The sequence below is a fragment of the Pseudanabaena mucicola FACHB-723 genome (assembly GCF_014696385.1).
Taxonomy (GTDB): domain Bacteria; phylum Cyanobacteriota; class Cyanobacteriia; order Pseudanabaenales; family Pseudanabaenaceae; genus Pseudanabaena.
Window position 1 is genome coordinate 1 of sequence record NZ_JACJQB010000016.1, and the last position, 57,671, is coordinate 57,671.

The 57,671-nt window shown below is 42.6% G+C and carries 45 protein-coding genes (1 of these 45 running past the window's edge); 16 read left to right on the top strand and 29 right to left on the bottom strand.

Going from position 1 to position 57,671, the window contains the following annotated elements; genetic code table 11:
- Both H6F41_RS09660 and H6F41_RS09665 read left to right on the top strand, forming a co-directional pair.
- Positions 1-393: glycosyl hydrolase-related protein (locus tag H6F41_RS09660; RefSeq protein ID WP_242022997.1), on the top strand; the 393-nt coding region annotated here is incomplete at its 5' end.
- Between the two features lie 293 nt (positions 394-686).
- On the top strand, positions 687-4,907 hold the full coding sequence (locus H6F41_RS09665; protein ID WP_190403275.1) for a DEAD/DEAH box helicase: 4,221 nt from the start codon (positions 687-689) through the stop codon (positions 4,905-4,907).
- Positions 4,908-4,988: 81 nt separating this feature from the next.
- Here the strand turns inward: H6F41_RS09665 and H6F41_RS09670 are convergent, their stop codons facing one another.
- The 3 genes from H6F41_RS09670 to H6F41_RS09680 all read right to left on the bottom strand — a co-directional run bounded on the left by H6F41_RS09670 (position 4,989) and on the right by H6F41_RS09680 (position 7,098).
- Positions 4,989-6,170 (bottom strand): amino acid ABC transporter permease, encoded by a 1,182-nt coding sequence (locus tag H6F41_RS09670; protein ID WP_190403276.1) that lies wholly within the window; start codon positions 6,168-6,170, stop codon positions 4,989-4,991.
- Positions 6,171-6,203: 33 nt separating this feature from the next.
- Positions 6,204-6,764: a hypothetical protein gene (locus tag H6F41_RS09675; RefSeq protein WP_190403277.1), complete on the bottom strand. Its 561-nt coding sequence runs from the start codon at positions 6,762-6,764 to the stop codon at positions 6,204-6,206.
- A gap of 193 nt (positions 6,765-6,957) precedes the next feature.
- Positions 6,958-7,098: a hypothetical protein gene (locus tag H6F41_RS09680; RefSeq protein WP_190403278.1), complete on the bottom strand. Its 141-nt coding sequence runs from the start codon at positions 7,096-7,098 to the stop codon at positions 6,958-6,960.
- A gap of 193 nt (positions 7,099-7,291) precedes the next feature.
- On the opposite strand from H6F41_RS09680, the gene H6F41_RS09685 reads away from it, so the two are divergent.
- Together H6F41_RS09685 and tkt are read left to right on the top strand one after the other, a co-directional pair.
- A complete protein-coding gene (locus tag H6F41_RS09685; RefSeq protein ID WP_190403279.1) occupies positions 7,292-7,999 on the top strand; it encodes an MgtC/SapB family protein in 708 nt (235 codons plus the stop codon).
- Between the two features lie 157 nt (positions 8,000-8,156).
- A complete protein-coding gene (gene tkt / locus H6F41_RS09690; RefSeq protein WP_190403280.1) occupies positions 8,157-10,160 on the top strand; it encodes a transketolase in 2,004 nt (667 codons plus the stop codon).
- Between the two features lie 227 nt (positions 10,161-10,387).
- Here tkt and H6F41_RS09695 read toward each other — a convergent pair whose 3' ends face one another.
- The 6 genes from H6F41_RS09695 to H6F41_RS09720 form a co-directional block, all read right to left on the bottom strand.
- Positions 10,388-11,110, bottom strand: coding sequence for a sulfite exporter TauE/SafE family protein (locus H6F41_RS09695; RefSeq protein WP_190403281.1), 723 nt, complete (start codon positions 11,108-11,110; stop codon positions 10,388-10,390).
- A 51-nt stretch (positions 11,111-11,161) separates the two neighbouring features.
- Positions 11,162-12,181 carry a YeiH family protein gene (locus tag H6F41_RS09700; RefSeq protein WP_190403282.1) on the bottom strand — a complete coding sequence of 340 codons (1,020 nt, stop codon included), beginning with the start codon at positions 12,179-12,181 and terminating at the stop codon, positions 11,162-11,164.
- Positions 12,182-12,444: 263 nt separating this feature from the next.
- Positions 12,445-13,551, bottom strand: coding sequence for an Mrp/NBP35 family ATP-binding protein (locus H6F41_RS09705; protein WP_190403283.1), 1,107 nt, complete (start codon positions 13,549-13,551; stop codon positions 12,445-12,447).
- Positions 13,544-14,506 carry a HEAT repeat domain-containing protein gene (locus H6F41_RS09710; RefSeq protein WP_190403284.1) on the bottom strand — a complete coding sequence of 321 codons (963 nt, stop codon included), beginning with the start codon at positions 14,504-14,506 and terminating at the stop codon, positions 13,544-13,546. The genes H6F41_RS09705 and H6F41_RS09710 overlap by 8 nt, the downstream gene beginning before the upstream one ends.
- Positions 14,507-14,520: 14 nt before the next feature.
- Positions 14,521-14,748: a 4Fe-4S dicluster domain-containing protein gene (locus H6F41_RS09715; RefSeq protein ID WP_036011745.1), complete on the bottom strand. Its 228-nt coding sequence runs from the start codon at positions 14,746-14,748 to the stop codon at positions 14,521-14,523.
- A gap of 73 nt (positions 14,749-14,821) precedes the next feature.
- Entirely contained in the window at positions 14,822-16,525 is a 1,704-nt protein-coding gene (locus H6F41_RS09720; protein WP_190403285.1) for a fumarate reductase/succinate dehydrogenase flavoprotein subunit, read from the bottom strand.
- 324 nt (positions 16,526-16,849) lie between these two features.
- Between H6F41_RS09720 and H6F41_RS09725 the strand changes: the two genes are divergently transcribed.
- On the top strand, positions 16,850-18,862 hold the full coding sequence (locus tag H6F41_RS09725) for a LysR family transcriptional regulator (RefSeq protein ID WP_190403286.1): 2,013 nt from the start codon (positions 16,850-16,852) through the stop codon (positions 18,860-18,862).
- A 48-nt stretch (positions 18,863-18,910) separates the two neighbouring features.
- On the opposite strand, the gene H6F41_RS09730 is transcribed toward H6F41_RS09725, so the two are convergent.
- The 6 genes from H6F41_RS09730 to H6F41_RS09755 all read right to left on the bottom strand — a co-directional run bounded on the left by H6F41_RS09730 (position 18,911) and on the right by H6F41_RS09755 (position 24,604).
- Positions 18,911-19,732 carry an ABC transporter ATP-binding protein gene (locus tag H6F41_RS09730; protein WP_190403287.1) on the bottom strand — a complete coding sequence of 274 codons (822 nt, stop codon included), beginning with the start codon at positions 19,730-19,732 and terminating at the stop codon, positions 18,911-18,913.
- 62 nt (positions 19,733-19,794) lie between these two features.
- On the bottom strand, positions 19,795-20,685 hold the full coding sequence (locus H6F41_RS09735) for an ABC transporter permease (protein WP_190403288.1): 891 nt from the start codon (positions 20,683-20,685) through the stop codon (positions 19,795-19,797).
- Between the two features lie 127 nt (positions 20,686-20,812).
- Complete coding sequence (locus tag H6F41_RS09740) at positions 20,813-22,225, bottom strand: ABC transporter substrate-binding protein (RefSeq protein ID WP_242022998.1); 1,413 nt, start codon at positions 22,223-22,225, stop codon at positions 20,813-20,815.
- A 306-nt stretch (positions 22,226-22,531) separates the two neighbouring features.
- Positions 22,532-23,359: a cytochrome c biogenesis protein CcdA gene (locus H6F41_RS09745; protein WP_190403326.1), complete on the bottom strand. Its 828-nt coding sequence runs from the start codon at positions 23,357-23,359 to the stop codon at positions 22,532-22,534.
- A gap of 145 nt (positions 23,360-23,504) precedes the next feature.
- The gene (locus H6F41_RS09750) at positions 23,505-24,044 is read right to left on the bottom strand and encodes a TlpA family protein disulfide reductase (protein ID WP_190403290.1); all 540 of its coding nucleotides are present in this window, start codon (positions 24,042-24,044) and stop codon (positions 23,505-23,507) included.
- Between the two features lie 62 nt (positions 24,045-24,106).
- On the bottom strand, positions 24,107-24,604 hold the full coding sequence (locus H6F41_RS09755; RefSeq protein ID WP_190403291.1) for a TlpA family protein disulfide reductase: 498 nt from the start codon (positions 24,602-24,604) through the stop codon (positions 24,107-24,109).
- 455 nt (positions 24,605-25,059) lie between these two features.
- Here H6F41_RS09755 and H6F41_RS09760 point away from each other — a divergent pair, with 455 nt between their 5' ends.
- The 5 genes from H6F41_RS09760 to H6F41_RS09780 all read left to right on the top strand — a co-directional run bounded on the left by H6F41_RS09760 (position 25,060) and on the right by H6F41_RS09780 (position 30,550).
- A complete protein-coding gene (locus H6F41_RS09760; protein WP_242023003.1) occupies positions 25,060-25,635 on the top strand; it encodes a cysteine dioxygenase family protein in 576 nt (191 codons plus the stop codon).
- A 56-nt stretch (positions 25,636-25,691) separates the two neighbouring features.
- Entirely contained in the window at positions 25,692-27,131 is a 1,440-nt protein-coding gene (locus tag H6F41_RS09765) for a sensor histidine kinase (RefSeq protein WP_190403292.1), read from the top strand.
- On the top strand, positions 27,128-27,808 hold the full coding sequence (locus tag H6F41_RS09770) for a response regulator transcription factor (protein ID WP_190403293.1): 681 nt from the start codon (positions 27,128-27,130) through the stop codon (positions 27,806-27,808). The genes H6F41_RS09765 and H6F41_RS09770 overlap by 4 nt, the downstream gene beginning before the upstream one ends.
- Positions 27,809-27,871: 63 nt before the next feature.
- Complete coding sequence (locus tag H6F41_RS09775; RefSeq protein WP_190403294.1) at positions 27,872-28,600, top strand: TVP38/TMEM64 family protein; 729 nt, start codon at positions 27,872-27,874, stop codon at positions 28,598-28,600.
- A 336-nt stretch (positions 28,601-28,936) separates the two neighbouring features.
- Entirely contained in the window at positions 28,937-30,550 is a 1,614-nt protein-coding gene (locus tag H6F41_RS09780; protein ID WP_190403295.1) for an efflux RND transporter periplasmic adaptor subunit, read from the top strand.
- Between the two features lie 37 nt (positions 30,551-30,587).
- Here the strand turns inward: H6F41_RS09780 and H6F41_RS09785 are convergent, their stop codons facing one another.
- From H6F41_RS09785 to H6F41_RS09805, 5 genes are all read right to left on the bottom strand, one after another.
- Entirely contained in the window at positions 30,588-30,938 is a 351-nt protein-coding gene (locus H6F41_RS09785; RefSeq protein WP_190403296.1) for a DUF5615 family PIN-like protein, read from the bottom strand.
- Position 30,939: 1 nt separating this feature from the next.
- On the bottom strand, positions 30,940-31,293 hold the full coding sequence (locus H6F41_RS09790; RefSeq protein ID WP_199288727.1) for a DUF433 domain-containing protein: 354 nt from the start codon (positions 31,291-31,293) through the stop codon (positions 30,940-30,942).
- Positions 31,294-31,435: 142 nt separating this feature from the next.
- Positions 31,436-31,891 carry a hypothetical protein gene (locus H6F41_RS09795; RefSeq protein WP_190403297.1) on the bottom strand — a complete coding sequence of 152 codons (456 nt, stop codon included), beginning with the start codon at positions 31,889-31,891 and terminating at the stop codon, positions 31,436-31,438.
- A 20-nt stretch (positions 31,892-31,911) separates the two neighbouring features.
- A complete protein-coding gene (locus tag H6F41_RS09800) occupies positions 31,912-32,748 on the bottom strand; it encodes a macro domain-containing protein (RefSeq protein WP_190403298.1) in 837 nt (278 codons plus the stop codon).
- A gap of 62 nt (positions 32,749-32,810) precedes the next feature.
- Complete coding sequence (locus tag H6F41_RS09805) at positions 32,811-33,371, bottom strand: toll/interleukin-1 receptor domain-containing protein (RefSeq protein WP_190403299.1); 561 nt, start codon at positions 33,369-33,371, stop codon at positions 32,811-32,813.
- 423 nt (positions 33,372-33,794) lie between these two features.
- On the opposite strand from H6F41_RS09805, the gene H6F41_RS09810 reads away from it, so the two are divergent.
- Entirely contained in the window at positions 33,795-36,944 is a 3,150-nt protein-coding gene (locus H6F41_RS09810; protein ID WP_190403300.1) for an efflux RND transporter permease subunit, read from the top strand.
- 36 nt (positions 36,945-36,980) lie between these two features.
- Positions 36,981-37,481: a hypothetical protein gene (locus H6F41_RS09815; protein ID WP_190403301.1), complete on the top strand. Its 501-nt coding sequence runs from the start codon at positions 36,981-36,983 to the stop codon at positions 37,479-37,481.
- Here the strand turns inward: H6F41_RS09815 and H6F41_RS09820 are convergent.
- Positions 37,478-38,158, bottom strand: coding sequence for a Crp/Fnr family transcriptional regulator (locus H6F41_RS09820; RefSeq protein WP_190403302.1), 681 nt, complete (start codon positions 38,156-38,158; stop codon positions 37,478-37,480). The two genes, H6F41_RS09815 and H6F41_RS09820, sit on opposite strands and share 4 nt — an antisense overlap.
- A 233-nt stretch (positions 38,159-38,391) precedes the next feature.
- Here H6F41_RS09820 and H6F41_RS09825 point away from each other — a divergent pair, with 233 nt between their 5' ends.
- Positions 38,392-38,766 carry a group I truncated hemoglobin gene (locus H6F41_RS09825; RefSeq protein WP_190403303.1) on the top strand — a complete coding sequence of 125 codons (375 nt, stop codon included), beginning with the start codon at positions 38,392-38,394 and terminating at the stop codon, positions 38,764-38,766.
- A gap of 89 nt (positions 38,767-38,855) precedes the next feature.
- Here H6F41_RS09825 and H6F41_RS09830 read toward each other — a convergent pair whose 3' ends face one another.
- The 6 genes from H6F41_RS09830 to H6F41_RS09855 form a co-directional block, all read right to left on the bottom strand.
- Positions 38,856-39,623, bottom strand: a complete 768-nt coding sequence (locus H6F41_RS09830) for a sterol desaturase family protein (RefSeq protein ID WP_190403304.1) — start codon at positions 39,621-39,623, stop codon at positions 38,856-38,858.
- A 40-nt stretch (positions 39,624-39,663) separates the two neighbouring features.
- Complete coding sequence (locus H6F41_RS09835; protein ID WP_190403305.1) at positions 39,664-40,080, bottom strand: YggT family protein; 417 nt, start codon at positions 40,078-40,080, stop codon at positions 39,664-39,666.
- 366 nt (positions 40,081-40,446) lie between these two features.
- On the bottom strand, positions 40,447-40,947 hold the full coding sequence (locus H6F41_RS09840) for a hypothetical protein (RefSeq protein ID WP_190403306.1): 501 nt from the start codon (positions 40,945-40,947) through the stop codon (positions 40,447-40,449).
- An 89-nt stretch (positions 40,948-41,036) separates the two neighbouring features.
- Entirely contained in the window at positions 41,037-41,285 is a 249-nt protein-coding gene (locus H6F41_RS09845) for a GlsB/YeaQ/YmgE family stress response membrane protein (RefSeq protein WP_190403307.1), read from the bottom strand.
- A gap of 94 nt (positions 41,286-41,379) precedes the next feature.
- Positions 41,380-41,703: a hypothetical protein gene (locus tag H6F41_RS09850; protein ID WP_190403308.1), complete on the bottom strand. Its 324-nt coding sequence runs from the start codon at positions 41,701-41,703 to the stop codon at positions 41,380-41,382.
- Between the two features lie 569 nt (positions 41,704-42,272).
- Positions 42,273-43,034: a DUF305 domain-containing protein gene (locus tag H6F41_RS09855; protein ID WP_190403309.1), complete on the bottom strand. Its 762-nt coding sequence runs from the start codon at positions 43,032-43,034 to the stop codon at positions 42,273-42,275.
- Between the two features lie 137 nt (positions 43,035-43,171).
- On the opposite strand from H6F41_RS09855, the gene queD reads away from it, so the two are divergent.
- Entirely contained in the window at positions 43,172-43,549 is a 378-nt protein-coding gene (gene queD / locus H6F41_RS09860) for a 6-carboxytetrahydropterin synthase QueD (protein WP_190403310.1), read from the top strand.
- A gap of 23 nt (positions 43,550-43,572) precedes the next feature.
- Here the strand turns inward: queD and H6F41_RS09865 are convergent, their stop codons facing one another.
- Both H6F41_RS09865 and H6F41_RS09870 read right to left on the bottom strand, forming a co-directional pair.
- Positions 43,573-47,238, bottom strand: coding sequence for a response regulator (locus H6F41_RS09865; protein ID WP_190403311.1), 3,666 nt, complete (start codon positions 47,236-47,238; stop codon positions 43,573-43,575).
- An 11-nt stretch (positions 47,239-47,249) separates the two neighbouring features.
- Complete coding sequence (locus H6F41_RS09870; RefSeq protein WP_190403312.1) at positions 47,250-51,497, bottom strand: PAS domain S-box protein; 4,248 nt, start codon at positions 51,495-51,497, stop codon at positions 47,250-47,252.
- Between the two features lie 497 nt (positions 51,498-51,994).
- On the opposite strand from H6F41_RS09870, the gene H6F41_RS09875 reads away from it, so the two are divergent.
- Positions 51,995-55,204, top strand: a complete 3,210-nt coding sequence (locus tag H6F41_RS09875) for a PAS domain S-box protein (RefSeq protein WP_190403313.1) — start codon at positions 51,995-51,997, stop codon at positions 55,202-55,204.
- Between the two features lie 93 nt (positions 55,205-55,297).
- Positions 55,298-57,671: the 5' portion of a PAS domain-containing protein gene (locus H6F41_RS09880; protein ID WP_190403314.1), read on the top strand. The gene runs 110 nt beyond the window's last position; 2,374 of the gene's 2,484 nt are visible here — the first part of the coding sequence; it begins with the start codon at positions 55,298-55,300; its stop codon lies off the right edge, out of view.

Here is a 57,671-nt window from a genome sequence, read left to right on the forward strand (position 1 = left end):
CATGAATTTGCTTGTCGCCTTGTTCCCCATCAAGGGGATTGGCGCAAAGCCAATATTGTGCAACTTGGACAAGAATTTAATCATCCCATTGTAATTAATCATTTAAAAAATCAAGCTGATCAAGCTAGTTTTTTACAGGTTTCTGCACCAAATATTATCCTTTCCGCATTGAAGCGATCCCAAGATCAATCAGCTTGGATTTTGCGTTTTTATGAAGCCCACGGACAAGTAACAGAAACTAAGATTGATATTTCAAGAGATCTATTATCAATCAAAGAAATCTGGGAATGTGATCTCATGGAACAGGCAACTATTGCCATTGCCAACGAGCAATCAAATTCATTGCAAATTACATTTCAGCCCTATGAAATTAAAACCTTGCACGTAGCTTGAGTTACATAGCAAAGCAAGAGTTAGCTAGTACAAACCACCCCCCAAGAAGTGAGTTGCGGCGCGAAGCGCCGCAACTCACTTCTTGGGGGGTATGTCCTAATCAGAACTTGTTTTTCTATACCAAAGATAAAAATGACTATACCATTTTTATCTTTTCAAACAGGGACAATTCATTGGTTGTGCCTGTTTGAAAAGCGCAATCAGATGATGCAGCCAGAATCTTTGTTACAATTAGAAATTGGAATATTTGCACTCAAAACTTAATCCCGTAGTAAATATAAAAGCAATCCCATATGCCTGATCCTCAAAATGCTTCTGCCCCACTCTATGCAAAACTGACAAAAATTTATCATAATTTGTCAGCATTAGAGAGACAGATGATCCAAGTGTTTGCGATCGCATATGAGCCGATTAATCGCAGCTTGTATTTTGATTGTTTGCTACACCTTGGGCTAAAAGACAAAGAAGACAAGCATTTTACTGCTGCCAGTATCAAAGGATATATTGACTGGTTTATACAGGTAAATTTGCTGACCCAAGACCGTTCACAGGGGCCACAGTGCAACGCGCTTCTGCTCGATATTGCTGTTCGTGATGCGGTGCAGTCAGGCAATTTTGAGAAAATTGTGCAAACGATCGAAGCAAAAATTCCTGTCCCATCCTATGGCAGAACCGACTCACGCACCTTTAGAAGTGAGTCCCAGTTTCTTCGAGAGGTACGCATTGGCATCTATCGTCAAGACCTCGATTTTGTCAATCAACAATTTGAAGATTTCTATCGCTATAGCTATTCCCAATCAAAAATACCCTTCAGCTCAATTCTCTATCAGGCATGTAACAACCCCTTCGATCCTGATTGGTTCTCAAGTCTCAGAATCGAATTTTTTGAATCCGCTTTAGCAACAATTTTAAATAATGGCATGTTGCGGCTCAAGCAGACCGATCAAGCATTAGCAATTCTGCGTGAACAATTCCAAACCCAAAGTGAACGTTGCACCGATGCCTTGCTGCTCGTTTTGATGGAGCAAAGCCTATTGCGTGGTGATTTGGATACTGTGCAAGCGGCTCATGAGCGCATGTCTGATGATTACAAAGATGTGGGATCGTCTTTACTCGCCTGTTGCCAATTCATGAAGGGAGAGTTTTCAACTGCGATCGCAAGTTTTCGGCAGTCCCTCAAAATCATCAAAAAAACGACAGGCAAGCGACATGTCTATTTCAGCGGTGAATCAGGATTATTTTTCATATTGGCACTAATTCATGAAGGTACAGCCGAGAGCATTCGTGAAGCCGAAGGCTATACTGCCATCATGGCAAAGCAAACTAACCATTGGTTGCAAGTTACCTACAGTCGCCTCCAGAGGGTTCTCAAGTTTCAAATGGGCGATATTCCCCAAAAAGATACTCTCAGTGCCGAATATATCCACAATCATACCGAAAGCCATTGCTTAGAAGCATTCTATAGTGCGCTCTGTCTCTATTGGGTAAATCCTGAAAAAGCCAGAATTGAACTGCCGCGAATTTTAGAGCCATTGCTTAAGCAATCTGTAAATGCTGGTTATCATTGGCTCTCGATGGAAACTGCCGAACTATTAGGGCAGTTATCACCCAATTCTATCCATCAAAAACATGCTCAAAAACTGCGCCAAACTAACCAGATTCCCACAATCGTTAATTTAATTCGTCCACAGGAAACTTGGGAATTGAGTCTCAATGCTCTACTTAACCTCAGTAAATCACCGCAGGAACAAACTAAAGCAGTTAGCCAATCACCACAACGTTTGGTCTGGTTTGTTACGTTTGCCAAGGGTGTCTGTACGATTCAACCCAAGGAACAGAAGATCAATGCTAAGGGAGTATGGAGTGCAGGACGGAACATTGCGATTAAAAGGCTGAAGGAATCCTTTACAGATTTTCCTTACATGACTCCGCAGGATATGGCTGTTTGCTCCCATATTCAAAGCTATGCCTACCATGGCTATTACGGTCAAAGCCAATATGAATTCGATGAAGATACGATCTGCGCCTTGATTGGTCATCCCTTGGTATTTTGGGAGGACTCACCGACGACCCGTGTCGATATTGTCAAGGGAGAACCCGAACTACTGGTAAAAAAAGGACGAGGCGATCGCCTAATTCTCGAATTCTCGCCACAGTTAAAGGATGGACAAAATTTTGTAATTACCAAAGAAACCCCAACCCGTCTCAAAGTTACACAGATCAATGAATCCCATCGCCGCATCACCGAAATCATCGGGCGCAAAAATCGTCTGGAAATTCCTGTAGCTGCCCAAGATCGTGTGCTGGCGGCAATCCATGGCATCTCTTCGATTGTCACAGTGCATTCTGATATCGGCGGAGTTGTGACCGATGCCGAAGAAGTACCATCAGATAGCAAACCCCATGTGCATATTTTGCCTGCGGGGGATGGACTCAAGGTTGCGATTTTGGCACGTCCCTTTGGTAATGCGGGAGCCTATTATCGTCCGGGGGCTGGTGGGACAACGGTATTGGCAGAAATTGATGGTAAGCGGTTACAGGCGACTCGCGATCTCAAGGAGGAGAAAAAACTTGCCAATGCCGCGATCGCTGATTGTCCTGTGCTGGAAAACTACGAAGAACATGAAAATGAATGGACAATTGATGATCCCGAATTCTGTTTAGAACTATTAATGGAACTGCAAGCATTAGGCGATCGCATTGTGTTGGAATGGCCAGAAGGCGAGAAGATGCGAATCAGTCACCGAGCAGGATTTGGTGATTTTAGGATGTCGATCAATCAAAGCCGTGATTGGTTTGCCGCCGATGGAGAACTGCGGCTCGGTGATGATCAGGTGATCAACATGCAACATCTTTTAGAACTGCTCGACAAAACTCCTAGTCGATTTATTCCCCTTGGTGATGGTCAGTTCCTTGCACTCACCCAACAGTTCCGCAATCGTCTGGATGAATTTCGTCGTCTATCAGAAAAGCATGGTAAAGGTACAAGGTTTCATCCCTTGGCGGCAATCGCGCTCGAAGATTTTGTTGATGAAATTGGCGATCTGCAAGCGGATAAGCACTGGCGGTCACATATTCAAAAAATTAGGGAGATGCGCGACTTTACACCGCAATTACCCTCAACTCTGCAAGCGGAATTCCGCGACTACCAGATCGAAGGATTTGCATGGCTCGCCAGACTTGCCCATTGGGGAGTCGGTGCTTGCCTCGCTGATGATATGGGCTTGGGGAAAACACTGCAATCTTTAGCATTAATTCTCACCCGTGCGCCCCATGGAGCAACATTAATTGTTGCGCCCACTTCGGTCTGCATGAATTGGATTAGCGAAGCTGAGAAGTTTGCCCCCACCCTAAATGTGATCGTCTTTGGTAACGGCGATCGCCAGAAAGTATTAGACAATCTCCAGCCCTTTGATATCGTCATTTGCAGTTATGGACTCTTGCAACAGGAAGAAGTGGGCGAGATGTTGGCAAAGGTGGAATGGGAAACTGTTGTCCTTGACGAAGCTCAAGCAATTAAGAACACAGCCACCAAGCGATCGCAAGCTGCCATGAATCTTCAAAGTGGCTTTAAGCTAATTACCACAGGTACACCCATCGAGAATCACCTCGGCGAGTTGTGGAACCTCTTCCGCTTTATCAACCCCGGCTTATTGGGTTCTCTGGATAACTTCAATACCAATTATGCTAATCCAATTGAGCGATCGCAAAATCGTGAAGCCCGCAATCAACTTAAGAAATTGATTCAGCCCTTTATTTTGCGGCGCACCAAAAACCAAGTCTTGCAAGAGTTGCCATCGCGTACCGAAGTCACGCTGCAAGTGGAACTCAGCAAAGAAGAATTTGCTTTTTATGAGGCGCTCCGACGAGATGCGATCGCAAAACTTAGTGGTAGTGAGGTTAATGCAGGACAAAAGCATCTGCAAGTATTAGCCGAAATCATGAAGCTCCGCCGTGCCTGCTGCAATACCAAGCTGGTACGTCCCGATATTCCGTTACCTAGCTCGAAGCTGCAACTATTTGGCGAAGTCGTAACGGAATTGCTGGACAACAAGCACAAAGCCCTAGTATTTAGCCAATTTGTCGACCATTTACACCTGATTCGTGATTATCTCGATTCTCAAAAAATTAGCTACCAATATCTAGATGGTAGTACCCCCGCCAAGGATCGCAAAAAACGGGTTGAGGCTTTCCAAGCGGGTGAAGGCGATGTTTTCTTGATTAGCTTGAAGGCAGGTGGCACAGGGCTTAACCTCACAGCCGCCGATTATGTAATCCATATGGACCCTTGGTGGAATCCTGCGGTGGAAGATCAAGCTAGCGATCGCGCCCATCGCATCGGTCAAAAGCGTCCTGTTACCATTTATCGTTTGGTTGCTAAGGGAACGATTGAAGAGAAAATTGTGGAACTGCACCACCAAAAGCGTGACCTCGCCGATAGCTTGTTAGAAGGTACAGACATGAGTGGCAAGATTACCACCGATGCATTACTGAATTTGATTAATGAAATTTAGTAACCCACTCGCGTAGTGGCAATTCCTGAATTGCCACTACGCGAATCTTGTATCGTCCGATGCGCGGACGATACACAACCTTTAAGTATGGAGAGATTTCTCTAGTTTTTGGCTAGCCTGTGATAGCGAAAAACAGAACACCCAATAGATGAGTGCCACAAATAGATAGACCTCTGCATAGCGTCCAATAAACTCTGGTTGTGATAGCACTGTTCTCGATACACCCATGAGATCCACAAGTCCCACAATCGCCACTAGGGAAGTATCTTTAAACAAGCCAATGAATTGCCCGACAATCGCAGGAATAGAAGCTTTGAGCGCTTGGGGGAGAACGATTAAAATAATTGTTAAAGGGATACTTAGTCCTAACGCTCTCGCTGCTTCTGCCTGTCCTTTGGGAATGGACTGCAAACCACCACGCACATTTTCAGCAAGATAGGCAGCACTAAAAAAGACAAAAGCCGCAATCGCCCGCAATACCCGATCAATTTCTAATCCTGCTGGCAGGAATAAGGGCAGCATCACCTGTGCCATAAATAAAATGCCGATCAGTGGCAATCCGCGTACTAGCTCAATATAAAAGATACAAAATAATTTGATGATTGGCAGGGTACTTTGTCTGCCTAGAGCAAGTAAAACCCCTAATGGAAAGGAAAAAACTATACCTGCGATCGCAACTAGCAATGTCAACACTAATCCATTCCAGACATTGACATCGACAGCCGTCAATCCCCATCGACCACCCACTAACCAAAGCGAAATCGGTAAGGAGGAAATCCATGCGATCGATAAGATCAGCGAACTTTGGTTAAATATTTTGCATTTTTGACCAGCGACAAAGCCAACTGCAATCGCCCCAGTAATCCCTAAAATTAAAAATTTCGAGATGCTATCAACGGGTAACAAAATTGCCAAGGCAACTGATAACGAGCCGATGGCGATCGCCACAAATCGGCTAAATCTGCCCCATAGTCCCCATGAAATGCCTGATAGGGAACCTGCGATCGCTAAAATGCTCCACAAGCGCCAAAACTCCTCAACAGGATAAAGTCCCACTAAAAACAGTCGAAAATTACTGCTGACCACTGACCACTGGGCGATCGTCGTTGCCCAAGTCCAGATACCGCCCACCAGTTGATACAGTAACCAAATAGAGATAACAGTCAAAATACTATTAAACCAACTATTAAACAGATTAGCTTTTGACCATTGGCTAATTTTCTGCCAGTAGCTTGGTGTGGCGATATCCGAGTTATTAATCATTGGGGCATTTTCTTGATATAGCTCAGCAGTGGATTACTCGATATGGTCGCATGGATAGAGCAGTTGCTGTTCTGATATAGACAGACGACTATTATTAGAAATGACATTGCCATTGGGATAATACCAAGTCGCACCATCTTTATTCATGCCATAGGTAACAACTTGACCATTGGCATAGTACCAAGTTGCGCCTTGTGTACCTGCGTTATAAGTCAAGACTTGACCATTGGCATAATACCAAGATGCTCCGCTTTTACCTGCGTTATAAGTCATCACTTTGCCATTGGGGTAATACCAAGATGCCCCAATGCGACCTGCGTTATAGGTCATCACTTGCCCATTAGAGTACCGTAGTGTTTCGCCGTTACCTCTTTGGGCAGCAAAGCAAAATTGCTGGGCTTCGCTCAAGCGCCCTGAATTGGGTTTGCTATTGCTATTGTCCGATGCCTTAGAACAGGCTAGCCTTGCATCACGGGCAGAGCTACCTCGCGACACCATGTAATCAATACAATCATCGACATCTGCTCGCGCCGTTCCTACCCCAACCGCAAGCGAAGCAATGACTAATATAGATGCTGAAACAAACTTGAGCATTAATATCTAAACCCCTTAAGTACAGCCTGTTAAGGCTTGAAGTATTACAGAGAAATTCAGCGCAAAGTGCTGTAAATCATTGATAGTCAGCCGTTAGCTTATTCCCTATACGCCTAAAAATCAATAACCAATCAATAATCAAAAAAGAGAAAAGCCTCGCGATGCGAGGCTTTTCTCTTTTCTAATAATTTCTTTAATTGTGGGATGCAGGATCTCCATTGTAAGGTTGAGTACCTGTTGCGGGAAAATCATCTTTGCTCGGACTGAATATTTTTGCGATCGCATCGCTTAAATATTCCACCATACTTGTAAGTTTCTTTACTAAAGCGTTCATAACTATCACCCTTAAAGGAATATTTAGAGAACTTGATCAACGGTTAGCTTAGTTTGTCTTTACTTACTAACTATGTATATCCTAATCCTAAATATGTTATGGAATCTTGATTTTAAGCAGCCGTAATAATTGTTTTAATTTCGACATATTCTATGTTCAGCAATAGCAATCAGTAAAGATAAATAAAGAAAGTATGCCCCTAGCAGAGTTTGTAATTCGATTAATTGCGGCATTCTTTCTCGGCTCAATTTTGGGATTAGAGCGTCAATGGCGACAGCGTATTTCAGGGCTACAGACCAACGCCACCACGACCCTAGTCTCAACAGGAGCTTGTTTATTTGTCTTGATAGCAGTCATGACTCCTAGTGATTCCAGTCCCACAAGAATCACCGCCCAGATCGTTTCGGGAATCGGTTTTTTAGGTGGCGGCGTGATTTTGCGAGATGGACTAACAGTGCGTGGGTTAAACACAGCAGCTACCTTATGGTGTGCGGCGGCAATTGGCGCTTTGACTGGGGCTGGGTTTATGCTAGAAGCCTTTGCGGGGACTTTAACAATTGTGCTGGCTAACTTAATGTCACGCCCATTAGCACATCAAAATCAGCTATCTGCTGAGACAAACAAAAATTTTAAAGTGCATTATCTCTGCCACTTAACATGCAATGTAAATAGTGAAGTACCTATGCGTATGCTACTCATGCAAGCTGTCAACAATACTCAACTGAGTCTTAGATCTTTATCTAGTAAGCTTTTAGAGGATGATCCTAGTGTGATTAATGTTAAAGCTGAAATATTAAGTGAAGGAAAAAATGACATTTTGATAGAAAAAATCATCGGTTGCTTAATCATGGAAGTAGGCGTTTTTTCCATTAATTGGCAGATCATAAAAGAAGAGCCTTGATCATCATGATTTTTGGTGGCTGTGGGAAAGATCGACGTTTAGCCTGAATATTTAATCTGCGTCAGAAGATACCAAATCTTAAAATTTATTATTGTATGGGACAGTTTTGAGGGAAAATGTACCTGAATGCGTACAAATTTTTAAAGCAATTGTAACTATGGTCGCTGCACCCTCGAAACCTCAAACCCTTGAGACACTCTGCATTAACTCCATCCGCTTTTTATCGATCGATGCGGTCGAAAAAGCAAAATCTGGTCACCCCGGTCTGCCGATGGGCGCAGCACCAATGGCTTTTGTGCTGTTCGATCAGTTTTTAAAGTTTAATCCTAAAAATCCTAAGTGGGTCGATCGCGATCGCTTTGTCCTCTCTGCAGGACATGGCTGTATGTTGCAATACTCATTGCTACACCTGACTGGCTATGACAGCGTTAGCATCGAAGACATCAAAAATTTCCGTCAATTGGGTAGCCCCACCCCTGGACACCCTGAAAACTTTGAAACCGCAGGTGTCGAAGTCACCACAGGTCCTCTCGGTCAAGGTGTCGGTAATGCCGTTGGTTTAGCGATCGCTGAAGCACATTTGGCAGCTCGTTTTAACAAGCCTGGTCACAACATCGTCGATCACTATACCTATGTGATCCTTGGTGATGGTTGCAACATGGAAGGCATCGCTTCCGAAGCGGCTTCCTTGGGCGGTCACTTGAAGCTCGGCAAGCTGATCATGCTCTATGACAGCAACAGCATCTCCATCGATGGTAGCACTGACCTTGCCTTTACTGAAGATGTTGCTAAGCGTTACGAAGCTTACGGTTGGCACGTTGTTAAGGTTGCTGATGGTAACGAAGATCTCGATGCGATCGCTAAAGCACTCGCCGAAGCTAAATCCGTCACCGACAAACCTAGCTTGCTGGTTGTCACCACCACCATCGGTTATGGCTCTCCTAAGAAAGCTGGTACATCAGGCGTTCACGGTGCGGCTCTTGGTGGCGATGAAGTTGCGGCAACTCGCGCTAACCTCGGTTGGACACATGAACCTTTTGATGTTCCTGCCGATGCTCTGGCTCGTTTCCGTCAAGCAATCGACAAGGGTGCAAAGGCTGAAGCTGAATGGAATGAGCGCTTTGCTGCTTACGAAAAAGCTTATCCTGCTGAAGCTGCGGAATTCAAGCGGATCATGGCTGGTGAACTTCCTGAAGGTTGGGAAAAAGCCCTTGAGCCTGTTGCTCAAAAGGAAACTTCTACCCGTCTTCTTTCAGAAGCTTGCTTGAATGCTTTGTCCCCTGTACTTCCTGAATTCTTGGGCGGTTCTGCTGACTTGGCTCACTCCAATATGACCTATGTTAAGGGGCTAGCTGACTTCCAACATGGATCTTACGAAGGTCGTAACTTCCGCTTTGGTGTGCGTGAGCATGGCATGGGCGCAATCCTAAATGGAATGTCTCTGCATGGCGGCACAATTCCTTACGGTGCAACCTTCCTCGTATTTGCTGACTATATGCGTGGCGCAATGCGTCTTTCGGCATTGTCGGAAATTGGTGTGCTTTACATCCTCACCCATGATTCCGTAATGCTCGGCGAAGATGGACCCACTCACCAACCCGTAGAAACCCTCGCTTCTTTGCGCGTCATTCCTAACTCTTTGACCATCCGTCCTGCGGATGCCAATGAAACCGTTGCTGCTTACCAAGTTGCGATCGCCAATCGTAAGCGTCCTAGCTTCCTAGCCTTCACCCGTCAGAACGTGAAGAACCTCGCTGGCACTTCCATCGAAGGTGCTAAGAAGGGTGCTTACACCGTTGTTGAAGCCGCCAATCCTGAATTGATCTTGATTGCCACAGGTTCAGAACTTGAGTTGGCAACCAAGGCAGCACAAATCCTTGCTGGTGAAGGTAAGGCAGTACGCGTAGTATCAATGCCTTGTCAAGAACTCTTCAATGAGCAATCGGCTGAGTACAAAGAATCCGTACTTCCTGCTGCTGTCAAGAAGCGCGTCAGTGTTGAAGCTGGTAGCACCTTTGGCTGGCACAAGTATGTCGGTTTTGAAGGCGAAGCGATCGGTATGGATACCTTCGGTGTTTCAGCTCCCGGTCCTATTGGCTATGCCAAGTTTGGCTTCACCGTTGATAACGTTGTGGCAACAGCCCGCAAGGTTCTCGGTTAAATCAAATCAAAAGCTTTTCATTTCTATAGGACTTACGCAAAAGAACGTAAAGTAGGGGCAATTCATGAATTTCTCCTACTTTGCCCTGCGGATTTCAAGTCATTTTTGCGTAAGTCCTATAAAACCCAGAAGCGTGATTCGTTTGCGTAGCAGTCGAATCACGCTTCTGGGTTTTAAGGTTATTTATGCTGAACTACTTAGCATAGGCACAAAATGCCAAATTGCTTCTATAACAAAAATAGAAAGCCCACAATAACTAATAAGCTAAAAATGATTTGATTAAACATTGGTTGGGGAATCCATCGATTTACCTTACCGCCGATGTAAACCCCTAGAAAAATACTCGGTAAAGACCATAAAAATAAATTCCAAACTATGGGAGTCCATAGACCAACGATGCCATGCCCTGCAATGGTGGCAATCCCTGAGAATAGAAAATAACATTGCATCGTTGCTCGAAAATAGTCAGGTCGCCAACGACGGAGCGTTCCATAAATAGCGATCGGAGGACCATTAGTGTTGTATGCACCTCCGAGAATACCTGCGATAAATCCAAAGATAAAGGCATATTTTTCATTTTGAAGGCGAGGCATTCTTGGCGTAACGAGGTTACCTATACCATAAAGGATTAGCAGCAACCCAAGAATTACTTTAACTAATCGTTCAGGAGCATAGTTGAGAAGTAATAGTCCAAAGGGAACGCCGATAATCGTCGCAATAATCAACCGCCAAGCTGATTTAAAGTCAACGGATTTAGGATCACTGATCAGGATTGTGAGACTAATCATGAATCCCATAAAAGCAACGACTGGAGAAGCAGTCTGGAGGCTCATAATTAGTCCCAGCAATGGCATAGCAAGTAAAGCATCGCCAAACCCCACAGCAGAACGGACAAATGTACAAGCAAAAAGAATAAAAGCTGTCAAAACTGTCAGGGTTGGTGATGTCATGAATTCACTATTCTGCAATAGGTAAGAATAAGCATCGCTCATTCTTACCATTTAATAAAATATCTTGACTAATCCATAGCTAAATATAGAGATAAACAACCAAGAACCTGCACCTAAATATAAAGGTTTAAGTCCAGTTTCACGAAGCTGTTGTAACTTTGTTTCTAAACCCATTGCTGCCATTGAGATTGTCAATAAGAACTTATTGATTTGCTCGATCGCATTTTTAAGCTCAGTTGGGAAAATATTTAGGCTATTCAGGATAATCAATAGAATGAAATAAAAAATAAACCAAGGAATTGCGATCGCAGTTGATGCTTGATGATTATAATGTGGTTTACGATAGGAATATAGATAACTAATACCTACAATGACGGGTGCTAGCCATAATACTCTTGACAACTTGGTAATACTTGCTAATTCACCACTAATCGGACTTACTTGATAAGCCGCCGCCAAGACCTGCGCTACCTCATGGATCGATGCCCCGCACCAAATACCAAAGGTTTCAGGAGTCAGACTGAGCAAAGTTGGTAATAATGGATAGAGGAACATAGATAAAGTTCCAAATATGGTGACGATTGCTACGGCATAGGTGGTATCGCGATCGGAACTATGAGTAGCGCTACTAGTGGCTACCACGGCGGAAGCTCCACAAATAGAAGTTCCTGACGCGATCAAATAGGTTAAGCTCTTGCTAACTCCTAATTGTCTTCCTAGGCAGTAGGTAAAGCCAAAGGTGCTAAATAATGTAAATATAATCAATCCAATTCCTTTGACTCCGATTGCCAAGACCTGCACAAAGCTGAGTTGCATTCCTAAGAGAATAATTGCAAATCGCAAAATTCGTTTCATGGAGAAGGTTACGCCCACTTGGCAATAAGCTGGCATTCCGATGATGTTGCGGAATAGAATGCCAAGCATAATCGCGATAATCAATGGACTAAACAGAGCAAATATTGGTAGATTACGCAATAAATAGGCTATTCCCGCTAAGGCGATCGTCAGGCAAAGTCCATAGATATGTTGAGAAATCCATCTCCAAACTTGAGAAGGTGAAGATATGTCCATCGTTGATATTCTCTATTATTTACTGATGTTACGTGGAAGGAATTCCAGCGATGTTGAAGGATCGGGGCTGGCACGGGGGCACAGCCCCTACGCCAAATTTAAATTATTCAGGTAGGGGCAATCCCCCCGTGGTTGCCCTGCTTTGCCAGCAGCAGGAGATTCATACCTTGAGTTCCACGTAACATTAGTTATTTATACCAATTCACAAAGACATGTAGATACTTCTGTGAATTAAAAAACAAACCCAGAAAGGGTTTTAAAAATTAGGGAACTAAAACACTTTCCTGTGGAAGTTTAATCTGATGGCATGAAGCAAAACTGTTATCTAGTGCGATCGCAATTTTATTGAACACCTCTGCAACTGCCGAATGAGGATCGCTAAGGGTAAGTGGAGTGCCGATATCGCCACCTGTGCAGATTTTGGCATCAATGGGAACCTGCCCTAATAAAGGTGCTTGTAGTTCATCAGCAAGTTGTTGTCCACCACCACTGCCAAAAATTGGGTTTGGCGTTCCACAATGTCCACAGAGTAAATAACTCATATTCTCGATAATACCGAGAACGGGAATGCCAACTCGACGGAACATGTGAATGCTGCGACGGACATCGGCAACAGCAACTTGCTGCGGAGTCGTGACCAAAATTACGCCACAGATCGGACTCTCTTGCACAATCGTAATCTGAGCGTCGCCCGTCCCAGGAGGCAAATCAATCAAGAGATAGTCCAAGTCTCCCCATTCCACTTCTTGAATGAATTGGGTAATGATTTTGTGGAGAACTGGTCCCCGCCATGCAAGGGGATGATCGGGCGCGGCTAGTAACCCCACTGACATTACCTTAATCCCATGCGCTTCAAGAGGGATAAAGCGTTGACCTGTGGGTGTGTCCATCACCTTTACATCCTCTTGAGCTAGTCCTAGCATCTGTGGCACGTTTGGTCCATAGACATCAGCATCTAGTAAACCTACCTTGTTACCTTGCGATCGCAAAGCAGCGGCTAAATTTACGGCTGTTGTCGATTTGCCTACGCCACCCTTACCACTGGACACGGCGATCGTGGTGCGAACTCCTGCGATCGTGCACACCTCCACATAGGACTTTTTGCACCAGTCTAGGGATGACAACAACTCTATGATTTGCGCTTTGAGAGCAAATTGATGTTTACCCACATAGAGCCGTAGGTACACATAGTCATCGACAATTCGCAGATTTCGCACCATGCCCAAACTGACAATATCCATGTTCAGAATTGGCTCGATCACCGTTTTGAGCAGAGATTTTACCGCTAGCTCCTTTACCTCAACTTGAGGATCGGTCGGTGGTGGAACAGGATGTTCTGCTCTTTGGAAAGGGGAGTTATGGCTAGGCATTGGAAGTCTCTTGAATGCTATCTTGGATGCTTTGAATGGCGCGTTGGGCAAAGATACACACATCGCGATCGGGATCATCAAGAGCTTGCTGTAAAGGTGTTAGTGCTATGGGATTGTTTAAAATCCGCAACGCAATTACACCTTCACGGCGCACGTCTGAATATTCATCGGTTAGAGCTTTGATGAATAGAGGCAAAGTGTGATCGGCGGCGATTTTTTGTAAAGCTTGGAGGCTAAACTTGCGAACTTGCCAATGCTGATCTTCGGCGGACTTTTCCAAAGCGGCGATCGCATCGGGACTGGCATGGGTGGTGAGAGACTTTGCCGCATTGCGGCGTACTTCCCAATCTGGATCGTCGGTAACAGCTTTGCAGAGAATGGGTACAACTTCGGCATCCGCTAAATGCCCAAGAGTCAGAGCCGTCGCACGACGGACTGTTGCTTCAGGATCGGACATTAGTGCGAGGGCAGGTTCGCAGCGTTCCACCTGATTTAAGTATCTGAGGGTGGTGATTGCCGCTTCCCGTAATTCTGGCAAGGTTGAGTCAAAGAATGGCATCACATAGGGTAAGCACTGAGCATCATGAATCTTCCGCAATAGAAACAGAATATTCAATTGCATATTGATGTCATCGCGCAGTAGCGCATCTAGCAATAGCAAAAGATGATCGGGGGCAACCAACTCTCCTAAAGCAGATTTAGCCTCTTCGCGAATATCCTCCACTGGTGAGGAAAGACATTCGACCAACGCAGGTACAGCAGCAGGGTTAGCGAGTTCCCATAGGGTGGTAACTGCTAACTTTTGGACAAGGGGGCTTTCATCTTTAACAGCTTCTAGTAACGGCGCGAAGATTTCTTCATCACCGATATGTTGCAAACTTTTAACTGCTACGAGGCGATCATCCACATTAGGCGATCGCAACATTTCTAACCATTGATCCATTTCACTATCCATTATGCGTGCCTCCCTTAGCGTAATAGGAATGGAATTTGGACGGTGATCGCATTGGTGGGACATTCCTTTTCGCAAGGAAGACAAAACCAACACTCATCGTATTTCATATAGGCTTTACCCGTCTCAGGGTTTTTTGCCAATACATCAAGGGGGCAAACTTCAATACAAGCCACACACTTTTCCAAGCATTTAGACTCATCGACGATTACAGGTACGTCAACTCGTTGAGTGGTTAAAGCCATAATGATTTCTGATACTCCAAACTTTGTATATTGTGAACAAACCTTTGTTGATAAGGATTATATGTGATTTCAATTAGCGCACAGCAACGTCATAAACTTCCGTTTCAACATTCACATCCACAATGTAAGGCTCAATCGGACGCTTGAATAGCACCATCTGATCGGATTCATCCTTTTTGAGATGCACATGGCAGAACCATTCTTCATTGTTCTTTTCAGGATAATCGACGCGATAGTGATAGAGACCCCAACGGCTTTCTTTGCGATAGAGTGACGCTCTCGCCGCCATTTCTGCACAATCACGAATAAAGTGAACCTCCATGCAACGCATCAGTTCATGGGGATCTTGTGCGCCCATTTGATCGAGGCTAGCATGGTAATTAACGAAATTGCTCAAGCCAATTTCCATGCGGTTAGCCGACTTGGGGGGTTGAAGATAGTCATTGACCAAGCGGCGCAACTTGTATTCAACTTGGGTATGGGGAATACCATTGGGGCGATCAAGTGGTGCATAGATGCGGGCTTTCTCAGTTGCCACAAATTCAGGATCGGGATCGAGGTGTTCTAAGCCTTGGACATATTCCACCGCATTCTCCCCAGCGATGCGCCCAAATACAAAGGCTCCAATCATGTAGTTATGGGGAACACTTGCCATGTCACCAGCAGCATATAGCCCTTTAATGGAAGTTTCCGCTTTCTCGTTGACCCATACGCCCGATGCGCTGTGACCACTACAGAGACCAATCTCGGAAATGTTCATTTCTACGCCCTTGGTGCGATAGTTCTCGCCGCGCCCTTGGTGGAATCTTCCTCGGCTAGGACGTTCATTCGCCCAGAGAATTGATTCGATTTCCGCGATCGTATTCTCATCCAAATGAGTCATTTTAAGCTGAATTGGACCTTTGCCAGAGTTCAATTCTTTCCAAACCTCTAGCATCATTTGTCCACTCCAATAGTCACAGCTAATGAAGCGGTTGCCTTCTGCGTTGGCAGTATAACCACCAAAGGGACTAGCAACATAGGCACAGGCTGGGCCGTTGTAATCCTTCATTAAAGGATTGATTTGGAAGCATTCAATATTGCTTAGTTCTGCACCTGCATGGTATGCCATCGAGTAGCCATCACCTGCATTAGTGGGGTTTTCGTAGGTTCCATAGAGATAACCAGAGGCGGGTAGTCCTAATCTGCCACAGGCTCCTGTGCAGAGAATCACAGCTTTAGCTTGGATAACTACAAAATCACCATTGCGAACGTCAAAGCCAATTGCCCCGATCGCTCGACCATCTCTCACCAATACACGGGTTGCCATGACGCGATTGGTTACTCTTGCCTTGTGGCGTTTAACCTGACGTGCCAAAATCGTTTTGAGATCCTTACCCTCTGGCATTGGCAACACATATTTACCAACTCGGTGAACCTGCTTGAGATCGTAATCCCCCTGCGTATCCTTTTGAAACTTTACGCCCCATTGCTCAAGTTCTTGAATGACGGAAAAGCCGAGTTTGCCCGTTTGATAGACGGCATTTTGGTTGAGAATGCCATCATTGGCGATTGTGATTTCGCGGACGTACTGCTCTGGAGTAGAATTTCCGGGGATAACTGCCGTATTGACACCATCCATACCCATGGCGATCGCACCGCTACGACGAATATTGGCTTTCTCTAGTACCAGAACATCGCCATCTGGATTGGCTTGTTTGGCTTTGATGGCTGCCATCGTTCCTGCTGTACCACCACCAATCACCAAAACATCTGTCTTGAGCCATTGAGTATTCAATTTGAAATCCTCCTCGTTTCTAAAGAAAGTCGAACCTGAATCATGGGATAAATCACTTGAGTATTTGTTCGTAAAATGTTGCTAACAATACAGACAAAATGACTGCAAGCAAGTTTTAGAGAACTATGTTCATTGCGATCTATTTAATCCCTTGCAGAAATGTAACAATACCGTTTGTGTTGTATTTCTTGTTTTCATTATGCAATGGATTTCAGGTTTAGTTTATCGAGGTATTTTATAGACTGATAAATTCATTGAATCAATAGAATGTACCATTAGATAAAATCATTACAGATAGCTCATCCTATTTTTGTTGTAACTACCATGGAAGTTTATCAAATCCGTGTATTTCTTGAAGTGGCTCGGCATTTAAGTTTTACGGAGGCATCTGACGTTTTAAATCTTACACAACCAGCAGTTAGCGCTAAAATCAAGTCTCTCGAAACGGAATTGGGTACTCCATTATTTCATCGGCTGGGGCGCAAAATCCAGCTTACAGATGTGGGAGAATTCCTTCTTGAAAATGGTCCTAAACTAATCGATCTAGAAAACGATTTATTGCAGGAAATTGAGCATATAAAAAAGGGTAAATCGGGAATAATTAAAATTGGTTGTACTTCAGAAATAGGTAATGGATGGCTGCCAACAAAACTATTTGCGTACCGACAAAAGTATCCAAACTTACAAATTCAATGTAATATTTTTGATTCTGTCGAATTGTTATATCGGAGCATCATTAATAATGAGATTGATATTGGCTTCTCAGATATTAATTTTGCCGATGTTGCCGAAATTTCTTCGATCGCAATTGCATCGATCCGCTACTCGCTGTTTGTGTCTGCTCATCACCCCCTCGCCCACAAAAAGTGGCTTAGCCTTAGCGATTTAAAGCATCATCCTTGGGTGTTAATGAATTCTGAAGCCCCTAGCCGTAAGGTTTTGGAATCACGCTTGACAGAAATTGGGCTATCTCTTAGCGATTTTTCTAATGTGGAAACCGTAGACACATCAAGCCTCATGCGAACCTATATGACTCAAGGAGCATATTTGGGCTTTGCTTCTAATTTTGAATTCCAGTTGGAATGTCAAGCGGGAAACTTAGTCGCAATTTCTTTGCAGGAATTTGCTTTGTCAGGCAGTATCTTTTTACTGACTCCCAAGGGAATTAATGAGATTGATGACTTAAATGATCATAAATCATCTAAATCGTCACGGGGGGCTGTAGATCTCACGCCTACGCAGAAATTAGTGAAATTATTACAGGAAAATCAACATCAGCAAGTAGATATTAATAATAATGCTAATAATGCGATGCATATGCGATCGCCTAGTTTTGCACTGCGTACCGCTAATAGCAATCGACCCGAAACGCTCACCCTCTCGATTGGTATTCAAAATGGCACAATTCCCTCGGTGACGGCAGGATTAATTATTCAGCGTTTGCAGTTGCTATCTCATTTTTTACCCAAAGATGGGCGCTACAGTGGCATCCAGTTTCAGATTGAATGGCAAAATTTTGCGACGGGTTCACCAATTGTGACGGGGCTAGATTCTGGAACATTGAATATTGGCATTTTGGGGGACTATCCATTACTACTGAGTGCTTTGCCAAATCCTGAGACATCTCAGTACAACACTCGTTTAGTCAGCTTTGTGTCTAGTAATCCCGATGGTTCTGGCAATGCCTTCATCGTGCCACATCAATCAAAGGTAGAAACGATCGCTGATCTGCGGGGGCAAAATATTGCTGTGCCATTACGCTCTTCGGCACATGGCATGGTGATGCGATCGCTCCAAGCAGCAAACCTACTAGATCAGGTGGAATTAATTTCCCTTGAGCATATTCAAGCGATTCGTGGCTTTAACTTTCCCTTACATTTAGCCGATAGCTATGCTCATTTCGCACCTTTCCATGATGTCGCTTGCCGTTGTGGAAAATTTCGCTATCTCGCTGATGGCAATCTCGATATTCTGCCATCCTTTTATGGGGTCGTGGTCAATCATGACCTCGCTGATCGCTATCCTGAAGTGGTGATTGCCTATTTACAATCTCTCAAAGCCGCCCAACATTGGTATGACAATACACCCTCAGCCCCTGCTCAGGTTGCCCAATGGACTCGTCTGGATCTAGATTTAGTAACTGAAATTCTCAATGGTTCTTACCATCCTGAACAAACAGCACGCTTCTTTTCTGAAACCGTAATCCGTCCCGACTGGCTGAAACTACACATTGACCACCTCAGCAAGATTCCTAATAACGAAAACCTCACCAAAATTAATCTAGATCGCTGGATTCAGCCAGAATTTCTCAAGCAAACCTACAAAACGTCGCGGTAAAACATGGTGGAAAATGAAGACGTAAAGCGTCTTCATTTTCCACCATGTTTAATCCTCAAATGCCATACTTTTTAAAGTCTCCTCACGAATCAGGTCGAATACATGTCGATTGAGTTGCATAAATTCGGGAGTGAGCATCAAATCGACATGGCGGGGACGTTCTAGATCAATATTGACCATCGTTTTAATATGTCCGGGATTAACTCCCATCACAAAAATGCGATCGCTTAAAAATACAGCTTCCTCAATATCATGGGTCACAAACACCACCGTAGATTTTAAATCTTGCCAAATATCTAGCAATAGCTCCTGCATCATGTGACGGGTTTGGGCATCTAGGGCGGCAAAAGGCTCATCCATCAGCAATACCGAAGGCGAATTGACTAAGGCGCGAATGATACTTGCTCGCTGCTGCATACCTCCTGACATCTGATAGGGAAAGGCATGGCGATATTTGGACAAGCCCACTCGATTTAAATAGTAATCAACCAATTCTTTGCGTTCATCCTTAGGTACACCCCGCACCTTCAGCCCAAATTCCACATTTTGGAAGGTCGTTTTCCAAGGTAGGAGCGAATATTGCTGAAATACAAAACCGCGATCAGCCCCTGGTTTAGTAATCCTTTGGTAATCAACTAACACATTACCCACAGAAGGTTTAATAAATCCTGCGATCGTATTCAAGATCGTTGATTTACCGCAGCCAGAAGGCCCGAGCAGACAAATAAATTCCCCAGGTTGAATCGTAAAGTTGATGTTATCTAAAACTGAAGTAAATACTCCCTTGCGTCGAAAACCTACCGATAGATTCTCAACCTCTACTAATCCTTTAACCTGCGATCGCAGATTATTTTCGAGCAACTTTGCCATCAACGTAAATCCTTGCTATATATCAGTTACAAAAAACTTGAAACAAAATTAAATCCTTAATACTAAGCAGTTTTCTTTTTGGTAACGCGCCAAGGCATCAGCAAATGAATTAAACGCTCAACTAAACAAGAACTAAGAGAACCCATCAAACCAATCATCAACATACCCATTACAATTGGTGGATAGTTAGAAGTAACGTAGGATTCCCACGTGATATAACCGATGCCATAACGACCTGCCAAAATCTCCGCCGTTACCAAGCAAAACCAGCAATTTCCCATGCCGATGACTAAACCACTGGCAATACTAGGCATTGCCCCCGGCACAACAATATCTTTGAACACATACCACTGTCCAGCACCTAAACATTGACCAACCCGTAACAGCAGCATATCAACGCCTTCAACCCCCTTGATCGTGCTAATTAAAATTGGGAAAAATGCACCGATAAAGGTAATGTAAATCATGCCCGACTCAGCGTCAGGAAACATGAGAATCGCTAAGGGAATCCAAGCTACAGCTGGAATCGGTCGTAATAATTCCAATGGCAAAAATACGAGATCCTCTAATTTCTGAAACCAACCAATCAAAATCCCTAAACCCACTCCTAAAATAGTGGCAAAGAAATAACCAGCCAAGACCCGAATTACACTGGATTGAATATGAATCATGGCATTGGTCGAGAAAAACTTGACCGTCGCTTCTGATACTTCTATGGGCGATGGCAAGAAGGAAAAGTTAATCCAGAAATTAAACTTCACCATACAGAGGATTTGCCAGATACCGAAAAATAAGATTATGGATAGTATTCTTCTGAACAGTTGATTACGTTTGCGTGCCGAAAATGGCTCTTTCACCACATCCGATGAGCGCCCGAATAAACTTTTGATGGACAAACTAAAACTATTCCAAAATTCGATAGGTAGCGATCGCTCAGAAGGTATGTTAGACATCGATCATCTCCAAAAAATAGGTTAATAGATATGAGTATGTAACGCGCTTTGCGCGTTACATACTCATAAATTTAGAAGCAAGCCTAATATAAACATCACCAAGTTTCTGTTCCGCAGTAGCAGATTATTAGAGCGCATTAAAGGTGAGAACTTGAGCGCCCCCTTGACTTGTTGCATAGGCTTGAGCATCTTTTTCGGTCAGGAATGCGGCGATATCATCACCTTTACGCACGAAGAAGGAATTTGCAGCTAGTAATTTCCAGCCTTTGTTGAAATCATGCACAAACACAGTGCTTGTGGCTTGTTTGCCTTCAGCCTTCAGTTTTGACACTGCCGTTACCATATTTTTGATAGAAGCGAAGTTTCTGATCTTCTCTTCACCATCAACCCAAACCTGTGCTGCCAGTTTAGGCTCAGTAATTGCTTGCTTGGTTTCCGCATCTTCACCAGAGATTGGGAACTTTTCTGCCTTGGCAATCATTTCGTCATAGTTCAGCCCCATCTCTTTGGCAGCAAGTTTTAAGTAGCTGTCATCGGTGAGTTTGGTGATTTCCGCAGCATCAACTTTGGCATCTAATCTGCCTAATTGCTTCAGGGTATTGACGCTGTTAGTTAAAGCTTCTAAATGGATCGGAAGAATTGCGGGACTGACTTGCTGTAATCCATTGGGGCCAAGGAACATATAGACGGCTTCTTTCTCCACACTCGTCCACTTTTCCATTTTTGCCGCGATCGCTTCAGGTTGTTCACGCACCATTTGGTTAGCTTCCAAGAGAGCCTTGAGGTAAGCAACAACTAGTTCAGGATGCTCTTTGGCAAAGTCGGAACGTACTACGACACCGTGAAATGTGGGTACTCCCAACTCAGCACCATCAAAGATCTTGCGGGCAAAACCGCGTAAAGGGAATAGTTCACCAAAGGGAACAAAGTTGGCATGAGCATCAATCTGATTTGTCTTCAAGCTTGTACCACCAACTTCAGGTGCTTGGCTGATTAGTTTTACTTCAGTCTCAGGATTAATCCCTTCCTTCTTTAAAGCACCCAATAACATACCATGGGCAGCCGAACCAAAGGGAACTGATACTTGTTTGCCTCTTAAATCAGCAATGCTTTTAATCGGGCTGTCCTTGGGAACCATGACAGCATTGCCTGCTCCAGTCGCACCATAGGATAAGGTGGCAATATAAATACTGTTGACTCCAGCACCCTTGTCTCTGAATGTATTCATATTGATGGTTAAGGGAAAGTCCCCCATCATGCCAATGTCAACTTGATTAGCTAACATTTTGTTATTAATTGGGGGCCCAGATGTATGGCTTGACCATTCAATCTTATATTCGACATCCTGATATTTGCCAGTCTTTGGCAAATACTTTTCTAGAAGCTTTTCTTCACGGATAATTGGACCGCCCGTTGCTGTATTAATGGTTTGATCTTGAGTTGCGATCGCAATCCGAATTACTTTTTTGTTGCCTGAAGAACTAGCTTGATCAGTCGGATTACTGACAACACTACTGCTACAGGCTGTGATTAAACTCAAAGAAAACAATGAGATAGAAAATAAAAATCTTCTACGAGAGGGCAGCTTTACATTCATGACGAACACTCTTGTATTTCTTTCTTCTCTATTAATTCAGGATGATCACTGCCTATCTGTAAATGTAGATACAAATCCTGTTCTAGAGAGAGTTTGATACATAAGAGAATTCATTTGACTCATAAAATAAATTTGTGAGTTACTTAAGTTCTTATCTTTAGGGATTACGCAAGAAGGAAAAGATGTGTAAAAAGAAAGTTTTTATTCGTCAAACGATAAAAGCGAGAAAACAAGCACAAAAGATAGAATTTAACTGCCAACGAACCACTTTATGCCTATAAATAGATAGTAGATTCCTGCAATGATTAGAGCGATACTACCGAACTTGATAATTCCTTCGGAGTATTTCATCAGGAGGTTGGCTTGTTTGGCGAAACCAGTCAGCAAACTAGATAAAAAGATCACAATTGTGTATCCCAAGGCATAACTTACCATCGTCAACACTGATACAACTTGTGAACCACTTGCCGCCGAAGCCGCAAGCACTGCAAACAGGACTGGGCTGGCACAGGGGGAACTAACCAAAGCGTAGGTTAAGCCAACGCCAAAAGGACCAAAATTAGCTCCGCCAACATTAATTCGAGGTAGAGGAATCTGAATTAAGCCCAATAAACCTAATCCCATAATTAAAATAATTGTTCCGACAACCACATTAATGTGACCACGATATTCCACGATGACCAATCCTGCAAAGGACGAAACTAATCCAAAGAGGCTCAGAATAATTACATTGCCAAGTACAAACATTCCTGCTTTCACAAAGGCATCTTTGCGAGAGGTAATATTGCGAGTGCCAATGTAACTCAAATTTAGGGGTAGCATCGCCAGAATGCAGGGAGAAATACTAGCAATCAAGCCGCCAATAAATGCAAGGGGCATCAATACTAATGGATTAGCTGTGTCTTGTTGGGCAAACCATTCTTGATAGCGATTTTCTACGACAGAGATGGCATATTCTAATGCTTGGGATATAGGGGTAGTGATGAATAGAGCAATTACAAAACCTAGAAGTACAAATCCTCCAAAAATAAGCCATTTTTTAGGAATTTTAGCGCTGTTTTTTGTAGTAGTTTGCATAGCGAGATCGGTTTTGCGATCGCTATTTTGAAGGGGTTTCATAGAGGTTTCCTAAAATTGAAATTGTTTACGACTTTCATAAAAATGACGCATAGTAAGGACCATTCATGAATTGCCCTTGAGTTGTCCTTACTATGTTTTGAGGTTACTTTGTCAGCGCAGCATCCAAAACTTTGGTGTAAGCCATTTTGTCGGCATTGTTGCGATATTGAGCCAAGATCTTGCCCGTGGCGGGATCAACAATTGTGAGCGAACCAGTTTGAGTTTTGTTCTCGGCAAGAAACTTGCTCAGTCCTAGCTCCTGAGCAGTAGCTTCCGCTGCCGCCGTGGTGGTTTTATCCGATACATCTAGCACCACAAATTCAACTTTGCCATCATATTCTTTCTTCAGTTCAGAGACGGTTGGGGCAATATTTTGGCAAGCAGGACACCAACTCGCATAGATATCAACTACAACGGGCTTACCTTGCAACTTTTGCGCAAGAGGACCACCAATAGAAGCGCCAGAGGTAGATTTAGCCGCACAAGGATCAGCTTTCTTTGCCGCGCAAGGGTCGGGTTTAGTTGCAGTAGTGGTGGTGCTGGCAGTATTGTCTTTGGATGCTTCAGGTGTAGCACAAGCAATAAATACACCCGTACTCAAGAGTGCGATCGCAGCTAATGAAGCAAGATACTTAATTTTCATGATTTTTTTTGATGGCGAATATTGGTAAATTAAAGTAAAGGGAATTGGGATAGGCGATCGCCTTATTTTTTAGCTAAAGCTGCATCTAAGACCTTGGTATAGGTATCTTTATTGGGGTTGTTGCGTTGTTGCGACAAGATTTTGCCTGTGGATGGATCGACGATGGTTAACGAACCTGTTTGCGTCTTATTAGCAGCAAAGAAAGCACTGAGTCCTAACTCTTTAGCGATCGTCTCTGATTGAGCCGTAGTGGATCGATCTGATACATCTAGCACCACAAAGTGAACTTTGCCTGCATATTGTTGTTTCAATTGGGAAAGAGTTGGCGCAATGTTTTTGCAAGCAGAACACCAACTAGCATAGATATCAACCACAACGGGCTTACCTTGCAACTTTTTGGCGAGAGATCCACCGACAGAAGCGGATTGGGCATGGGCGGCTTCACCTGTGATCGCTTCAGACACAGATTTTTGGATAGATTCTGGCTTTACTGAAACAATCGCAGTGCCAAGACTTAGCAAAGCAATCGCGGTCAAAGTGTTCAAATACTTAGCTTTCATAGAAATTGCTTAGATGAAATATGGGAACGAATTGAAGACTGAGCCAATTAAAGATGAGCAAAATGAGGGCAAGATGAGGAGTAGATGGATATTACATAAAGCTTGCAGACAATAGAACAAACTCTCCTAGCATCGCAATTTTGGAGAAGGTCTTCATCAAAAATTTATCTTGGAGTCACATGGCGCTCATTTGCAATCTCAGACTTGGCTATAACTTAAAGGAAGCAAACTGATACTTCAGGCTAAGGTTTAAGTAGTTGAGCATAAGTAAACTAAAAAACCAGAGATTATTCCACCCGCTACGCGGGTGGAATAATCTCTGGTTTTAGGTTTTAATTAAGCCGAGCTGCTTACTATGAAAAGCTTGAAACTTAGTGCAATCAGGAGAATTAATGCAAGCGATCGCTCAGGACTGGTTAGTTAACAATGAAAGCTTATGTATTCCCTTTGAATCTATGCAAAAAGATTTGCAAGAAGATTCATTCACAAACAAATATCCCATTCCCTATCGACTCTATCGATTTCTTACCGATGTGGAGAACATCATCTGGCAAGAATCAGACGATTGCTTGCGATTGCAAAAAATCTGTCCATTAGTGCGGCGCTTGCTCAATGAATCGGAATGGATTTTGACTAGTTTTGCAATGCCCGATCGCAAAACGGGTTGGTCAGTGCAGATGATCTATGATGAGCCAGATTTCGCGCTAACCGTGCAGACAGTCGCTTGGTCACCGCAGCGTGTTTCATCAATTCATAATCATGCCACATGGGGAATTGTGGCGCTGATTGATGGCGAAGAGAAGAATACTTTTTGGCAGCGATCGCCTAGTGCTGAATTTCCCGATCGCCTTGTCAAAACAGGAGAACATATCCTTACGGCTGGTGATATTCTCTGTCTGATGCCTGAGGCAATCCATCAGATTGAAGCGATCGGCGATGAACCCACGATCAGTTTTAATATCTACGGTATAACTGACTATAGCCAACGTTTTGAGTTTGATGTACAGCAGCACACCGCTAAAAATTTTTAATAGTCGGCATCGGTGAAGCTTCTCGTCACCAATGCCGAACCTGCTAAACAAAGCCAATGTATAAATCAATTAGAACTGCGATCGCAAATTTACTTAGCAAGCGAGTTTCACACACCTCACTTCAGTTTCGTTTGACCGTAGAATTGATCGCGCTTTCGGTAATTAGCCTAACGGGGGTATCTGTTTGGGCAGGTTGGCGAATGGAACAGACAGTGGTCAATGGTCACAAGCAAATGCTGGAATATGTGGCGATGCGATTTCCCGATCAAGTGGAAATGTATATGGAAACAGGTGGCGTTCAAGCAGGAATAGAGCGGACATTCAATAAAGTTGCCACTTCCGAGTTAGCAATTCTCGTCAAAGGTGACAACGGCAAAGTTCTTGCCAAATCTACGAATAACTATGATTTAGCCGCAGATTTACAAAATATTGGCGATACCCAAGTGCCAACCACGCCACAGGTCATCCAAATCGGCGATCGCTATGTGGTGATGTGTGGCAATACTCTAACGGTCAATGGAAAACTTGTTGGCAAGGTTTACCTTTCTCAAGATATTACCAATGACCAATTGCAGTTAAATAATGGCATTTATGGATTAATTATCGTTAGTATTAGTGCAACGATGATCTTGATTGTGGCGATCGCCCTGCGAATTCGCAAAGCCCTCTCGCCTTTGCAAGAAATGAGTCAGATGGCAAGCCTGATATCCATTGACGACCTCAGTGCTGCTAAATTAGAACTAGCCAAGGCTCCCGATGAGATTTTGGGATTGGCACAGACTTTTAATGAAATGCTCCAAAGATTATCGAGCGCTTGGGAGCAGCAGCGTCAATTTGTTGGCAATGTATCCCATGAGTTACGCACGCCTTTGACGGTAATCTGTGGCTATTTGCAAAGCTTGCTCCGCCGTGGCGACAACCTTAGCGTTTATCAAAAACAAGCGCTCGAAACTGCCAGCGCAGAAACCGAGCGCACGATCCAGATGCTTCAAGACTTGTTGGATCTTGCCCGTGCTGATAGTGGCAATTTGCATTTTCGGCAAGCTCCTGTTTTTTTAAATACCTTAGTTGCGGAAGTGGCGGCAATGAGTGCCAAAGTCAGCGATCGCTTGGTCACAGCGATCACTCAAGATCAAGATATTGTTGCTCTGGCTGATCAAGATCGACTGCAACAGGTTTTGATTAATTTATTGGATAATGCAATTAAATATTCCGCAGATCCAGTGGAAATTCAACTGGAAACTAGAGAAGATCGAGCGATCATCCATGTGTGCGATCGCGGTATTGGTATTGCCCTTGCCCATCAGCAGCGTGTGTTTGAGCGTTTTTATCGCAGTGATGATCCCTCCACCCGTTCCCGCGATGGCACTGGACTAGGATTAGCGATCACAAAAAGCTTAGTAGAGGGAATGAATGGCAAAATCAGCCTCATGTCCAAGCCAAATGAGGGTAGTATTTTTACAATCAGTTTACCGCTATGGAATCCGCAACGATGAATAATCGCATTCTACTGATTGAAGATGACCCTAAGTTATCGAAATTTATTGAAATGGAACTTGGTTTAGAAGGTTATCAAATAACTGTGGCGATGACTGGCTTAGATGGCTTGCAACTAGCCCGTGAGACACAGCCTGATCTGGTGATTTTGGATTGGATGTTACCCGAAATATCAGGATTAGATATCTGCACAAGGTTACGCAAAACGGGGGTAAAAGTACCAATCATTATGCTGACAGCCAAGGATGAAATTTGCGATCGCGTTACTGGTTTAAATGCAGGAGCCGATGACTATCTCACTAAGCCCTTTAGTATTGAAGAGCTACTCGCCAGAATTAAGGCAAGAATGCGGCGGATGTATCCTGAAGCTACCGACAATTTACAGTTTGAAGATATTACTTTAAGTCATACTTCCCGCGAAGTCTATCGTGCAGGGCAGAGGGTCGATCTGACCGCCAAAGAGTTTGATTTACTAGAATTTATGCTGCGCCATCCCCAGCAAGTCTTAACCCGTGACCAGATTCTCGAATCGGTGTGGGGCTATGACTTCATGGGTGAGTCGAATATTATTGAAGTGTACATTCGGGCTTTACGCATCAAATTAGAGGTTCATAATTCTAAACGGTTACTGCATACCGTGCGCGGTGTGGGCTACGTCTTACGCAGTCAAGGATAACCTCATGAAGGTTGGTGACACTTCTAAATCTGGTCGCTCTAAATTGATAGTTTAATATATCCCATGTCGAGATACCACTTAACTAAATATCGATTTTGGCTAAAAATATTGCTCAACGCGATTGCGATCGCATTGTTAGTAATAGCGTGTTATCACCTGAATATCAATGGTTTTCTGCAAAGTATCATTACTTGGATCAAGGATCAGGGAACCCTTGGCATCATTGTATTCATTATTGTTTATAACCTTGCCACAGTTTTATTTATTCCTGGCTCGTTCCTAACCTTGGGGGGTGGCGCACTCTATGGAGTATTTTTCGGCTCAATCTATGTGTTCATCGCTGCAACTTTAGGCGCAACCTTTGCCTTTTTAATCGGTAGATATTTAGCTAGGGGCTATGTCAGTCAAAAAATTCGCAACAATATTACCTTCAGGATTACCTTCAGGGCAATTGATGCTGTCATTTGTAGAGAAGGATTCAAAATCGTTTTTCTAACTCGTCTTTCACCAGTTTTTCCTTTTAACCTACTCAACTATGCCTTTGGAATTACTCGCGTGGCTCTTAAAGATTATATTTTAGGATCAATTGGCATGATCCCCAGCACGATCATGTATGTCTATCTTGGCTCTCTGGTTATGGATATTAACCTCATTAACTCTCAACCAAACAGTAACCCCCAAACACAAGTCATTCAATGGAGTCTGCGCTTAATTGGACTACTTGCCACCGTATTCGTAAGCATTTACGTCGCCAGAATTGCCAAAAGATCTCTTCTGCAAATTACTAAGTAGTTCTGCATCAATAACTTTAAAACTCAGAGAGTGAGTCGCCCGCGAAGCGGGCGACTCACTCTCTGAGTTTTGGTTTTAATTATGTTTAGCTACTTAAAAACTAGGATTGGCTTTTTCATGCTCATTTCATTTTCTTGTGAAACACTACAATGCAAGAATTCTAAGCAATGTTTGAGATATGACTATAAAGATCGACAAGCAAGTAGGCAAATCAACAACAATGAATCATTCAGGTGTCCTGATATGCCATGATTCCATACCAGAAAAAAAGATCGCGTGTATGGGTGCATGGCGCAAAGCTTGGTACGGCAAGTAAAAATGTATTAGGGGCAATTTATGAAAAGAATTTATGGTACTTGTCTGAGCTTAGTTTTGCTTGTCAATCCCTTACTTAATCCTGTGGCAATCCTTGCCCATGCAGGGCATGGCGATGAGTTTGGTCATGGTGACACGATCGCCAATCCATCGGCGATTGAAATTGATCAGAATACGGCTCAAAAAGTGGGCATCAAAGTTGAACCTGTCAGCAAGAAGACTATGGCGATCGCTCTCAAAGCTACGGGGCAGATTGAACCTTTACCCGATGGCAAAGTGAAAGTGACATCACCGATTAAGGGAACTTTGATTTCGTTGTTAGTGCAACCTGGGGATAAGGTGGAAGCGGGGCAAGTAGTCGCAGTGCTATCTAGTCCTGAACTGACGGATTTGCGGGTGAATGCCCTAGAGAAACAAACTGACGCTGTGGCAAGTGTGCAGGAGGCGATCGCGAATTTACAATTTGCGAGACAGAACTATGGCAATCAACAACAGATTGTGGAAGCGGAACTGCGTCAAGCGGAAACGGAGTTGAAGATTGATCAGGAACGTTACGACCGCGATCGCGAATTATTGGCAAGTGGGGCAATCTCGCGGCGACAATTCCAAGAATCGGAGAGCCGATTTCTCGCTGCTAAGTCTAATTTGTCTAAAGCATCAGGTCGTTTACCATTGCTAGAAGCGGCTGCCCAAGTCACCAAAGCCGAAGCAATGCTAGAAGCAGCACAATCAAAGGTTGAGTTAAGTGGTTCAGCATATGCCGCCCGTTTACGACAGTTAGATTCTAAGGCTGACGCTGACGGTACGGTGACAATTGTTGCGCCAATCTCAGGTGTGGTTAGCGATCGCGAAGCCACAATTGGCGAAGGTTTTGAAGAGGCAGGTAAACCGATTATGACGATTGTGAACGATCGCCGCGTTTTTGCCACGGCAAATATTTTTGAAAAGGATATCAATCGCATCAAGATTGGACAAAAGATTAATGTCACTGTCGCAGGAATATCAACCAATTCCCCAACTAATACAAAGCTGCAAGGCACAATTACCACCATCGGTTCCGTAATTGCAGGGGAGCAGCGCGTGATTCCCGTCAAGGCAGAAATTAATAATGCCAATGGACAGCTAAAGGCGGGAATGTTTGCGGAATTGGAACTTCTCACCAGTCAAGCTTTAAGTCCTGTTATCGCAATTCCTGCGATCGCGGTAGTAGATATGCAGGGCAAAAAATTGGTCTATGTCGAGAATGGTAAATCCTTTGAACCAACGGAAGTTACTCTCGGTCAAGTATCCGATGGATTTGTGGAGGTAAAAAGTGGTTTGTTTGAAGGCGATCGCATCGTGACTGAGGGAGCGCCTTTACTTTATGCCCAATCGCTGCGCGGTAATCCCAATAAGGCTGCTGTTGAAGAGACTAATGCAGATAGTAACAAGGCTCTATCTCTGCCTTGGTGGAGTTTCCTCATTGCCACAAGTATAGTCGGCAGTGCGGTTTATGGTGGCTATTGGCTGGGTAAGCGCAAGAATTTAGCAACAAATAATACTAACAATGTGTTTTCTCCAAGTTCTATAGAAACCATCTATCTCCCTAGTCTGCCAACTTCTGCTGCCACAAAAACTGAAGGAGAGCCAGAATAAGATAACGCAGTGTTAAGTGTTAGGCTTTGTCTGGGCTTTAGGAAAAAGGTATGAAAAGAACTTGACCTTCATATTCTTCAGGCTCGCTACAACAGATAAATAATTCTAAGTCATCAATGATCTTACCTATGGCGGCTGTCGCAATCACTTCCACAACTCCAGTCATGGGTAATCCTTGATTGACTCGCTGATATGCATACATCGTAATGGTGGCTACATCATGGGTAAGCAAGATACGTCCCTCATTCGCCGCCCATTCCAAAATAATTGGATCATCAGTATTCCTCAACCCTACGTCTTGAACACGAATTACATCCAATGTAGGCAAACGTCTCATTAGACCACGCAATATAGCCCCGTTAAAATTTTCGTCAGTTAGAAAGCGCATTTTATCTCGATTCTTTTTGTGACTGACGAGCAAGCAAGCGCTGCCTTAGGTTCGTGAGGTCGTGCTTTTGAGTAAGTTGTTGCCTGAGTTTTTGAGCTTGTTGATTGCGTTGCTCCAGATAGTTGTCAATTTCCTCTCTATGGTTTAGATAATAAGCGATCGCACTGTATATGTCTTCTAAGTGAAGAACTGAATACTGAATAGCAATTTCTTCAGGAGTGGAGCCATTGTGATATGAAGCAAGTAGACTATCTAGTGTTACCCGACTTGAGCCAATACGAATACCCCCTGCCTCATCCCAACGAAAAGGAGGCGATATTACTTGAAACTTATCTGGGGTGCTCATTAGGGACATATTGCACCTGAATTGAACTGTACTAATACATTGTAGTAAATGTAGATTGTGTTAGGGTCAGCGTAATGCACGAATTTTGAATATTAGTTAAGGTGCGTTACATTTCATTAACGCACCCTACAAGATCGGCGATCGCACTTTCCTATTCATAACTCCCAACGTATGTATCAGTCACTTCATGATAAATTCTACTCCCATTTTTAAACACAGATATTGAAACATAGCCATTTCTAGAAAGAGGATTAAATTCAGCAATCTGATAGGTATACTCTCCATTCCTAGCTTTAAGTAACCAAGGGTTAGCACCTGTGTATGGATTATTTCTTTCATAAACTTTCAGAAAGATTGTTTGTTCAATGTCTTGCTTATCTTGTCCAACATAGTAATAGTCAGAATTGCTCCAATCCTTACATATGGCAACATTATATTCTCTTGTACTAAATGCAATCATTGTAAGTAGATCGCGGCTTTTACATAAAGGTGAATCCCTATCAACAATTTTTCTGGCATTTACCGAATCTGCACCTAAAAAATTTATTGCAGGTAAAGTTAGCAACAAAAACACTAATTTAAGTAAAGGTCTAAAGACAATTTTCATAATGTTTTCCTTTGATTCACTTACAAACCATTCTTGGCCGATTTAATATCCAATAGGTTAATTCTGTCTATCTTACTTGCGTGTATAATAATGTGTAACTTTGCTGGATACTTAAACCGCATTTCACTAATTCTAAATGTCCAAAGCATTATTTTCAATAAGTCTTCATCACTGATATTTTTGTGTTCTTTGATGCGTGTTATTCCTGAACCAAAGATAGGAACTGAAACGCTCTTTTGTGCGTACACCCTATTAACCTTATCCCAGAATCTAATTAAAAAACTGAGATAATCTGGCATTGTCAGCCAAGCTCTATTTTGCTCATCAAACTTTGAGAACGCAGTCAAAATATATTCGTTGTAAACACAGATAGTCCCAATACTATATCGTTTTTTCTTGCCAAATCTTCTAGCTGTATTTTCTTCTAAAGTCTCATCATCATCGAACGAATAGTTCTCTATGTATTTATCTAATTCGGCTACAGGAACCTTAAGGTAATCGGTAATAAAAATTCCATTGAGTGACTGTTGAGAAATTATCTTGTCATCGACCTGAGTATCAAAATACTCATTAAATGCAATGACTTTGAATCCAGATTGCTTAAAAATATCACCTTTCTTTACGGTGACAATGCTTCCCTCGACATCTAGATTGACTTCTTCTAAGTTATTGGAATTAAACCACAAGAAGGCATATGTAACGAGTAGTATTGCTGCAAAAATGCTACCAAGTGTTAGTTTTACCTCTTTAGGTATCTCAACAAATATCAGTAGGAGAGAAAGTCCTACGCTTATTCCTGATGTAAATTCTAGGAATTGTTTGATAATTCTCTTGTCAAACAGATTAACTTTGATCAAAGCCTCCTCCTAAACTTCAATTTTCTTGTTTTTGCCAAATCATATCAACGATTAATACATTGTTATCGATAGATATACACATCTGGTATTGCTTTCGTATTTACCATAAAGTCATTATCTTGTAGCGATTTGGTAATAAGAGCTTTATTCATAGGGACATGCAAAGTTGGAACTTTATTCATTGAGTCCCTTAGTATCGGTAACTTATCCCATAAATTCTTAATCTCGTTTTTTAAAGAGCCATTCTGCAAAAGGCTTTCCTTGGTTTCGTAATCAGGATAGATAATAATTATCGGAAGCCCCAACACATTTATTCCGTAGTCTATTTCCTCTCTTAGTGCGCGAGAATTTACTGTCCTTTTACTGAGGAACAGGATTACATTCTTTGAGTTTCTAAGACGTTCTCGAAGTCTTGGCTTTAAAGTTGACTCCCAATCACTACCATCTCGAACACTGTATGTTTTGTTATGTGAGTCGTTAAAAGGAAATGATAAGTCCCATCCTTTCCATGCTCTCAGTAAATTGTAGTAAACAAAGTCTTTTGCTTTGTGTGCGCCTAATGCTCCTTCGTTAAATGGTTCAGCAACGTAGAAAGCACAGTAATTTCCATTTTTGTATGACATTCTTTCCTCAATACTACCTTTGTCAATTAACGATGATGCTTGAATAAAGGCTTAGCTAACTGTGTATCATCTTGCAGAATAAATACTTATACAAGGTCAATATCACATAACGTGTGAGATAAAACAACCAAATAAGTATAATAACAAGATTTTTACAGGATAATATACCTAAATAGGTTTTTATCGAGCAAAATGCAGCATAACATTTCTAAACCTATGCTGAAAAATAATCCACATATCCCCTCCACAACCGATCAAGTTGGGTGATCGCCGCGAAAACCACTGGTTCCCGTTAGTGATGCAATTCGAGTCAAGCATCACTTCTAGGATTTGCTTTTTCATGCTCATTTCATTTTCTTGTGAAACACTACAGTCTGTCAACTTCTGCAGCTACAAAAGCGGAAGGAGAGCCAGAATAAACCTATGCTCAACTCTATTCTCAAATGGTCGATCGCTCAGCGTTGGTTAGTTGTCATCGGCGCAATTGTAATTACCATTCTTAGCAGTTACAACCTGACGCGGATGCCACTGGATGTATTTCCTAGCTTCGCGCCGCCACAGGTAGAAATCCAGACAGAAGCCGAGGGTTTAGCTCCTGAAGAAATAGAATCATTAATTACCTTGCCCATCGAAAGCGCCGTTAATGGTACTCCCGATGTTGTGACTGTGCGATCGGCTTCAGCCGTGGGCATTTCTACGGTCAAAATTATTTTTGATGGCAACACAGATATTTATAAAGCACGTCAATTAGTGGCCGAACGCTTGCAGCAAGTGCGCGCTAAATTGCCTGAGAATGCTAAAGAGCCAGAAATATCACCAGTTTCTTCACCGATTGGCACAATTTTGATGTATGCCTTTACCGTGGAAGAGAATTCCAATAATTCAGAGCCAAAAACTGACTTAATGGAAGTGCGGCGACTGGTCGATCGCAATGTTTCCAATCGCATCTTGGCAGTGGCGGGGGTATCACAGGCGATCGCCTATGGTGGTGATGTTAGGCAATATCAGGTTTTAGTCGATCCTGCTAAATTAGTTGCTTTTAATGTTTCTTTGGAGCAGGTGACTGAAGCCGCGAGTCAGGCAAATCTCAATGCCGCAGGTGGATTTTTAATTACGACCGATCGCGAAGAAATTATTCGCGGGGTGGGGCGGATTGAAACCGTTGAACAGTTAGCAGAAGCAGTGGTGACGGCTCGCGATGGTAAGCCTGTGAAGTTGAGCGATGTTGCCGAGGTAAAATTAGGAGCCGCCCTCTCGCGGGGAGATGGTAGTGTCAATGGCAAGCGGGCGGTGGTATTGCTAATCAATAAGCAACCCCAAGCCGATACCCCTACCGTGACCCGCGCTGTCGAAAAAGCGATCGCCGAAGTTCAAGCAGCACTTCCCAAGGATGTAAAAGTGCAAGTTACCTTTCGCCAAGAGAGCTTTATTGAATCAGCGATCAATAATGTGCGTGACTCCCTCCGTGATGGCATCATCATCGTTGCCATCATCATGATCATGTTCCTGATGAATTGGCGCACTGCCGTCATTACCCTCAGTGCGATTCCTTTATCAATTCTGATTGGAATGCTGATTTTGTCATGGTTCGGACAAGGCATTAATACGATGACTTTGGGGGGGCTGGCAGTGGCGATCGGTTCGGTAGTCGATGACTCCATCGTTGATATGGAAAACTGCTATCGCGGAATGCGTCAGAACCAAGCGGTCGGCAATCCCAAACATCCATTTACTGTGGTTTATGACACTTCCGTAGAAGTGCGCGTCAGCGTGATTTTTTCCACGATCATTATTGGTGTAGTTTTTGCGCCGATTTTTACGCTGACGGGAGTGGAAGGAAATATTTTTGCACCGATGGGCGTGGCTTATCTTATATCCATTTTTGCCTCAACCCTAGTGGCGATGACCCTATCCCCTGCCCTCTGTGCGATTTTATTAACTTCCTGTCAACTACCTAGCGATGAGACATGGGTGAGTAACTTTGCTCAGAGGCTCTATCGTCCTTTGTTAAATCTATCCATTCACCGCCCCAAATTAATTCTATTTCCTGCGATCGCCGCCTTAGTTGCCTCTCTAATCATCTTGCCCACCCTCGGTCGAGTTTTTCTACCCGAATTCCAAGAGCGATCGCTAGTCAATACGATATTGCTTTACCCTGGCACTTCGCTGGAACGAACAAATCGCATGGGCTTAGCACTTCAAGACGCACTCAAGGATGATCCAGACTTCACAACCGTACAGTTACGCTCTGGTCGCGCCCCTGGGGATGCGGATGCGGGAGGCGTAAACCTTGGTCATGTGGATATAGAACTTAGCGATCGCGGTATCCAAGATCGCGCAGGTAGCATCGCTAAACTACGTCAAGAATTTAATAAATTGCCTGGAGTCGCTTCTAACATCGGCGGTTTTATTTCCCATCGCATGGATGAAGTCCTCTCTGGAGTTCGCAGTGCAATCGCCGTTAAAGTGTTCGGTCAAGATTTAGAAGAATTAAGGGCGATCGGTAGAGAAGTGGAAACTGCGATGAAGGGTATTGATGGGCTGGTGGATTTGCAACTGGAGCCGCAAGTTCCTGTTCGACAATTGCAAATCAAATTTGATCGACCGATGGCAGCAAGGTATGGTTTAACGATTGGACATCTCGCCGAAATGGTAGAAACTTCCCTCAATGGCAAAACGGTATCCCAAGTTTTGCAAGGTCAGCAATTATTCGATCTAGTCGTATGGCTGAAACCTGGAGCCAGAAATAACCTTGATGTAATTCAAAATCTATTAGTCGATACCCCCACAGGGCAAAAAATTCCCTTATCACAAGTTGCTCAAATCGAATATGGTACAGGCGCAAATACGATCAATCGCGAAAATGTTTCCCGTCTGCTCGTAGTTTCGGCTAACGTATCGGGACGGGATTTGCGATCGCTAGTCAACGAGATTCAGGAAAAAGTCAAGCAGCAGGTAATTTTACCCGCTGGCTATTTTATCCAGTATGGTGGACAGTTTGAATCCGAAGAACGCGCTACCCAAAATCTACTTATCTTTGGCAGTCTCGCCGCTCTAATTATCGCAGTGCTGATGTATTTCGCCGTCAAATCAATTCCTGCGATGTTAATGATTATGGTGAATTTACCCCTCGCTGTAGTCGGTGGCATTTTAGCGATCGCAATTAGTGGCAGCGTTATTTCTGTCGCATCCCTAGTTGGTTTCATTACCCTATTCGGAGTTGCTGTGAGAAATGGATTGCTACTAGTCGATAACTACAATCAAAAATTTGCCAAGGGAATTCCCTTCCAGCAAGTAATTCATGAAGGCTCGATGGAGCGTCTAGCTGCTATTCTGATGACTGCCCTCACATCGGCGCTCGGCATGGTTCCTCTTGTCATTGGTACAGGTGCGGGCAAAGAAATCCTGCAACCTCTTGCAGTTGTTGTTTTAGGCGGTTTAGTCACCTCTACGGCTCTAACTTTATTGGTACTACCTGCCTTATATTCCCAATTTGGGAAATATGTCACACCTAAACTAAAAAAAGAGCTTGTGTCTCCTACTACGCAGGAAATACAAGCTTCAAGCCCTTAAAATCTCACACAATCTTTTACAAGGAAATCTATTTATATGCGATCGCCTAAACTTCTACTCATTAGTATTATTTTTGTAAATATCCTAGCGGCTTGCAGCAATAGCCCGACTAGCTCAAGTCCCACAACAAGCCCCATCGCTGTCACCACAACAGAACCAAGTCCTCAAACTGTCACTAAAACAGACACCAAAGCTGCTCAAAAACCAGAAAATCATGGCAAACCCAATCAGGGTGGACAAGTCGTTGAGGCTGGCGCTTATCATTTAGAACTGTTAATGGTTAAAGAAGAAAATAATATTCATCTCGACTTCTTCTTGCAAACAGGAGACAATCACGAAGCGATTCCTGATGCTAAGGTGACAGCACAAGTTCAGTTTCCCGATGGTTCTCAAAAATCCTATGACCTAGCCTATGATGCGCCGAATAAACATTACGCCACCAACTTACCCAGCAGTGCTTCAGGCGAATACAAAATTGTAGTTCTCACCGATATCAAGGGTGAAAAGGTGAATGGACGCTTCAATTTTAAGTTTTAATTACTGATATCTTGCAAGCGCTCACGATCCAACAACTCGACCTGTGAACCTTTGATCGTAATTAATCCTTCATCACTGAGACGCGAGAATGCTCTAGAGAGAGTGGCGGGAATAGTCCCTAAACTAGCAGCTAGTTGAGTTTTAGTCACATCTAGCTGAATAATATGATCGCTATTAACTCGATCGCTCAAATCCAATAGATAAGCTGCTAATCTTTGTGGCACTTCTTTAAACGACAGATCTTCTACCATCTGCGCCAATTTGCGCGAGTGATTCGCCAAACTCGTTAACATGTTAATTGCGATCGCAGGATATTGATGAAGCAAATCTAAAAAAGCTAACCGAGGAAAGAAAATTAATTCCGTGTATTCCAAGGCGATCGCAGATGCTGGAAAAGTTTTGCCATCAAAAGCGGGAACTTCAGCAAAGTAATCAAACTTCTTCAACAAGTGTAAGATTCGTTCTTTTCCATTGAATGCCGTTTTAAACACTTTAACACGACCAGTCTGGATGATAAAAAATCCTGTGGCTTCACTACCCTGATGGAAGATATAATCAGCTTTTTCAAAGGTTTGTAGATGAGCAATCTGCGCTAAAGGTATCAATTGCTCTGCTGATAATCCTTGAAAAATCAAAACCTTTTGTAACCAGTTGCTCAAATCGACGCTATTTAACATTTGCTTCAATATTAAAATCAAAAATCAGAGCGTGATTCGTCTGCTTTGCGGGCAACTCATGCTTCTGGGTTTTAAGGTTATTTATGCTGAACTACTTATTTAACTGAATGCGATCGCTCAAGAATCTGCATTGAGACTTCTTTAAGAATATTTTAAGATTGGTTTTGACTTAAGTCAAAGACTAATTACAATACTTTCTCCTATGCTGTCAGCATTCGCAAACAGGAAATTCCATGGCAACATTATTTGAAAAACTTGGTGGCGCAGCCGCCGTTGATATCGCTGTCGATCGCTTCTACGAAAGAGTATTACAGGACGATCGCATCAAACACTTTTTTGCTAATACCGATATGCAAAAGCAACGGATGCACCAAAAAGCGTTTCTCACCTATGCTTTTGGCGGTACTGATAAATACAGTGGAGCGCAAATGCGTGAAGCTCACAAGGATCTAGTGGCAAAGCAGGGGTTAAACAGCGCTCACTTTGACGCAGTTGCCGAGGATTTGATGATTACCCTCAAAGAAATGGGGGTATCCGATGATCTTTTAGCAGAGGTGGCGGCAGTCGCGGCGGCTCCTCAACATAAGAAAGATGTCTTGAACGGCTAAGTATTTTGTCGAAAGTGCTGTAAAGCAGCGCTTTCGACTTAGAACAAACAAGAGACTAAAAAATATGGCAACTTTTTCCCAAGCAAAATTTAAGCGCGATCAGTTGTTAGTTGCTCATTTAACCTTTCTACAAATTTGGGATCTTCACTCTTGAGGAACTTATCCCAAAATGTGAAATAAAGACCATAATGCAAACTGTATTTCAGATGATGAATGGAATGATGCTCTGGCCCAATAAACCACTTACCTAGCCAATGGTGCGGAAAAGACGGAGGCAGTCGATCAATTCCTAAATGGTTTAATACTGCCCAAATTGTCATTGTGGTTAGGACTGAAATTAAAGTGATGAAGTGTAATGGAATAATACAAACTACACTAATGAGAAAGAGAGAACTCACGATCGCTTCTAGGGGATCAAAGGCAAAGGAAGTCCAAGGCGTAGGATAGCGAGATCGATGGTGTCCTTGATGTACCCAATGAAAAATTGCTGGATGATGAAATAAGCGATGGGTGAAGTAAAAGTAGGTATCTTGAAGGATTAAAACTAGGATATAGCTTATGCCTAGATACCACAGCCCGTACTGTTCTGGATCGCTGTATAGGCGAGTAAACCCCAAACTATATCCCGATAAAATTAATGCTGATGCGATCGCAAAAACTGCCGCCGACAGCACCGAAAGCTTAATATCACTTTGAATTAATTCCCAAGAAGGATTTTGTGGTACGGGCTGACCTGAATCAGATTTCCGTAATGATGAATAGAAAAATAAGTACATTCCCCCTGCTACTAGAAAATATCTGACCAGAATAATTCCAAAAAGTGCAATGCCATAGAACCAAAATGAGTGATCTAACAATCGAGCCTCCTTGCGGCATCCTTGAGCCAAGAAATTATATTTATACTCTGTTATAAAAAATAAATCTGACTAAAGAAATTATGAGATAACTCAAGAGTGCATAGGCAACAATTGCAATCACAATATTCACATCAAAGATATTTGTCCCAGCATCGGAAGTAGGACTAACAAATAAAGTGGAAAATGGAGCAATAAAAGGTGCAGACAAATTATTAATCAGTCTGGCAAACTCATTTTGCATGTTCGCACCAAATAGGCGAAGGACAAATCTTAGTCCCAGCAATATTTCGATTATCCCCCCTAACCAGTAAATACTATTCACTATCCAGCGATAAGTATTACTACGTTGAGCAGTACCTAAGCGGTTTTCTTCTTGTCGAAGCCGAAAGGTTTCTTCATCCTGCCGTAAGTCTTGCCGACGTTCTAGATTGTTCTCATCACGCTGATTATCTTTCATTGTTAAACTCTTGAATTTTTAAAAAATAAATTTGATATTGTTCCTATGAAATATCACGCACTTAATTTAGAAACTGTTTCAGCGATCAGAGATTTCAGTAGCTTTCTAGAAAAAAATTGAATTATGTTCATCCCCCTACTATTTCATGAAAACTTGTAAAAGGGCAAGCCCCTGAAGAGGGAGTACGTCAACTAGGCACAGTTTATCTTTTGCCTTCACGCCCGACTTCCTTAACTAGGCACAGTTTATCTTTTGCCTTCACGCCCGACTTCCTTGTAAATCTTAGAACAATATTTGAATCGTCAATAGATGAAGATATAGCTAAAGAGAGAAAGAGTGCTAAGTCCTACTTTCTCTCTTTAGAGCTTAACTTCTCAATCGAGTAGAAGCTCTATCCCACGCATCTTTCACCGCATGTTTGGCTTGTTCCCAAGGTAAACTTCCAGTCTGATTAGCTTGATAATCACGCTGCAAATCTGTCTCAACTTCGCTATAAGTCCGACCACTATGCCCATAGCGCTCATAGCCTTCATAACCAGTGCGATAGGCTGGTTGATAATCTTCGTAGGTTTTATCTGAATCAACATAGGTGCTGGAAGTATAGGTCTCCTGCCAATTGGTTTCTTCAAACGTAGGATTTACTTGCTCAGCCACATCCTTGCCAGCTAAACCGCCAACGACTGAGCCAATGACAGCACCAACTACAGCACCAACTGGCCCGCCAACTGCACCACCGATGACTGTAGCAACAGTGCCAGCACCTGCGGCTCCTACTCCTGTTCCCACGGGATGCGATCCTACTTCTCCAGAAATAGGATCGAGATTAGCATCGGCTTGGGTATTGGGGTTTGTATTTCTATTAGTCATTGTTCTTAATCCTCTAAATAATCTATGAGTGACTTGCACAAAATCTTGAAATTGAAAGTAGGTTTTTTAACCTAACGCAAACAGGTGAATTAGGAATTTCTGTTGACTAAGCGAATACCGTAGAGTAAAACCACTGCGCCAATGGTTGCTACAATCAAGCTGCCGATCAATCCACTACCTGTAGAGACTCCAAAGGCATTAAATAGGAAGCCACCCAACAACGCGCCGACAATACCAACAATAATATCGCCGAGCAAACCGAAGCTGCCGCCTCGAACTATCTGACCAGCTAAGGCTCCTGCCACTAGTCCGATTAAAATAAACCAAATAAATTCCATACATTTTTTCTCTATTTATCTATTCAAATCTATTGAAAATTGATGGAACTGATTGAATAGTCATAGCAAAGTGATGACTATGTAATTACTAAATTTACTTGCCTAAAAATTCTTTGACAGAATCAATGGCTTCATCGACTTTGTTGCCAGCTTTCTCAGGTAAATCTTTGGCTCCATTTTTCATTGCATTGGTGCGATCGCTTGCCATTGACTTAGCTTTGTCTACACCATCACCAATTTTATCTTTGACATCTTTAGCAACTTCTTTCGCTTTGCCAATATTTTCCTTGGTGCTGTCTGTAACTTGGTCGATCGCCCTGTCAGTCTTCATACCTTGAGTTGTCTCGCTAACTTTATTGCCGAACAACCCAGCCAAAGGAGATGCAATCGCCTCAGGACTAAAGAATGTAACTTGCAAAAGTAAAACCAACGCGCAACCAAAAAGAGATAGAAAGGTGTTTTTAAAGCTATTTCTCACGTTAACTCTAATCGCATTAATAAGAGTGCTGAAAAAACTATCACTTGTTGTATTTAAATTTTGATTTTTCATTTTTACCTAAATTATTTTGTACGTAATTTATTCACTTAAATCCAACATAACAATCCGATGTTTTATTTCATGATTGCGTAATGTATAAATTGGGTGAATTGTACTAAAATAAAATAAAAATTAATGACTAGCTCTCTGCATATATTCTTACAGCGCCTTGCGCTTACTTAAAACCCAGCAATATTTTTAAAAGCGGCGCAAAGCGCCGCTTTTAAAAATATTGCCGTATTACTCAAAGCCTCAATAATCTGTAATTAGCTAGGCACAATTAGATATTAAATATTGGATGATATAACTGCATTTGCGGCAAGCAAAAATAGATAGGTCAAACCAAGAGCGTATTAACTTTTGGAAGGCTAGAGGAATTGATGTCACATAAAAATAAATTCTAGATTAAATTTGAGAGGTAAATATAAGATCTACGTCTCAAATTTAATCTAGAACTTGTTATACCAAACCCTCATTTGGTCAATCTCTTGACTTTGCGATCGCAAAATATTTTGAGCAAGCTTACGCATTTCAGGGCGATCGCTATCCACGATCATATTGCTCATCATCAACGCCATCTTATGATGGGGAATCATTTCTGCTAAGAATTCCTTGTCAAAATCACTATCCTTAGCAGTTTCCAGCTTCTTGAGATCAGTAGCCATCATGTTCATACCCATCTTGCCCATCCTATTGCTAGGCATACCCGTCATGTTGCCCATACTCATCATGTGAGTAGAAGGTTTCATCGGACGGCTAGCCATATCTGGAACATCGGCTTTATACCATTGCTTATACCAATCTCGCATTTGCATAATTTCGAGATTTTGGTCACGTTTGATTGCTGTCGCTAGTTTCAGAACATCAGTATTTTTCGATCGCTTGAGTGCCAGATCTGCCATCTTTACGGCTCCGTCATGGTGCGGAATCATCATCTCAATGAAGTGGCGATCGGCAGCTTCACCTGTCGTCATCATCATGTGATTAGACATCCCTTGATGGGGCATCATGGCAGCATTTGTGTCACTAGGACAAGCTCCCGCATCAAAAGGTTTAGCTGGAACTTTGGGGGTTTGTGCTTGGACAAGGCTAGTAGTTGCGATCGCAGTCACAAGACCAACAACCCCCAATAGCCATAATTTATTAAGCTGGTTAAGCTGGCGATTGGATTGATTTGCTAGATTAGAGTCTCTAGGTTCTGTAAATTTCATAACTTTTCTCCTAAGCTCATGGGTCTAGGTTATGTCAAAAAAATGAAACCAGCATGAAATTAACTGTTAAACAAGGTTAATTCAATAAAACTTAATCCAAGTGATGATAGAAGTGAAGATAATATCAAGGTTGTTGTATGTGGATTATCTCTAAAGAATTTCGATTTGAAGCGGCGCATCAGCTACCGCATCATGATGGTAAATGTCAACGTTTGCATGGACACTCATTTGTGGGAATTATCTCGATCAAAAGTGATTTTCTGCAATCTGAAGGTTCACAGATGGGCATGGTGCTAGATTATGGGCTAATCAAAAAACACATTCAGCCAATGGTTGACAAATATCTCGATCATCATTATCTCAATGAGTCAACTAGGCTAGAAAATCCCACTAGTGAGGAGTTAGCTAGATGGATTTTTAACTACCTCCAAAATGATGGTTTGGATGGTTTATATTCTGTAGAAATCCGTGAAACCTGCACAGCTAGCTGTATCTATTTTGGCGATCATCAATAGAGAATCTAAACGGTAACATCAATTCATGAATTGCCATTACCGTTTAGATTGAGAATGTCTTGAATCAGATTGTTGAGTTGACGTAGGCGAAATGGTTTCGATAGATATTCATTTGCCCCCGCTTCTAGACATTTCTCGCGATCCCCCGTCATTGCTAAGCCAGTTAACGCAATAATTGGAATATTCGCCACATCTGGATTAGCACGAATAATCTTGATCGCTGTTAGTCCATCCATTTCAGGCATTTGAATATCCATCAAGATAATATCGGGCTTCTGAGCGATCGCCATGTCTACGGCAATCTGTCCATTTTTAGCTAGTGATAATTTATAGCCGCGACTTTCCAGATATCCCCTGACACTTTCTATATTTGCCTCATTATCTTCGGCTAATAAAATTGCAATAGGCTTTAGTTCTTGATTAGATGTATCTAAATTTTGTGATTCGGTCACTACGGATGGAACCCCTTGAATCATGTTGTTGACAACTAAATCATGCTGAAAGGGAACCCGTACCCGAAACTGAGTCCCTTTGCCCACTTCACTTTCGACCGTAACAGAACCATTGTGCATTTCTGTGATTTTTTTGACTAAGGATAGCCCCAATCCTGTGCCTGCATATTTACGATTGAGAGCGCTGTCGATTTGAACAAAGGTTTGGAATAGTTTACCAATATCGGCGGCAGCAATGCCAATTCCTGTATCAGCGACCACAAAATCAATATAAAACTGTGACTTTTGAGAAGATGAATTGACAGATAAATTAGAAGATAAATCGGGAGAAGATAGATTAGATTCCATAATATCTACAATCAAACTTACCTTGCCCTTTTCTGGTGTGAATTTCACGGCGTTGGTGAGTAAATTGATCAGAACTTGGCGCATTCGCAATTCATCAACGTAAATATATCTAAAAGCATGATTATGCAAGCGTTCACTCAGTTGTAGAGATATCTGAATTTCCTTTTTAAGGGCAAGCTGCTTCACAAAGGTGAGACTGTCATTGCAGAGCTTTTTAATCTCGACATTTTCAGGGTGTAACTCTAGTTTTCCCGATTCCACCTTGGCAAGATCGAGAATATCTGTAATTAGGGCAAGTAAGTGCTGTCCGCTCGACTCGACGGTACTAATTGCTTTGCCTTGACGATCACTCAATTTCCCCAATACTCCCTCTAGCAAAGCTTCAGACATGCCTAAAATGGCATTGAGCGGGGTACGCAACTCATGACTCATGTTAGCCAAAAATTCATCCTTGAGGCGCGTTGCTCTGGCTAGTTCCACATTGGCGATCGCCAGTTTTTCATTGTTTTCTTGCAGTTGTGCCTCGATTTGTTTGCGCTCAGTTAGCTCGATCTGTACCTGTTGATAGAGATCCGCTTGTTGAATTGCGATCGCAAGTTGCGACACAATTTGGGTTAAAAAGTCAATCTCAAACTGTTCCCATTCCCTTGGGCGAGAGCATTGATGAATACATAGGAGTCCCCAGAGATACTCTCTCTGACCGCCCTGTATCACTGGCACAACGATTTCTGCTTTAACTTCTAGTTGCTGCAAAATTTGACGATGGGACTCAGTAATCTCTGCCCTGTCAAGATTCGCAATCATGCTAGTTGTGGCAGATTGATAATGCAAAGCAAAATGCTTGCCAAAATCGCCACCGTGAATCGACTGCTCAAAGGCATTTGTAAAACCATCCTGTAACTCTTCCGCCACAAATGCTCCATCTTGAAGCTCAGATTCAGGATAGAAATAGAAAATACTCACGCGATCAACCTTGAGCAATTGCTTGACCTCATGTACCACCGCTTGAAAAATAGTTGGTAACTCTAGAGATTGGCGAATGCGCTGCGTAATTTCTCGCAATGACTTCTCTCGCTCCGCCTGCTGCATTAACTTTTCTTCAGCTTCCTTTAATTCACTGATATCTACCGCCAAACAAATAACTTCATCTTGGCTAATCATTGCGCCACTCAGCAACACTGGCAAGCGTTGACCATCTTTGCAGATATATTCCTTTTCGTAGGGAGTATTAAAGCCACTCTCTCTCATTCCCTGTAATGCTTTTTCATCTTGTGGCTTAAATTCCAGTGGCGTAATGGCGCGACAGTTGATCAGACGATTTTGGAGATCTTCCACAGAATATCCAATCATCTCTAAGAAGCGATTATTGGCACTCAAGACTTGTCCATCTAGGTTACAGGTAAATACACCTGCGGCATTGGATTCAAACAAGCGTCGGAATCGAAACTCACTTTGTCTCAAATCAGAGGTGCGCTGCTCTACACGATCCTCTAGTTCTTGATTTAGCTTTTGCAGAGCAGTCTCCGCTAGTTTCTTTTCCGCAAGTTCGATTTGCAGTTGTTCATAGAGACTAGCTTGATCAATGGCAATTGCCATCGGATTACACACCTGACGGAATAGCTCCGTTTCCCATGCTTGCCAATAGTGGGGCTGGCTATGGTGGGCGACTAGCAATCCCCAAAGATGATTATTTTGGATGATGGGAGCAACTAATTTAGCTTTGATGCCTAGCCCTTGCAAAAAATTTTGCAGACAAGGACGAATACTAACTTGATCGAGATTATCAATTTGATAAATTCTGCCTTCGATATAGCTCTGATGGGCTTCTGGGGGAAATATTTCCTCAGAAAGGCTCATATCTAACATTGGTGCTAGCTGACTAGAAACTGACTCTGCCACAACCTTACCGCTATCGTTAGGTAAGATGCTGTAGACCAATACCCGATCAATCTCCAAAATCTTTCGCAGTTCCGTCGTTGCCGTATTCAGAATTGCCGAAAGATTGAGGGACTGACGAATACTCAAGATGAGGCTAGAGACAATATGTTCTCGTTCTACCTGTTGCCGAAATTCAAGTTCCTTTTGTTTGCGAAGGGTAATATCTTCTTTAACTGCTACATAGTGCGTGACATTACCATCATCATCTCTAATAGCCGAAATGGAAGCTTGTTCCCAATACAGTTCGCCATTACGCTTTTTATTTAATAATTCGCCATGCCATTCTTTGTCATGGGTGATGTTGTCCCAGAGTTGTACATATTTGTCGTCTGCATTAAACCCAGACTTGAGAATGCGCGGATTTCTACCGATCGCATCGTTGAGGCTATAGCCTGTCAGTTGTTCAAATTTAGGATTTACATATTCAATGTTGCCCTCCATATTCGTAATCACGATTGAAGCAGGGCTTTGCTCAGATATCCGCGAAAAGATTTTTAAGCGCTCTTCGGCTTTTTGGCGTTGGATGATTTCTGCTTGTAGCTGTTGATTTTGCTCAACTAAACTTTTGCTGAGGCGACGGATTTTTAGATGTAGTTCGATTCTCGCAATTAGCTCTTCCTGCTGAAATGGCTTGGTGACATAATCTACCGCGCCGAGTTTTAGCCCCTTGGTTTTGTCGGCGGTACTCGCAAGGGCAGTCATAAAAATGATTGGAATCTCATTGGTAAGTTCGGATTCTTTTAATTTTTTGCAAGTATCAAAGCCATCTAACTCAGGCATGAGAATATCGAGCAAAATTAAATCTGGCTGTGCTTTGGTAATTTTCTGAATCCCCGTTACCCCATCCATAGCGATGAGAATCTTATAGCCAAAGGACTCTAACACTTTAGACAGTACCTTTACATTGGCGGGATTATCATCAACAATAAAAATAACTGGAGGGTTAGACATAGGTTTATTGGTTATAGTCCAGACTCAATTAGCTGCAATATGTTCTGCTCATCAAAGGATCGGGCAAAAACTAGTAATTTATCAACAAAATATTGGTACTGGGTGTCAGTCTGGATAATTTTTTGAGCAATTTGCTCAATCCCCCCAAAATCACCGATATCTAAAGCTAGTTTGATTGCCTCAATGTCTGAGGACGGAGGTAATAATAACAGCTTATTGTCGGTTTCTAAACTTGTCTCTGCGGCAGTTGTCTCTTTCCATATCCATGATATTTGCAAATATTCTTGGAGCTTGTCTAACAGAATAACCGAATTAATCGGTTTTGCCAAAAATTCATTGCAGCCTGCCTCTAAACTCTTGACTTTTTCGGTCTCTAAAATGCTTGCTGAAAGGGCAAAAATTGGCAGATTGGCAAATTCTGGCATCTGCCTCAGTTGACGAGTCATTTCAAACCCATCCATCATCGGCATCACCAGATCGGCAATGATTGCATCTATAGGATGATTCCCTGCCATCATGATTCCCTGCTGACCATTTTCTGCCTCGATTACCACAAAGCCCAAAGGTTCCAGTAAATGCTTGATCACAACACGATTCATCCAGCGATCATCCACCACCAAAATCGTAATTGGCTCTCCGTGGTAACCGATGATATTGGTGTAGTTAGCGTCGATCGCTGTGCTGTAGCTTGACCAATCATGATCAGTAATATCTTTCGGCTGGTCGAGATCAAACCAAAAACAACTACCTTGATTGATCTGACTAGTCACTTGTAACTTGCTACCCATCATCGTGACTAACTTTTGAGTAATGGCTAGCCCTAAACCTGTACCATCGGGTCGATTTTGACGATCGCCCACCTGCTCAAAGGGTAAGAAGATTTTAGCGAGGTCTGCGGCGGCGATCCCCTTACCTGTATCAATAATCTCAAAGCGAATCTTTGGTAATAAAGCGCATGAATCATCCTCTTGCTGGGTTTGCGGCTCGGTTGCCACTAAATGTACCCTGAAAATCACATTGCCGCGATCGGTAAACTTGATCGCATTGCCCAACAGGTTCAGCAAAATCTGACGCAGCCGTTGTTCATCAACCAATATATAGTCAGGTAGATGCTCTGAGACTTGGTAGACAAACTCTAAGTTCTTCTCTTTAGCTTTAATTTCACAAATCTGCACGACCCCTGTTAAAAAGGTTGCTAGGGATATTTCTTCGGGAAACAGATCGAGCTTTTTAGCTTCAATTTTCGATAGGTCTAAAATCTCAGAAATCAAGTCTAGTAGGTGTGAACCACATTGATAGATGACTTTAAATCCATCAATTTGACGTTCAGTTGCTTCATCATCACTCAATAAAATTTGGGCATAGCCCAAGATGCCATTGAGGGGAGTCCGTAGCTCATGGCTCATGCTTGCCAAAAAGTCACTCTTGGCTCGGTTGGCAGCTTCTGCCTGTTCCTTTGCCTCTCCCAAAACCAGCTCATAGGCTTTGCGCTCGGTGATATCCATCGCCATAGAAATGATGGCACGTTGTCCATTGGCAAGTTGCCCAAGGGGAGCTGTCACAAAATTCCAAATTTTCTTAGAACCATCCTTGGCAAAAAACTCAAATTCTCCTTCATCAAGCTTCTCGTTGATACCATAGAGCTTAGAAATTCCTTCTAGAATCAACTCATGATTTTTTTGATAAGCCTTGTATACCCAATCTCGAACCGTGGGAATCTCCTCATGGGTATAGCCAGTGATTTCTGTCCAAGCCCGATTGATTTGTAAGATTTGCCCACCCTCAACATGAATCACCAAGGGAAATGGTGCGTAGTTGATCGCACGGCGCATTTGGTTTTCACTTTCTTGGATCTTTTGGGTTACTTGTTTTTGTTCTGTGACATCCGTTGCCATGCCAATGATGACTTTAGAATGATTAGTATTGCTGAGGAGTGCGGACTCAAATCGCCAAATCCTTGTTGCACCTTCATAGGTGGTGATCGTTAATTCGGTGGAGACAGCCAAATCATCGCTATTGTCTTCAGCATCATAATGATCAACATTGAAATGATGATTAGAGGGAACTAAAATCTCTTGATATTCTTGACAAAATTGTTCTGTCCATTCGGTGACTTCAAGGATGTCACAGTCACCATATCCTGCTTGATTAATCCACGCGCGATTGACTTGCAAAGGCTTGCCATCAGTCGAATAGAGTATGATTGGAAATGGTGCATTCACAATTGCCAATCGAAATCGCTCTTCGCTCTCTTGGAGCAAATTTTCGCTACGTTTACGCAATTTCTCTGACTCTAACAAGCGTAAGGCTAGGCAAATGTCTTCGGTCAACTCTGTAAGCAAATTCACAACATCCTCAGCAAAATAGTCAAGCTCTGATGTGTAAAACATAATTGCGCCGACGGTATGCTGATCGATGGGTAAGGGAAAAGCCGCAACACCTCTAAAACCATATTGATTGGCTTGGGCGCACCATGGCAGAGTTTGAGGATCGTGCAGAAAGTCGTTAATGATGATGATTTTTCTTTCTCTAATGGCTGTGCCTGCGGGGCCGTAGGCAGTAGGCAGAGAGGTGTCAATGGAAACTTGGATGTCTTGAAGGTAGTCAAGGGCTTCACCTGCGACCGCTATATGCTCCACATTCAGGGTTGCAGTGTTGGCGATGCCTACCCACGCCAGTCGAAAGTTACCATAGCTAGTCGCAATTTCACAGATTTTTTGCAATAGCTCGGCGGGGTCTTGAATCCGCACGATGGATTCATTAGCACGACTTAGAAATGTATGTAGTTGTGCTGAGCGTTCTAGTTCATGCTGTAGTTTGAGCCGACTGGTGATGTCTTGGATAAATACAAAGAATTGCCCATCTTTTTGGGATAGGTAAGAAATGCTAAGTTGCACATCAATGCGATCGCAATTTTTATGTTGCCACTGCTGATGAATTTTTTCCTTATTAGCGGCGATGAGATGATCAATAAATTTAGTGGGGTTAGTGGTTGGATTGATTTCCAAGTCAAAGATTGATCGGGCTAAGAGTTCATCAATGCTGTAGCCCGTCATTTCCGTCAAAGCCGCATTGACCTCAATAAATTTACCACTGCGATCGAGCATGGCATAACCATCAATGGAGGTTTCAATGGCGGTGAGATAGCGGGAAGCATTATCGGCAATAATCAGTGCTTGTTCAGTTTCTGCCCTTTGCAAGAGGGTTTGCATTGCTAATTGACCTGAGCGGCGAATTTGATAGGCAATATAAAAGACAATACTGATCAAAGTCCCTGTTAAGGCACTGATGATCAGCCCCAGTCGATTGAGAGGCACATTTGCCTCACTCACATCTATTTTGGAAATTAACACCCAATTAGTGCCTGTGATTTTGACTGATGCCCCAATCACAGGAATATTGCGATAATCAATTCCCTGCATTAAGGTCTTGCCTTCTTGGATAGCCTGTATCGCTAGCAGATTTTGACTGTTTGGGGCTCTAATTGATCTCGTAAAATTCAAAGCGGCATTGGGCTGATAACGGAGTGGACTTAGTTGTCTTACCAAGTCATCTTCTGGACGAACCAAAAATGTCTCACTGGTAAGTTGTAAGGATATTGCTGATTGAAGTAGGGGAAATAGGTAATTATAGGGCGATGACTGGATGTATACTGCGCCGATAAAAGCATTTTTTTCGTCATAGACTGGCGCAACCACACCACAGACAATCACGCTGTTAGTATCAGTTTTTTGCCAGTGCAAATCGATAAAAACTTCTTGACTTTGGATTAAAGGCAGCTTTGCCATTTCCTGTACGGCTAGTTGCACCTCTGGGGTTAAGGCTTCAACCTGCCCTGCTTGCCATACAGATTTGCCCTTATGGTTGATTAAAGTAATATTGCGATAGTTATATTCTGTGATGGTGGCGACTGCGCCAAACTCCAAAAAAGTTCTTTGCCTTTGTGATTCAGGGTTTTGAATATTACTTTCTATGGATTGCAGCGTAATCATCACTGAAGGTCGAGTGGCAAAGATGACGGCATCAGCTTTGCGCTCAGTGATCCATTTTTCAATTTGATTAGATTTTAATGTACCAACTTGCAACAGATTTCTCTGGGTACTCTGGTTAATTTCTTGTCCAAACCATTGAAATGCAATTAATCCCCCACCCGATATTGTTGCAACTGCGATCGCAAGTCCCCAAAATAGGTTTTTAGTTTTGGAGTGGCGTGTTTGTAGTTGCGTATTTTCCAAATCCTGCGGCAATTTATTTACCATTTGGATCATCTAACCTACAAAGAGACAATCGAGCAAAAAATATAAAACCTAGACTTAAGATCTAAATTTACTTGAGATCTAGGTGATATTTATATTTATTTTCGCCTAAAATGCCGAATTGTAAGCCAAGTTAAATGAATTGTCATAATTTCAAGATTAAGCCCCTCACCCCTAGCCCCTCTCCCTAGTGGAGAGGGGAATAAGAAAAATTCTTGCTCCCCTTCTCCCCTAGAAAGAAGGGGCTGGGGGATGAGGGCTAAGCTAATTGTGACAATTAGTTTAACTGAGGTTGATATTCAGTTTTTTGGGCTGACAATATTGATATGGCAATTTAATATTGTATTTACTGATAAATTTCCACACATTTTATATTTGTGGGTGGGATAAAAGAGATGCTGAGCAAATTATTGCAAAACTTACCTATAAACATAATCAATATAGGGAATAGAGGGGGGATCGAAAATGCTCAGATTAAGCATCCGCCCTCTACAAAAAACTTGTTTATAGGATTAGCGATCGCAATTATCGGTATAGCTGGCGGTGGCTTATGGACATTTCAATGGTTCAGCACCAAAATTGCCCGCACCACCGAAGAAAACTTACGTGCGATCGCAGATTTAAAAACAGCACAAATTAATCAATGGCTCAATGAGCGAAAAAGCGATGCCGTAATACTGGCTTCGCGAGTATCAGTTTTAAACGCCTTGCAAGTGATTGACAATGTAAAACAAGATCCTGAATCACAAAGACAATTGCAAGTCATGAAGCAACTAGGTATCGACTACAAAAATGCCTACAACTATCGCCGCATTGTCCTCATCAATCATCGCGGGCAAGTGGTCTGGCAAACAGGCAAGTCTGAAATCTTGCCCAAGGGCGTAAATATTGCCTTTCAGAAAGAATTAGAAGCAAGAACCCATAACATTTGGGAATCGGAATTAATTGATTTCGATTGGATCGAAACTGATGTAGAGAAAATAGCTGTCTATGGCATATTTGCACCAATTCATGATTCGCAAAGTAGCTTTGTGGGGGCGATCTATGTCGAAAGTGATCCTAAACAAGATTTAATACCACTAGTTACTCAATGGCAAACATCTAGCGAAACTGCTGAGAATTTACTAGCCAAACGCGAAGGAGATGTGGTGCGATTTCTCACACCGATGCGTCATCAAAATAATGACTCCTTAGATTTTACGAGACCAATTAATCAGACTAATTTTCTTGCTGCAAAAGGGCTAAATGAGTCTAGGGTCGTTGGTCAATTCGTTGACTATCGCAATATCCCAGTTTTTGGCGCGGCACTGAGAATAGAGGGTACACCTTGGGTATTGATTACCAAGATCGATCTCAGTGAAGCTAATGCCCCCCTAAACCAATTGGGTCTGGCTGTGCTGGGGCTATCAAGTCTTTTGATCAGTATTGTTGTATATATTGCCTATCAAATTAGACAGTCAGGGAAAAAGGCAATTCATGTACTCGCACAAGAAGCAGCTATCGAGAAAGCGAAAATTATTGCCGAAAGTGCCTCGCGCTACCTCAATGCCATCGAAACCTCCATTGATGGCTATGCCATGCTTAACTTCCTTGGCAATTTTATAGAAGTAAATGAAGCTTTATCCAACATTACTGGCTATAGTAAAGCCGAGTTATTACATCTTTCCATTTGTGATTTAGAATTCAGTGAAAGCTGTCAAATATCTATTCCCAAACTCATCCATAGCAGCAAAGAACGAGTCAGTCAACAATGGAAGCATAAACTAGGGCATCGCATTGATGTTCAAGTTAACACCTCCTATTTAGATCAAGGAGATGGACAGTTTTTTCTGTTTGTGCAAGATATCACTGAGCAGAAACGCATTACTAGGGCGCTCAAAGAAAGTGAAGCAAAGCTGCGCCGTGCGATTGATGATGCTCCTTTACCTATTATTCTCCATACTGAAGATGATCAAGTTTTGCAACTTAATAAAGCTTGGACAAACTTAACGGGCTACACCATCGAGGATATTCCCACCATTACCGAATGGGCAAGGCAAGCCTATGGTGAAAACTATCAAGAAATAAAAACACAAATCGATAAAGTTTATCAAATTGAGCAAGCCACCCATGACGGGCAATATGCACTGCGTACCAAAGATGGTTCAGTGAGAATCTGGGATTTTAGCGCCTCACCATTAGGTACTCTGGATGACGGCAGAATGATGATCATTACCATGGCAATGGATGTCACCAAGCGCCATCACGATGAACTGGCTTTGCAACAAGCCAAACAACAGGCAGAAGAAGCTAACCAAGCAAAAAGCACCTTCCTTGCGAATATGAGCCATGAATTACGTACGCCACTGAATGGCATTCTTGGCTATACGCAAATTCTCTCCCTCGATCCTGATTTAACACAGGATCAAAAAGAAGGACTAGATATAATCAGTCAATGTGGCGAACATTTACTGGGCTTAATTTCAGAAATTCTCGATCTCTCGAAAATTGAAGCCCATCACTTAGAGCTAGGAGCCAACGCTGTACAGTTGCCGAAGTTCTTGATGGGAGTTGGTCAAATCTGCCAAATTAAGGCTGAGGAGAAGGACATCATCTATCACTATGAAGTGACTGATGATTTACCCAAAGTTGTCCTCGTCGATGAGCAACGCTTACGCCAAATATTGATCAATTTGTTAGGCAATGCTATTAAATTTACCGATTGCGGCACTGTCACTTTGCGAGTGCAACTATTACCTAGTAATCAGGATACTTCTGAATCTGATGCGATTTTGCCGTATCTCAGTAATATCCGTTTTGAAGTCATCGATACAGGTAAAGGTATTTCTCCTGATGATATGGCAAAGATATTTCTGCCCTTTGAGCAGGTGGGCGACCCGAACAAACGTACTGAAGGAACAGGTTTAGGTTTAGCTATTAGCCAAAAACTAGTCAATATGATGGGTGGACAATTACAAGTTAAGAGTGAAGTTGATCGGGGTAGTTGCTTCTGGTTTGATTTGGAATTGCCTGAACTCAATGCAATTGTGGAGTCAAGTAAGTGTAATGATGAAATCATCAAAAACTTTAGCCGCATTAAAGGCTATGAAGGCGATCGGCAAACAATTTTAGTGGTTGATGATCGTTGGGTAAATCGGGCTGTGATCAAGCATTTCCTTGAACCCTTAGGATTTAAGATTTTAGAGGCAGACAATGGTTATCACGGCATCAATATTGCTACCCAAAATCATATTGATGCAATTATTACCGATCTGATTATGCCGATTATGGATGGTTTTGAAATGGTACGCCATTTCCGCAATATATCAAGATTTCAAAAAATTCCGATCATTGCTATTTCTGCAAGCATTATCAATATTAATAAAATCAGCAGCATCCAAGTGGGCTGCGATGATTTCCTGACTAAACCAATTAATTTTGCAATCTTATTAGATAAAATCCAGCAATACTTAAACTTATCTTGGATTTATCAAGATTCTCTAGCAACTACAACAGCAGTAGTTAGTGACGATCCCCTAGTCATGCCGCCCCAATCAGAGCTAACTAAGATTCATGAAGCTTTAGAGCTTGGTGATTTCTCGGCAATTATAGAGATTGCTCAAATTATTCGCGACCTCAATCCGCAATATCAAAATTTTGCCAATCAACTCTTGTCAATGGCACAAGCCTTTGATGAAGGAAGCATCAGTAAGTTAATTGAGATTGTATAGGACTATACTTAATTTAGATATTTTTAGGATCTGTTCTTGACAAATTCTTGAAAATTATTAATGTGCTTCACTTCTCGCATATTTGCTAAATCTATGTTCGATCAATCTTTGAGTAATTTGACTTGTGGGGAATGTGTCTTACAAAAAATTGCGATCGCAGTACCCGCATGTCTCCACAGCTTGTGTCAACGCACCGACGGCTCGCTAAGCTTTACCTACATTAGCCCCTACATCCAAGAACTACAGGAAGTGACCGTAGAGGAGGCGATGGCAGATGCGAGCCTTCTCCTAAATCAAATCCACCCTGATGACGTAGATACCTACCTTGCCGCCGTTGAAAATAGTAAACACACCTTACAACCATTTCACAGTGAATTTCGGATCATCACGCCTTCTGGTCGGCTAAAGTGGATACAGGTAAGCACACGCCCTGAAAAACTCCCCAATCAAGATGTGATTTGGCATGGCATAGCTTTGGATGTGACTGAGCAAAAGCAAACGCAACTAAAGATCCAACAGCTAAATGAAAACTTAAACGAGCAAGCTGCACAGTTACAAATCGCACAACAGGAAGCACAACAGGCTAAAGATGAACTACAAAAGCTTGGTGAGACAGCATTACAACTAACAGAAAATATCCCCGTCGGTACTTACGTTGCCAAATTGTCCGATGATGGCGTATTTAAGTTCATTTTCGTCAGCAATCGCTTTCTTACCATGGTCAATCTACAAAAACAGGAAGTGCTAGCTGATCCGAATGTTGTATTTCAACAAATCCATCCTGATGATTATCAGGAATTTATGCGACTCAATAGCCAAGCTATGAGGGAAAGATCTCACTTCTATTGGGAAGGAAAATTGAGCGTCAATGATCAAATTCGATGGTATAGCGTCGAATCAATTCCCCGAAACTTACCCAATGGTAGCAAGGTTTGGGAAGGGGTAGTGATTGATATTACTGACCGCATTGAGACCCAACAAAGGATTGTCCAAATTAACAATGAGCTAGAAGAAAGAGTAAATCAACGCACCGCCGAGTTGCAAGCGAGTGAAAATTTATGTCGGCGCTATTTTGATCAGGACATGATAGGGATGGCAATGACCTCACCAAGCAAGGGATGGCTCAATGCCAACCATCGACTTTGTGAGATTTTGGGATATTCCTTCGCAGAATTGCAAGAATTAACTTGGGATCAAATTACCTATGCCGATGATTTGGACATGAATCTAGAATATTTCAATCGGATCATATCAGGTGAAACCGAAGGATATGAATTCGATAAACGCTTTATCCATAAAAGCGGCAAGATCATCTATACCAGATTGTCAGTGCAGGCACATCGACAACCCGATGGTAATATCGATTTTTTGGTGGTTTTGATACAAGACATTAGCGATCGCAAAAAAGTAGAAATTGACTTACAAGAAAGTCAAGAATTTCTCCAAAAAATTGCCGATGCCTCCCCAAACATTATCTTTATCTATGACATTCAAGAACAGCGCAACATTTACGTAAACCGCGAGATTGGCTCAATTCTGGGCTATAGCCCTGCGGAAATTCAGGCAATGGGCACAAACTTTTTTCCCATGCTGATCCACCCTGAAGACCTGCCAACCATTGCCTCTGAAAATGAGCAATTAAAAGAAGCTGTTGAGGGCAAAATCTATGAATGCGAATATCGCATGAGAAACATCTCAGGGGAATGGCGCTGGCTCTATAGTCGCTATTCTGTCTTTAGCCGCGATGCTATGGGAAAAGTTAAATTCATGATTGGCTCTGCTCAGGATGTCACGGCTCGCAAATTAGCGGAAATAAGTCTCCAGCAAACCTATGAGGAACTATTACAAGCAACTCGCCTGAAGGATGAATTTTTGGCAACCATGAGCCACGAATTGCGAACTCCCCTCAATGCAATTCTTGGTATGACCGAAAGTCTCCAAGAAGAAGTATATGGTGAAATGAATGATCGACAAATCAGAGCCTTGGAACTCATAGATCAAAGCGGATTACATTTACTTTCCCTCATCAATGATGTTCTAGATATTGCCAAGATCGAATCAGGGCAGATGCAATTGCAGTTAACCGCAACTTCCATTATTTCCCTATGCGAGTCAAGTCTCAAGTTTATTCAACCCCAAGCCTTAAAAAAACAAATTCAAGTTCAAATCAATTTGCCCGATATCATCCCAGACATCTATTTAGATGAACGTCGCATCCGTCAATCGCTGATCAATCTGCTGAATAATGCCGTCAAATTTACTCCTGATGGTGGACAAATTACCTTAGAAGCTATTTATCCGTTATCTACGCAATCGAGCGCTTCAGCCAGTGATCTGCAATACATCCGTTTGTTGGTAAAAGACTCAGGCATTGGCATTGCCCCTAAAGCGATTGGTAAGTTATTCCAACCTTTTATTCAAGTGGATAGTGCCTTAAATCGCAAATATGAAGGTACAGGTTTAGGGT

Excerpts from the sequence above, each read along its gene's own strand:
- H6F41_RS09870 (WP_190403312.1), bottom strand. The coding sequence starts at position 51,497 with ATGGTAAATAAATTGCCGCAGGATTTGGAAAATACGCAACTACAAACA.
- H6F41_RS09755 (WP_190403291.1), bottom strand. The coding sequence starts at position 24,604 with ATGAAAGCTAAGTATTTGAACACTTTGACCGCGATTGCTTTGCTAAGT.
- H6F41_RS09765 (WP_190403292.1), top strand. The coding sequence starts at position 25,692 with ATGTATAAATCAATTAGAACTGCGATCGCAAATTTACTTAGCAAGCGA.
- H6F41_RS09730 (WP_190403287.1), bottom strand. The coding sequence starts at position 19,732 with ATGGCAAAGTTGCTCGAAAATAATCTGCGATCGCAGGTTAAAGGATTA.
- H6F41_RS09825 (WP_190403303.1), top strand. The coding sequence starts at position 38,392 with ATGGCAACATTATTTGAAAAACTTGGTGGCGCAGCCGCCGTTGATATC.
- H6F41_RS09675 (WP_190403277.1), bottom strand. The coding sequence starts at position 6,764 with ATGCTCAAGTTTGTTTCAGCATCTATATTAGTCATTGCTTCGCTTGCG.
- H6F41_RS09855 (WP_190403309.1), bottom strand. The coding sequence starts at position 43,034 with ATGAAATTTACAGAACCTAGAGACTCTAATCTAGCAAATCAATCCAAT.
- H6F41_RS09705 (WP_190403283.1), bottom strand. The coding sequence starts at position 13,551 with ATGCCTAGCCATAACTCCCCTTTCCAAAGAGCAGAACATCCTGTTCCA.
- H6F41_RS09785 (WP_190403296.1), bottom strand. The coding sequence starts at position 30,938 with ATGCGCTTTCTAACTGACGAAAATTTTAACGGGGCTATATTGCGTGGT.
- H6F41_RS09840 (WP_190403306.1), bottom strand. The coding sequence starts at position 40,947 with ATGACTAATAGAAATACAAACCCCAATACCCAAGCCGATGCTAATCTC.
- H6F41_RS09820 (WP_190403302.1), bottom strand. The coding sequence starts at position 38,158 with ATGTTAAATAGCGTCGATTTGAGCAACTGGTTACAAAAGGTTTTGATT.
- H6F41_RS09695 (WP_190403281.1), bottom strand. The coding sequence starts at position 11,110 with ATGACATCACCAACCCTGACAGTTTTGACAGCTTTTATTCTTTTTGCT.
- H6F41_RS09775 (WP_190403294.1), top strand. The coding sequence starts at position 27,872 with ATGTCGAGATACCACTTAACTAAATATCGATTTTGGCTAAAAATATTG.
- H6F41_RS09685 (WP_190403279.1), top strand. The coding sequence starts at position 7,292 with ATGCCCCTAGCAGAGTTTGTAATTCGATTAATTGCGGCATTCTTTCTC.
- H6F41_RS09795 (WP_190403297.1), bottom strand. The coding sequence starts at position 31,891 with ATGAAAATTGTCTTTAGACCTTTACTTAAATTAGTGTTTTTGTTGCTA.
- H6F41_RS09735 (WP_190403288.1), bottom strand. The coding sequence starts at position 20,685 with ATGTCTAACATACCTTCTGAGCGATCGCTACCTATCGAATTTTGGAAT.
- H6F41_RS09750 (WP_190403290.1), bottom strand. The coding sequence starts at position 24,044 with ATGAAAATTAAGTATCTTGCTTCATTAGCTGCGATCGCACTCTTGAGT.
- H6F41_RS09725 (WP_190403286.1), top strand. The coding sequence starts at position 16,850 with ATGGAAGTTTATCAAATCCGTGTATTTCTTGAAGTGGCTCGGCATTTA.
- H6F41_RS09680 (WP_190403278.1), bottom strand. The coding sequence starts at position 7,098 with ATGAACGCTTTAGTAAAGAAACTTACAAGTATGGTGGAATATTTAAGC.
- H6F41_RS09700 (WP_190403282.1), bottom strand. The coding sequence starts at position 12,181 with ATGGACATATCTTCACCTTCTCAAGTTTGGAGATGGATTTCTCAACAT.
- H6F41_RS09815 (WP_190403301.1), top strand. The coding sequence starts at position 36,981 with ATGCGATCGCCTAAACTTCTACTCATTAGTATTATTTTTGTAAATATC.
- H6F41_RS09760 (WP_242023003.1), top strand. The coding sequence starts at position 25,060 with ATGCAAAAAGATTTGCAAGAAGATTCATTCACAAACAAATATCCCATT.
- H6F41_RS09845 (WP_190403307.1), bottom strand. The coding sequence starts at position 41,285 with ATGGAATTTATTTGGTTTATTTTAATCGGACTAGTGGCAGGAGCCTTA.
- H6F41_RS09715 (WP_036011745.1), bottom strand. The coding sequence starts at position 14,748 with ATGGCTTTAACCACTCAACGAGTTGACGTACCTGTAATCGTCGATGAG.
- H6F41_RS09670 (WP_190403276.1), bottom strand. The coding sequence starts at position 6,170 with ATGATTAATAACTCGGATATCGCCACACCAAGCTACTGGCAGAAAATT.
- H6F41_RS09745 (WP_190403326.1), bottom strand. The coding sequence starts at position 23,359 with ATGCAAACTACTACAAAAAACAGCGCTAAAATTCCTAAAAAATGGCTT.
- H6F41_RS09790 (WP_199288727.1), bottom strand. The coding sequence starts at position 31,293 with ATGTCCCTAATGAGCACCCCAGATAAGTTTCAAGTAATATCGCCTCCT.
- H6F41_RS09805 (WP_190403299.1), bottom strand. The coding sequence starts at position 33,371 with ATGTCATACAAAAATGGAAATTACTGTGCTTTCTACGTTGCTGAACCA.
- H6F41_RS09770 (WP_190403293.1), top strand. The coding sequence starts at position 27,128 with ATGAATAATCGCATTCTACTGATTGAAGATGACCCTAAGTTATCGAAA.
- H6F41_RS09835 (WP_190403305.1), bottom strand. The coding sequence starts at position 40,080 with ATGAAAGATAATCAGCGTGATGAGAACAATCTAGAACGTCGGCAAGAC.
- tkt (WP_190403280.1), top strand. The coding sequence starts at position 8,157 with ATGGTCGCTGCACCCTCGAAACCTCAAACCCTTGAGACACTCTGCATT.
- H6F41_RS09865 (WP_190403311.1), bottom strand. The coding sequence starts at position 47,238 with ATGTCTAACCCTCCAGTTATTTTTATTGTTGATGATAATCCCGCCAAT.
- queD (WP_190403310.1), top strand. The coding sequence starts at position 43,172 with ATGTGGATTATCTCTAAAGAATTTCGATTTGAAGCGGCGCATCAGCTA.
- H6F41_RS09710 (WP_190403284.1), bottom strand. The coding sequence starts at position 14,506 with ATGGATAGTGAAATGGATCAATGGTTAGAAATGTTGCGATCGCCTAAT.
- H6F41_RS09780 (WP_190403295.1), top strand. The coding sequence starts at position 28,937 with ATGAAAAGAATTTATGGTACTTGTCTGAGCTTAGTTTTGCTTGTCAAT.
- H6F41_RS09810 (WP_190403300.1), top strand. The coding sequence starts at position 33,795 with ATGCTCAACTCTATTCTCAAATGGTCGATCGCTCAGCGTTGGTTAGTT.
- H6F41_RS09665 (WP_190403275.1), top strand. The coding sequence starts at position 687 with ATGCCTGATCCTCAAAATGCTTCTGCCCCACTCTATGCAAAACTGACA.